At 35.1% G+C, this 57,671-nt stretch carries 47 protein-coding genes, 1 tRNA gene and 1 pseudogene (2 of these 49 running past the window's edge); 23 read left to right on the forward strand and 26 right to left on the reverse strand.

All coding sequences use genetic code 11. From position 1 onward, the window contains the following. Positions 1-433: the 3' portion of a hypothetical protein gene (locus tag IR022_RS09535; protein ID WP_194203528.1), read on the forward strand. It extends 8 nt beyond the left edge of the window; the window shows 433 of its 441 coding nt (coding positions 9-441); its start codon lies beyond the left edge, outside the window; the stop codon is at positions 431-433. A 31-nt stretch (positions 434-464) separates the two neighbouring features. Here IR022_RS09535 and prmA read toward each other — a convergent pair whose 3' ends face one another. Further along, positions 465-1,316, reverse strand: a complete 852-nt coding sequence (gene prmA / locus IR022_RS09540) for a 50S ribosomal protein L11 methyltransferase (protein WP_194203529.1) — start codon at positions 1,314-1,316, stop codon at positions 465-467. Between the two features lie 497 nt (positions 1,317-1,813). Between prmA and IR022_RS09545 the strand changes: the two genes are divergently transcribed. The 6 genes from IR022_RS09545 to IR022_RS09570 all read left to right on the forward strand — a co-directional run bounded on the left by IR022_RS09545 (position 1,814) and on the right by IR022_RS09570 (position 9,488). Beyond that, positions 1,814-3,220, forward strand: coding sequence for a hypothetical protein (locus IR022_RS09545; RefSeq protein ID WP_194203530.1), 1,407 nt, complete (start codon positions 1,814-1,816; stop codon positions 3,218-3,220). A 92-nt stretch (positions 3,221-3,312) separates the two neighbouring features. Then, positions 3,313-4,860, forward strand: coding sequence for an OmpP1/FadL family transporter (locus tag IR022_RS09550; protein WP_050709771.1), 1,548 nt, complete (start codon positions 3,313-3,315; stop codon positions 4,858-4,860). A gap of 121 nt (positions 4,861-4,981) precedes the next feature. Beyond that, on the forward strand, positions 4,982-5,800 hold the full coding sequence (gene panB, locus IR022_RS09555; RefSeq protein WP_050709770.1) for a 3-methyl-2-oxobutanoate hydroxymethyltransferase: 819 nt from the start codon (positions 4,982-4,984) through the stop codon (positions 5,798-5,800). A gap of 194 nt (positions 5,801-5,994) precedes the next feature. Then, positions 5,995-8,067, forward strand: a complete 2,073-nt coding sequence (locus IR022_RS09560) for a DNA topoisomerase 3 (protein ID WP_194203531.1) — start codon at positions 5,995-5,997, stop codon at positions 8,065-8,067. A gap of 4 nt (positions 8,068-8,071) precedes the next feature. Further along, positions 8,072-8,593 carry an NUDIX hydrolase gene (locus IR022_RS09565; protein ID WP_194203532.1) on the forward strand — a complete coding sequence of 174 codons (522 nt, stop codon included), beginning with the start codon at positions 8,072-8,074 and terminating at the stop codon, positions 8,591-8,593. 7 nt (positions 8,594-8,600) lie between these two features. Next, positions 8,601-9,488: a hypothetical protein gene (locus IR022_RS09570; protein WP_194203533.1), complete on the forward strand. Its 888-nt coding sequence runs from the start codon at positions 8,601-8,603 to the stop codon at positions 9,486-9,488. A gap of 73 nt (positions 9,489-9,561) precedes the next feature. Here IR022_RS09570 and IR022_RS09575 read toward each other — a convergent pair whose 3' ends face one another. The 3 genes from IR022_RS09575 to IR022_RS09585 are packed head-to-tail and all read right to left on the reverse strand — an operon-like array spanning position 9,562 to position 12,243. Beyond that, positions 9,562-10,149, reverse strand: a complete 588-nt coding sequence (locus tag IR022_RS09575) for a hypothetical protein (RefSeq protein ID WP_194203534.1) — start codon at positions 10,147-10,149, stop codon at positions 9,562-9,564. A gap of 34 nt (positions 10,150-10,183) precedes the next feature. Further along, entirely contained in the window at positions 10,184-11,143 is a 960-nt protein-coding gene (locus tag IR022_RS09580) for a hypothetical protein (protein ID WP_194203535.1), read from the reverse strand. A 56-nt stretch (positions 11,144-11,199) separates the two neighbouring features. Further along, a complete protein-coding gene (locus tag IR022_RS09585) occupies positions 11,200-12,243 on the reverse strand; it encodes a DUF2027 domain-containing protein (protein WP_194203536.1) in 1,044 nt (347 codons plus the stop codon). 152 nt (positions 12,244-12,395) lie between these two features. On the opposite strand from IR022_RS09585, the gene IR022_RS09590 reads away from it, so the two are divergent. Then, on the forward strand, positions 12,396-13,619 hold the full coding sequence (locus IR022_RS09590) for an S-adenosylmethionine:tRNA ribosyltransferase-isomerase (protein ID WP_194203537.1): 1,224 nt from the start codon (positions 12,396-12,398) through the stop codon (positions 13,617-13,619). On the opposite strand, the gene IR022_RS09595 is transcribed toward IR022_RS09590, so the two are convergent. The 3 genes from IR022_RS09595 to IR022_RS09605 all read right to left on the reverse strand — a co-directional run bounded on the left by IR022_RS09595 (position 13,546) and on the right by IR022_RS09605 (position 18,367). Beyond that, the gene (locus IR022_RS09595; protein ID WP_082204095.1) at positions 13,546-14,250 is read right to left on the reverse strand and encodes a polysaccharide deacetylase family protein; all 705 of its coding nucleotides are present in this window, start codon (positions 14,248-14,250) and stop codon (positions 13,546-13,548) included. The two genes, IR022_RS09590 and IR022_RS09595, sit on opposite strands and share 74 nt — an antisense overlap. Positions 14,251-14,332: 82 nt before the next feature. After that, the gene (locus IR022_RS09600; RefSeq protein WP_050709301.1) at positions 14,333-17,833 is read right to left on the reverse strand and encodes a DUF2723 domain-containing protein; all 3,501 of its coding nucleotides are present in this window, start codon (positions 17,831-17,833) and stop codon (positions 14,333-14,335) included. A gap of 120 nt (positions 17,834-17,953) precedes the next feature. After that, a complete protein-coding gene (locus IR022_RS09605; RefSeq protein WP_050710173.1) occupies positions 17,954-18,367 on the reverse strand; it encodes a GNAT family N-acetyltransferase in 414 nt (137 codons plus the stop codon). A gap of 81 nt (positions 18,368-18,448) precedes the next feature. Between IR022_RS09605 and IR022_RS09610 the strand changes: the two genes are divergently transcribed. Both IR022_RS09610 and IR022_RS09615 read left to right on the forward strand, forming a co-directional pair. Next, on the forward strand, positions 18,449-20,602 hold the full coding sequence (locus tag IR022_RS09610; protein WP_194203538.1) for a S9 family peptidase: 2,154 nt from the start codon (positions 18,449-18,451) through the stop codon (positions 20,600-20,602). 290 nt (positions 20,603-20,892) lie between these two features. Further along, positions 20,893-22,026, forward strand: a complete 1,134-nt coding sequence (locus IR022_RS09615) for a hypothetical protein (RefSeq protein WP_194203539.1) — start codon at positions 20,893-20,895, stop codon at positions 22,024-22,026. 86 nt (positions 22,027-22,112) lie between these two features. Here IR022_RS09615 and IR022_RS09620 read toward each other — a convergent pair whose 3' ends face one another. Next, complete coding sequence (locus IR022_RS09620; protein ID WP_194203540.1) at positions 22,113-23,039, reverse strand: YeiH family protein; 927 nt, start codon at positions 23,037-23,039, stop codon at positions 22,113-22,115. Between the two features lie 77 nt (positions 23,040-23,116). Beyond that, entirely contained in the window at positions 23,117-24,013 is an 897-nt protein-coding gene (locus IR022_RS09625; RefSeq protein ID WP_194203541.1) for a LysR substrate-binding domain-containing protein, read from the reverse strand. Between the two features lie 326 nt (positions 24,014-24,339). Between IR022_RS09625 and IR022_RS09630 the strand changes: the two genes are divergently transcribed. From IR022_RS09630 to trxA, 4 genes are all read left to right on the forward strand, one after another. Further along, positions 24,340-24,960 carry an HAD family hydrolase gene (locus IR022_RS09630; protein ID WP_194203542.1) on the forward strand — a complete coding sequence of 207 codons (621 nt, stop codon included), beginning with the start codon at positions 24,340-24,342 and terminating at the stop codon, positions 24,958-24,960. 70 nt (positions 24,961-25,030) lie between these two features. Further along, positions 25,031-25,987, forward strand: a complete 957-nt coding sequence (gene ribF / locus IR022_RS09635; RefSeq protein WP_194203543.1) for a riboflavin biosynthesis protein RibF — start codon at positions 25,031-25,033, stop codon at positions 25,985-25,987. Between the two features lie 262 nt (positions 25,988-26,249). Beyond that, a complete protein-coding gene (dnaE, locus tag IR022_RS09640; protein WP_194203544.1) occupies positions 26,250-29,984 on the forward strand; it encodes a DNA polymerase III subunit alpha in 3,735 nt (1,244 codons plus the stop codon). A gap of 70 nt (positions 29,985-30,054) precedes the next feature. Further along, positions 30,055-30,372: a thioredoxin gene (trxA, locus tag IR022_RS09645; protein ID WP_050710478.1), complete on the forward strand. Its 318-nt coding sequence runs from the start codon at positions 30,055-30,057 to the stop codon at positions 30,370-30,372. Positions 30,373-30,447: 75 nt separating this feature from the next. Here trxA and IR022_RS09650 read toward each other — a convergent pair whose 3' ends face one another. From IR022_RS09650 to IR022_RS09690, 9 genes and pseudogenes are all read right to left on the reverse strand, one after another. Next, positions 30,448-33,294, reverse strand: coding sequence for a leucine-rich repeat protein (locus tag IR022_RS09650; protein ID WP_194203545.1), 2,847 nt, complete (start codon positions 33,292-33,294; stop codon positions 30,448-30,450). Positions 33,295-33,558: 264 nt separating this feature from the next. Beyond that, positions 33,559-34,671 (reverse strand): ABC transporter permease, encoded by a 1,113-nt coding sequence (locus tag IR022_RS09655; RefSeq protein WP_194203546.1) that lies wholly within the window; start codon positions 34,669-34,671, stop codon positions 33,559-33,561. Positions 34,672-34,673: 2 nt separating this feature from the next. Beyond that, positions 34,674-35,783, reverse strand: coding sequence for an ABC transporter permease (locus IR022_RS09660; RefSeq protein ID WP_194203547.1), 1,110 nt, complete (start codon positions 35,781-35,783; stop codon positions 34,674-34,676). Positions 35,784-35,875: 92 nt separating this feature from the next. Continuing rightward, a pseudogene (locus tag IR022_RS09665) lies at positions 35,876-36,625 on the reverse strand (ABC transporter ATP-binding protein); the annotation flags it as partial. 92 nt (positions 36,626-36,717) lie between these two features. Further along, positions 36,718-37,632: an ABC transporter ATP-binding protein gene (locus tag IR022_RS09670; protein ID WP_194203549.1), complete on the reverse strand. Its 915-nt coding sequence runs from the start codon at positions 37,630-37,632 to the stop codon at positions 36,718-36,720. A 100-nt stretch (positions 37,633-37,732) separates the two neighbouring features. Continuing rightward, complete coding sequence (locus tag IR022_RS09675) at positions 37,733-38,629, reverse strand: HlyD family secretion protein (protein ID WP_194203550.1); 897 nt, start codon at positions 38,627-38,629, stop codon at positions 37,733-37,735. Between the two features lie 144 nt (positions 38,630-38,773). Beyond that, positions 38,774-40,033, reverse strand: a complete 1,260-nt coding sequence (locus IR022_RS09680) for a TolC family protein (protein WP_194203551.1) — start codon at positions 40,031-40,033, stop codon at positions 38,774-38,776. 70 nt (positions 40,034-40,103) lie between these two features. Beyond that, positions 40,104-40,718 (reverse strand): TetR/AcrR family transcriptional regulator, encoded by a 615-nt coding sequence (locus tag IR022_RS09685; RefSeq protein WP_050710471.1) that lies wholly within the window; start codon positions 40,716-40,718, stop codon positions 40,104-40,106. A 74-nt stretch (positions 40,719-40,792) separates the two neighbouring features. Next, positions 40,793-41,593 (reverse strand): metal-dependent hydrolase, encoded by an 801-nt coding sequence (locus tag IR022_RS09690; protein ID WP_194203552.1) that lies wholly within the window; start codon positions 41,591-41,593, stop codon positions 40,793-40,795. A gap of 192 nt (positions 41,594-41,785) precedes the next feature. On the opposite strand from IR022_RS09690, the gene IR022_RS09695 reads away from it, so the two are divergent. From IR022_RS09695 to IR022_RS09710, 4 genes are all read left to right on the forward strand, one after another. After that, positions 41,786-42,691, forward strand: coding sequence for an ABC transporter ATP-binding protein (locus IR022_RS09695; RefSeq protein WP_194203553.1), 906 nt, complete (start codon positions 41,786-41,788; stop codon positions 42,689-42,691). Further along, positions 42,688-43,974, forward strand: a complete 1,287-nt coding sequence (locus IR022_RS09700; RefSeq protein WP_050710468.1) for an ABC transporter permease — start codon at positions 42,688-42,690, stop codon at positions 43,972-43,974. The genes IR022_RS09695 and IR022_RS09700 overlap by 4 nt, the downstream gene beginning before the upstream one ends. 204 nt (positions 43,975-44,178) lie before the next feature. Further along, on the forward strand, positions 44,179-45,072 hold the full coding sequence (locus IR022_RS09705; protein ID WP_242053189.1) for a bile acid:sodium symporter family protein: 894 nt from the start codon (positions 44,179-44,181) through the stop codon (positions 45,070-45,072). Positions 45,073-45,241: 169 nt separating this feature from the next. Continuing rightward, on the forward strand, positions 45,242-46,291 hold the full coding sequence (locus IR022_RS09710; protein ID WP_194203554.1) for a hypothetical protein: 1,050 nt from the start codon (positions 45,242-45,244) through the stop codon (positions 46,289-46,291). A 93-nt stretch (positions 46,292-46,384) separates the two neighbouring features. Here IR022_RS09710 and purN read toward each other — a convergent pair whose 3' ends face one another. After that, positions 46,385-46,963: a phosphoribosylglycinamide formyltransferase gene (purN, locus tag IR022_RS09715; RefSeq protein ID WP_194203555.1), complete on the reverse strand. Its 579-nt coding sequence runs from the start codon at positions 46,961-46,963 to the stop codon at positions 46,385-46,387. Between the two features lie 156 nt (positions 46,964-47,119). Here purN and IR022_RS09720 point away from each other — a divergent pair, with 156 nt between their 5' ends. From IR022_RS09720 to IR022_RS09740, 5 genes are all read left to right on the forward strand, one after another. Further along, positions 47,120-47,356 (forward strand): acyl carrier protein, encoded by a 237-nt coding sequence (locus tag IR022_RS09720; protein WP_050710464.1) that lies wholly within the window; start codon positions 47,120-47,122, stop codon positions 47,354-47,356. Positions 47,357-47,375: 19 nt separating this feature from the next. Then, positions 47,376-48,638, forward strand: a complete 1,263-nt coding sequence (gene fabF, locus IR022_RS09725; protein ID WP_050710463.1) for a beta-ketoacyl-ACP synthase II — start codon at positions 47,376-47,378, stop codon at positions 48,636-48,638. Positions 48,639-48,648: 10 nt separating this feature from the next. Continuing rightward, on the forward strand, positions 48,649-49,503 hold the full coding sequence (rnc, locus tag IR022_RS09730; RefSeq protein WP_194203556.1) for a ribonuclease III: 855 nt from the start codon (positions 48,649-48,651) through the stop codon (positions 49,501-49,503). Positions 49,504-49,639: 136 nt separating this feature from the next. Further along, entirely contained in the window at positions 49,640-50,044 is a 405-nt protein-coding gene (locus IR022_RS09735; RefSeq protein WP_050710461.1) for a DUF1398 domain-containing protein, read from the forward strand. 112 nt (positions 50,045-50,156) lie between these two features. Further along, on the forward strand, positions 50,157-50,705 hold the full coding sequence (locus IR022_RS09740; protein WP_050710460.1) for a hypothetical protein: 549 nt from the start codon (positions 50,157-50,159) through the stop codon (positions 50,703-50,705). Positions 50,706-50,832: 127 nt separating this feature from the next. Here IR022_RS09740 and IR022_RS09745 read toward each other — a convergent pair. The 7 genes from IR022_RS09745 to IR022_RS09770 form a co-directional block, all read right to left on the reverse strand. Next, a tRNA-Phe gene (locus IR022_RS09745) sits at positions 50,833-50,904 on the reverse strand. Between the two features lie 213 nt (positions 50,905-51,117). Continuing rightward, the gene (locus IR022_RS09750) at positions 51,118-51,417 is read right to left on the reverse strand and encodes a hypothetical protein (protein WP_194203557.1); all 300 of its coding nucleotides are present in this window, start codon (positions 51,415-51,417) and stop codon (positions 51,118-51,120) included. 273 nt (positions 51,418-51,690) lie between these two features. Next, a complete protein-coding gene (locus tag IR022_RS09755; protein WP_242053191.1) occupies positions 51,691-52,944 on the reverse strand; it encodes a hypothetical protein in 1,254 nt (417 codons plus the stop codon). Positions 52,945-53,058: 114 nt separating this feature from the next. After that, positions 53,059-53,511, reverse strand: coding sequence for a hypothetical protein (locus IR022_RS19990; RefSeq protein WP_242053196.1), 453 nt, complete (start codon positions 53,509-53,511; stop codon positions 53,059-53,061). A 58-nt stretch (positions 53,512-53,569) separates the two neighbouring features. Further along, a complete protein-coding gene (locus IR022_RS09760) occupies positions 53,570-54,070 on the reverse strand; it encodes a hypothetical protein (protein WP_194203558.1) in 501 nt (166 codons plus the stop codon). Positions 54,071-54,540: 470 nt separating this feature from the next. Next, a complete protein-coding gene (locus IR022_RS09765) occupies positions 54,541-55,446 on the reverse strand; it encodes a hypothetical protein (RefSeq protein ID WP_194203559.1) in 906 nt (301 codons plus the stop codon). A 232-nt stretch (positions 55,447-55,678) separates the two neighbouring features. Further along, positions 55,679-57,671, reverse strand: partial view of a DEAD/DEAH box helicase family protein gene (locus IR022_RS09770; RefSeq protein WP_194203560.1) — the 3' portion only. It continues 1,217 nt past the right edge of the window; 1,993 of the gene's 3,210 nt are visible here — the last part of the coding sequence; the start codon falls outside the window, past its right edge; the stop codon is at positions 55,679-55,681.

Here is a 57,671-nt window from a genome sequence, read left to right on the forward strand (position 1 = left end):
AACAACCAGCACATGGAAAAAAACATTTGCTAAAATATTTATTGTCATTATTATATTGGCAATAGGAGGAGTTATTGCTTACTTCTACTTACCCTATGGAGATAGTAGTGTAAAAGCAGGACAGCTTAATTATGTAATGCACAAGGGAATCATATTCAAAACATATGAAGGAAAACTAATACAGACCGGAATAAAGACCGGGTCGGTAGGCGGGCTACAATCTAACGAGTTCGAATTCTCAATAGAAAACAAAGAATTAGCCCAGAGACTAATGAATCTGGCGGGTCAGAATGTAAAATTACACTATAAAGAATATTTTGGAGTCTTACCTTGGAGAGGTTATACCCGTTTCATTGTAGACAGCATTATTTCGGTAGAAGAAGCACCAACCCCCAATACAAATATAGATCCTAATTATCTTATAAATTATTAGGCTTAATACATAAGAAATAAAAAAGGACTAGTTAAACTAGTCCTTTTTTTATAAATTTCACGTTAGCCCAATTATCTTTATTATTAGAATGTATAAGGCTTAGTCCATGTTTATTACACTCCTCTGTAAGAGCAGGTATATCTTCTGTATAAAAACCGCTCATAAACAATATACCCTCGGGATTCAATACAGATGCATACACATGTATATCATTCAGTAGAATATTTCTATTGATATTGGCAAGTATAACATCAAAGGTTTTATCTCCTGTTAAAAGATCAGCTCCTCCGATTTGAACATCAATATTAGAAATCTTATTTAGATCTAGGTTCTCTTTCGCATTATCATATGCCCATTCGTCAATATCTATTGCAAGAATAGGATCTGCACCTCTCATTGAAGCCAGAATACCCAAAATAGCAGTTCCACATCCCATATCCAAAACCGATTTACCTGTAAAATCCATATCCAAGATTTCACGAATCATCAGTTCCGTAGTTTGATGATGCCCTGTACCAAATGCCATTTTAGGATCTATGTATATATTATATTCATACGAAGCCGGCTCGTTATGAAATGTGCTTTGAATTATACATTTATCATCTATAATAAGAGGCTTGAAGTAATTCTTCTCCCACTCCTCATTCCAGTCTTTTCCTTCGATCAAACTTGTTGTATAAGTTATTTTCGACTCTAACTGAAAATTCTCCAGCACCGCATCTATTGCATCCTTACTATAAAGACTCTCTTGAATATAAGCAGTAGAGCCCATTTCGGTATCTACAAAACTTTCAAAACCAATCTCAGCCAATTCAGCAGACAATACTTCGGTTATAATTTCACTATGAGGGTTGCAAAGAAACACCGCTTCAATATAATTCATCTTATCACTTTTTTTTATATACTATAAATACTCTCTTCAGATAAAGCAAGAATACTTTGCCTAGATATTATCTAATACTACGGAGCTACATGGAATAAACTATTCTTGTTATCTCCAACAAAAATATAGCTTTTACTTCAATAAGTTTCTAGTTTTCGTTCTTTTCGAGATGTTTTATTAGATATAATGCTCTCTTTTTTTTGTAAATTTTCGTTTCTTTACAAAAAGAATGGCATTTTTCTAGAACAAACATTAAAGTTCAAATGTTTAGGTTTCATCCGATTGAGTTTAGACTAGATAAACACCAGTCTCGTTTTTAGATTTGTTAAGGATATCACGAGCAACAGAGTTTTATTTTTTGCATCTTTGTAATAATTTGAAGTAAAAAAATAGACTTTATTAAAGCGTCTATTAAACCATTTGGTAATTTAGCGAGTCTAAGAGTAAATGAGTAAAAATTTGAATCGAATTCATATAATTAGAGAGGAGATAAAATAATGAAAAGGAGTAAATTGTTATTATTAGCAGCATTGCTGCCATTAGCGGGTTTCTCTCAAAATTGGGGGGATGACATCTACGGATCGGCTCCTTCAAGAAGACAAAATAGAAATGCACAATCTAATACAACTCAACAACCCACACGAGTTTATATAGAAAACGCGAATAATTCTAATGTAAATGTTTCCACCAGAGGAGATGTTTCGATAGGCATAGATGAAAATACTAATGTCAATATAGATGATTGGGAATTTGACAATAGCAATCCGTTCAACCTACGCTACGAAGATCCCAATAGTGTAAGAATATCAAGCGACGACAACATCAATGTCTTTATCTTGAATGGTTCTTTTGACGACTACAATGCAAATAACCTAACCACCAGTCTGGCTTGGCGAAATGATCCATGGAACGACCCTTGGAATAACTGGGGCTGGAACATGGGTATGGGCATGGGCTGGGGCATGCGTCCCTGGGGCATGTGGGGCATGGGTCCCGGCTGGGGCATGGGCTGGGGAGGCGGCATGTGGGGCTGGGGCGGCGGCATGTGGGGTCCCGGTTGGGGCGGTGGCATGTGGGGTCCTGGTTGGGGCTGGGGCGGCGGCTGGGGTCGCGGTCAAAGGATGACCAACAATCGACCTGGCAGAACCACTTCACGAAACGGCGGCAACAGAGGATCAGCTGCCTCAGGCAACAGAAGCGCAGCAAACCGTGGATCTTCGGGTAGAGATGCAACTGGAGGACGTACTTCGTCAGGTAGAGACGCTACCGGAGGACGTACATCTACAAACAGAGATAACTCAGGACGTACTTCAACTGGAAGAGATGCTACTGGAGGACGTACATCTACAAACAGAGATAATTCAGGGCGTACTTCAACTGGAAGATACGAAGGTACACGCAGTAGCAGTACCAGAGATAACTCAGGACGTACTTCAACCAGAGAATCAGGAGTTAGCACAAGACCAGCAACTAACAATGGTACAACAGGTAGAGGTGGAGCTGGAGCTGCTTCAGGCAGAACATCTGTAAACAGAAACGCTACCTACAATCCAAACACCGGAAGAATAGTTACTAATTCTCCAACAAGAAATACAACAGGCAACACTAATAGAGGTGGAGCGACTACCAACAACCGAGGTGGAGCTACAAGCACTAATAGAGGTGGAACAACAACCAATAATAGAGGCGCAGCAGTAAGCAACCAAGGATCTTCAACAAACAGATCATCGGGTACAAGTTCAAGACCTGCAACTAATAACAATAGAAATTTCAATACAGGAAGTTCTTCAAGCAGCAGATCATCAGGCTCATCTATGCAAAGATCTGCACCAAGCCGTTCATCAGGCGGAGGAGCTGCACGTTCATCAGGCGGCGGTGGTCGTAGTAGTGGAGGACGCAGATAAAATTGAAACAAAAAGAATGTTGAATACAAACAAAAAAGCTATTTTAACTGTTTAAACTAAAATAGCTTTTTTTAGAAATAAAAACAATAACTATGAAACGTATTTTTATTCTTGCTTTACTTTCCTCATCTTTCATAGGATCTGCATTAGCACAGGGAGAGATGGATGCTTTCAACCTTTCCTATACAGGTTTGAAAGGTACTGCACGTTCAGTATCAATGGGTGGTGCTTTCGGTGCTCTTGGAGGTGATATTTCGGGGATTGCAATCAATCCGGCGGGAATAGGCGTATACACGAAATCAGAGATCGTAACTACGATGAATTTCACCAACACAAGAACTACAACAAGACTGTATGATAGCAAAACTGACGACAGCAGATTCAAATTTAGTTTTGATAATATTGCTTTCGTTGGAACAGTGCCTTTACACAGTGATGTTGCTCCTTTAATCAATTTCGGATTTTCTTATAATCGCGTACAATCATTTGATCGAAAATACACGATGAAGGGTCATTTTGTTGATCAATCACAAACTGACTATATTGCAAATAGAGTAGATGGTATACCTTCTCGAGATTTAGAGTTGGCACAAGAACCATTTTGGGACAGACCCTCTGAGTATTGGCTGGGAGCTCTTGCTTTTGGTACAGGAATGATAAGTCCTACCACCCCCAACGGTACTAGATACCAATCGGTTTTGTCAGGGATGAAAAATCCTACGATTGATAATTATCTGCATGTATTCGAAAGAGGATCTGTGGATTCTTACGACTTTAATATGGGTACTACTTTTGCAGACATGCTTAGTGCCGGTCTTACAATTTCGGTTACTGATATCAATTATAATATTTCATCACTTTACAGTGAAGCATTCTACGAAGGAACAACTGGCGATCCAGCACATGAGTACGAAATGGATAATCAATTGAGAACAGACGGATCGGGTTGGCAAGTAAAAGCAGGTCTTATCTTCAAACCAATCCAAGAATTAAGAATTGGTGCTGCTTATCACTCTCCAACATGGTACAATATGACAGATAGATACTCTGTTCTTATGGATGGCTTCAACGGAAGACCTAACGTTTCATCAAGACGGGAAGAAGGTGTTGTATTTACAGATTATAAATTCCGCACACCAGATAAGTGGGTATTCAGTTTAGCAGGAGTTATTGCTAAAAGAGCAATAATAAGTGCAGACTACGAGCTAACAAACTATGGCAACATGAATTTACAGGATGCTAATGGATTTCAATCACCTGCAAATCAAGACATCAAAGAATCTTTCAGAAATTCATCAACATTACGTCTTGGAGCCGAGTTTCGTTTCACTCCTCAATTCTCGGGACGTGTAGGTTACATGTGGCAACAAAGTCCTGTAAAAGACATCTTAGTGAATGGTAGTGAAGACGGTACACATACAGCTCTTACAGCAGGAACTATAACTCACTTCTCGCTAGTAGGAGATTCTAACTATTTCACTTACGGACTTGGTTATAGATTTACACCTCACTTCTACACTGATGTGGCATTTGTAATGAATAGTCGTACTGACGATTTGTATAGTTTTGCTGGCTCAGACAAAGCCGAACTTAAAACAAATATGTTCAGTGGATTACTTACTTTTGGATATAGATTCTAAGAATAAAAGATACAATATACAAAAAAGCTGTGCTATTTAATTAGTGCAGCTTTTTTGATTTATAATACTTATTACCATTTGCTTTTTATACATTTGCAGAGCTAATAATATCAATAAAACTATGTCAACTTATACAGAAGATAACCGTAAAGTAACGACTCATCGTTTACAGGAAATGAAGCAAAGAGGCGAAAAAATCTCAATGCTTACATCGTATGATTATTCTATGGCTTCGATCGTAGATCAGGCAGGTATGGATGTAATTTTGGTAGGCGATTCTGCATCAAATGTGATGGCAGGCAATACCACAACTCTCCCTATGACTCTCGATCAAATGATTTATCATGGCAAATCGGTAGTAAACGGAGTAAAACGAGCATTGGTTATCATTGATATGCCATTCGGTAGTTGCTCGGGCAACCCTACACTCTCTTTAGAAGCTGCTATCAGAATAATGAAAGAAACTGGTGCTGATGCGCTAAAGATAGAAGGAGGCAAAGAAATTATTGCAGATATTAAAAAGATAATAGATGCAGGAATCCCAGTTATGGGACATTTGGGATTGATGCCTCAATCAATTAATAAATATGGTACCTATGCAGTACGTGCTAAAGATGGAGTAGAGGCTGACAAACTAATCGAAGATGCTAAACTTCTTCAGGAAGTAGGCTGTTTTGGAATTGTTCTAGAGAAGATTCCAGCAACACTAGCAGAACAAGTATCTAAAGAACTGACTATTCCAATGATTGGAATCGGAGCAGGAGCATACGTTGACGGACAAGTATTAGTAATCCATGATATGCTTGGTATCAACAAAGACTTTTCGCCTAAATTTCTTCGCCGTTATGCAGATCTTCATACTATAATGAGTGAAGCTGTACAATCGTATATAAAAGACGTGAAGGAATCTGATTTTCCAAATGAAAAAGAATCTTATTAAAGTCTAAAGCTTTTCATTACTTTAGTCTCTATAATTTATAAGAGTCAGCGCTAGAAAACAAGACTTTAAATACTGTCGCTTATTAAGAAAAAGCCAGTTCCAATAAATAAGCTTTTGATAGCTTAAGTATCACATAATAAAATAAAATATGCACAGCATGTCTGTTTGAATTATCGCAGACATGCTTCTTTAATATGAAAGTTTGTATAGCCGAAAAACCGAGTGTAGCCAGAGAAATAGCCAATGTTCTAGGAGCAAAAAATAAAAAAGACGGGTATTTTGAAGGAAACGGATACCAAGTAACATGGACATTCGGGCATTTCTGTACCCTAAAAGAACCACACGAATATTATCCACAATGGAAACGCTGGTCATTAGACTTACTCCCAATGATCCCTCCCCGATTTGGCATCAGGCTAATAGAAAATCAGGGAATAGCCAAACAATTCTCCGTAATCGAAATCTTATTTGCAAATGCGGTAGAAATAATAAACTGCGGTGACGCTGGACAAGAAGGAGAACTTATTCAACGCTGGGTAATGCAGAAAGCGCAAGCTAAATGCCCAGTTAAACGTCTTTGGATTTCGTCTCTTACAGAGGATGCAATACGAGAAGGCTTTCAAAATTTAAAAGAACAGAGCGACTTTGACAAACTGTATGAGGCTGGATTATCTCGCGCTATTGGCGATTGGTTACTCGGCATGAATGCAACGAGACTATACACCATAAAATATGGTCAAAATAAATCGGTATTATCTATTGGAAGGGTTCAGACCCCAACTTTAGCTCTTATTGTAAATAGACAATTGGAGATCGAAAACTTCAAGCCTGAGCCTTATTGGGAATTAAAAACTATTTATCGAAATACTACTTTTTCGGCAACTAAAGGACGATTTACAACAGAAGAAGAAGGAACACAGTTTCTAGAAGTAATAAAACTTGCCGATTTTGAAGTTACAGATGTAACGATCAAGGCAGGCGAAGAATTACCTCCCCGACTATTCGACCTTACCTCATTGCAGGTAGAATGTAATAAGAAATTTGCCTTTTCGGCAGAAGACACCTTGAAAATTATACAATCACTTTATGAGAAGAAGCTCACCACCTACCCTCGTGTTGACACTACTTTTCTGAGTGATGATATATTCCCCAAAGTGCCTGCAACCCTAAAAGGTTTGATGGGTTATGAAGATTTAGTAGCTCCTATACTTGCTGCTAAAATAAAGAAATCGAAAAAGGTATTCGATAATAGCAAGGTAACCGATCACCATGCTATCATTCCAACAGGAGTACGAGTCAATGCTCTTACTGAAAATGAACGTAAGGTATACGATATGGTAACCAGACGATTTATTGCAGTATTCTACCCGAATTGTAAAATATCGATAACGACTGTTTTAGGAGAAGCTTCTAAAGTTGAATTTAAGGTAACAGGAAAGCAAATATTAGATCAGGGATGGCGAGTTGTTTTCGAGAAGCAATCGAATAACTCCTCAGCTGACGACTCTGAAAGTAATGATAAAGATGAAGAGAATATACTTCCTTCTTTCGAAAAAGGGGAAAGTGGAACCCACGAACCTTCTTTAACCGAAAAGTGGACTTCTCCCCCTAAATATTATACAGAAGCAACATTGCTTCGGGCAATGGAAACAGCCGGAAAGTTCGTAGAAAATGATGAGCTGAGAGATGCTCTTAAAGAAAATGGAATAGGTCGCCCATCTACGCGTGCTGCCATTATAGAAACCCTGTTTAAGCGCAATTATGTTCGTAAAGAAAAGAAGAACCTTTTAGCTACAATAACAGGTGTGCAATTGATACAAACTATTCAAGAGGAATTACTCAAATCTGCCGAATTGACTGGAATATGGGAGAACAAACTTCGACAAATAGAACGTAATCAATATGATACAAAAATATTCATAGATGAACTAAAGCAGATGCTGACTCAAATAGTAATGAATGTAAGAAACGACTATTCGAGAAAATCTATTGAAATAGAAGAAGTCAAAGAGCCCGAAGAGAAACCTGCAAAAAAGACTTCTCCTCGTAAGAAAAAAGAGCCAACAGAAAAGAAAAAAGAGAAAACCTCAACACCAAAACCTGACGAAGCTGTATTATGCCCGCTCTGCAAGAAAGGAAAACTATTGAAAGGAAAAGCTGCTTATGGTTGTTCGGAATGGAAAGCAGGATGTACATTTCGTTTAAACTTCGATGGCAATGTTGAAAATCTTCACAACGATGAATTGAGGAAATTCTTAGACAAATAAATTTATGCAAGAAGAAATATTTCCATTAGTAGACGAACAAGGTAATGTAATAGGTCAGGCAACACGCAGCCAATGCCACAGTGGCTCTAAACTATTGCATCCGGTGATACACCTTCATGTGTTTAATGAAGCAGGAAAGCTATACATGCAAAAAAGATCGGCAACAAAGGATATACAACCCAACAAATGGGATTCGTCAGTAGGAGGACATATCGACTTGAATGAAACCCCTCAGCAAGCAGCATTACGCGAAGCTGGCGAAGAAATAGGTCTTAAAGACTTAACCATCCATTATATTGATAAATACATTATTGAAACAGATAGAGAGAGAGAACTGACTTACTGTTTCTATACTAAAACCAACCAAATACCGAAGGTGGATATGAAAGAAGTTTCCGACGGACGTTTTTGGGATATAAGCGAGATTAGCCAACAGCTAGGTAAAAATATTTTCACACCGAACTTCGAACTTGATTTCGGGCATTTTCTATCCAAAGGATTCAATCATTTAAATAATACAAAGTAATAACACAATGATACAGTTCAAACTTATAAAGGACGGAAGTAGCGTCCGCAAACACGATATAGAGATACTTAAGGCAACAATATGCAGTCTTACTGAGGATGAAGACAGCTATATCATTCTGGAGCCTAAAAACCCCATTGAAAATAGTATCTACATACAAGCCATCAAGCAGAACAATGAGTATTATGCAGAAATACGATTTGTATTCGGCTCCGATGATAATTTCAAGCATTATAGCCGAACATATACCACTCAAAGCGAAATAATAAATCTATTCTCTCAATACTATGCAGAAGGTAAAGTACCTAATGTGAATGAATGGAATGACGATACAGCAATAAATAAAGAAGAGACCGATGCTAAGATGATGAAGCTATACAAGCAATCGGAAGGCTCCACAAGGTATTTTGAAATATGGATCAATGAAGATAATACAATAACCATCCATAAAGGGATATTAGGAGAAGTTGGGGAGACTGAAACTATAGAAACCAGAAGTAACGATCTGCCATCAAACATCACACTCGCAAAATATGTGAGTGAACAAAAACAAATCGGCTATGAGGAACAAGAAGATCTCACCGAGTTTATTGTTCAATATTCATACGACAAAGACACGGACCAAGCAGAACTAACAGAGAAAAGAGATTACCTCGAATCACTATTTAATAATTGCCTCGGATGGACAGGAAATGGACATTGCGATGGTGGAGATATAGGGTTGGGAACGATGAATATTTTTTGCTACGTAGTAAATAAAAATATAGCTGTGCATACAATATTAGAAGTTCTGGAGGAAGAAGATCTTATGGATAATCTTAAGATTGCCTATGCGGACGAAAGTACAGAAGAATACATAGGGCTTTACCCTCCGTTGACTAACTTTATGCTATAAGTAATCAAATATATAAACAAAAAAGAACCGACTAATTAGATTGACTAGTCGGTTTTTCTTATTTTTCAAACTCTTATTTACCTCCAAACGTGAAGCTTACCGGAAAATAGACCGGAGAAGTGATAGGCGTACCACCAATCATAAAAGTTGGTTTGATTTGTACCTTCACATTAGACTTAGTATCGCTTATTCCTATAAAATTCTTAGCAATATTCTCTACTGCCGATTTAGAATTGTTAGTCATTAGCGTTGCTAGATCAACACCAATATTCAAAGGTAGAACCTGAGTTGTTCCCGCTGCAATATTCATCGTTTGATCAACATGTCCTGTTGTAAACTGTATATCATCTATACTTACAATATATTGCAGACCATTCATAATAGCAGCTGTTGTATTTGGATTTTTCACATTCAGATTTAGAGTAAAATTCATCGGAATAGAAGATGCTGCTCCCCCTAAGATTCCTAATAGCTTAGGAACACTCAGTGGTGATATTCCATTTGATAAGTTTACCCCTGATACCGTTAAGTTCGAAATAGATTTATAATCATACTCACACTTTGTTACGTTATAGGCACTGGTTAAATCGTTACTAACACCACAGCCCGAAAACATTACAGCTATACATATTAGCAATAATGCAGATAGTTTTTGTTTCATTCTATATTTAATCATTAAAAAATTATATCCTTTTTCATAAGTTCAACATTTGCTTCTTTGTTAGCATATAGCTTTGCTTTATTGCACGCTCTATATCCGAAATATACAACTTCACTTTTTTACGATCGTCCGATTCAAATAAGAATATAGATTTATTGTCTTCCTGATTCTTTGCAAATCCTTTAATGACATGATCGTGCTCTAAAACCAATCGAACAGAATCTATATTAAACGTACATTGCAAAAAGCACATTTTATCGTCTCGCCTTTTACTAATGTAGGCATCAAAACCATTGGCTTTAAAAACGATATTCCGAGTAGGTAAATCCAAATCAAATACCAGATAACCATAAATATCTTTTATTGTATCCACCAGATTAGGGTGAAGCTCTCCCGTTTCCTCTATATTATAGAATAACTCCCCTTGCAGAACAATATCCTCTAAAATTTCTTTTTCCAGCGTTTTATCTGATAAACCTAACTCCTCACGACAATAATCAGCAAAGCGAAAAACAATCTGCTTATCCGAAGAGTCCAAATATAAGGTTTGCGTTTGAGGCGAATAGTTATTGGTAACAATCTCATAAAAAGCCTTAAACTCGTTTATGGTTTTATCATTACCGATCATCATCATTTTTGCGAGGAGAAATTCCAATTGAGTAATCTCCGATCGGTCTAATTGTATTTCAGTACCATCTACCTGTTTTTCAAAAACACCCTGCAAAGTGTCTATAACCTGATTATACAGAGTTATTTTCTGCTCAAAAACCTTTTCACTACGACTCTTTTCGACTTCGGTTTCGGTTTGTTTATTCAACAAAACCATCGTAATCACCGCCGCAAAAATAGTCCCGAAAATAGCAGCAGCAAATTCTTGCGAAGCTTTTTGTCCTAAGTGTTCAAATAGAGGTTCAAAAGCCAAGAATGAAGAAAAAGCAATTACAAAGACAAATAATGCACTTAGTAAATTCTTATATTTTTTTTGAAACTTCATTGCCATGCTTTTATATTTTATTACCTCAAAAAAGACCCTTAAGGTTCAATTCTAAATTATTTAATCGTAATCATTGTCGCTCCAAATCCATATTCTTTAAAAGATGCATCCTGATAATTCATCGTACTATATCTAGTCTTCAAATCACTCAAGATAGCTTTCTTTAAAACACCCTCTCCTTTACCATGAATAAAGACAATCTTCTGACCTTTCTTTGCTTTATTCTCATCCATTATCTCTCTGAATTTAGTAATCTGATATTCAAGAATATCTTTTGCATCTAAACCAACTGTAGAATCTATCAGTTCCTCAATATGTAAGTCTACTTCAAGAATAGAAGATGATGTATCTTTCTTTTTAAGAGGCTGTGGTTGTTGACGATCTAATTGTTTCTTCTCTTTCATCGCTTCTTCAATAACCTCCGCCGATACAAACAGTTCTCTTTCTGTCAGGTCATTTTTCATCAGATAATAAATGATAGCTTCTTCATCAAAGTAATCATTCTCTTTGAAACTATGCAACTTATAGAATTTAACTGTATCAATTCTAATTTCCGAAGAACAAGGATTCTTCAAACTGAAAGGCTTGTCTACTTTATATGGAATGAACTGAACACATACTTTTTCCAAATCATTCAGATCAGTCTTAGTAAATTCTTCAAGAAAGATCTTTGTATTAGGTTCTATAGTCCCTGTGGCACGACTTATCCATCCTTTATCAGATCTGCTCATATAGTTATAAGACAGATAGAAATTACTATCATTTACTAAGTAACATTCGTACCCTGTTGTACTCAATGTCTTTATATCAAGAGGCAGATAAGCTAGGCAAGCTGTAATACGCTCTCCCTCTTTAGTCTCAACAACAGAAACACTCTCTACCTTAGGCTCTTTCTGATAAGATGTAACTTCTTGCGCCTTTGGCTTTACCGACTGACGCACTTGAGCCTCATTTGCAGGTTCTATAACTATACACTCTCTAATAAGTATCGGTGTATCAAACCCATCATCGTCTACTATTACTATATCTTTACCTTGAAAACCTTTTACGATTCCGCCTCCCGTTGTATTTAGAAAACGTACTTTATCTCCTACTTTCATAAAATATGATATTTGAGGGTCTCAGACCCATTTATTCTTTCTTTTTACAGAATCTATTATTCTACAAAATACGAAAATAAAAAGGTCTACAACCTTAATACTTTCATATTCATACAAAGTTGATTAATTTTGGCGGATAAAAAAAGAGAATAATGGAATTATCAGACCCTCGTCATATACATATTAAAGATTATAACTACGATCTACCCGATAACAAGATAGCCAAATATCCACTAGAAGAGCGAGACAATTCGAAGTTATTGGTTTACAAAGACAAAACGATCACAGACAGCCGTTTTTCTTCTATTATAGATTATCTACCGGATGATAGCCTAATGATCTTTAATAATACGAAAGTAATACAAGCACGTCTCCACTTCAATAAATCGACGGGAGCTCAGATAGAAATATTCTGCCTAGACCCATATTCACCTCACGACTACAATCTGATATTTCAAGCCACAGAAGAGTGCTCATGGCAATGCATGATTGGCAACTTAAAAAAATGGAAAGAAGGAATACTCGAAAAAGAAGTAAAGATTGATAATCAAACAATATTACTAAAAGCTGAGCGAATAGAATCGGCAGGCAATACACATATTATCAAATTTGGATGGAATAACCCTCAATATACATTTGCAGATATTCTTGATGCAGTTGGAGAACTTCCCATCCCACCCTATTTAAACCGTGATACAGAAGAAAAAGATAAAGAAACTTATCAGACACTATACTCAAAGATAAAAGGCTCTGTGGCGGCTCCTACTGCCGGATTACATTTTACTGAAAAGGTATTTGAGAAACTAAGAGAAAAAGGTATCGAAACCAACGAAGTTACTTTACATGTTGGAGCAGGAACATTTAAGCCCGTTAAGAGTGAAGTAATAAATGACCATGAGATGCATTCCGAATTTATTTCGGTAAAGACAGAAACTATAGAACACATACTTTCTCACAAGGGAAATATAATTGCAGTAGGCACAACATCAGTGCGTACACTCGAAAGTTTGTATCATATTGGGGTTGCTTTGGAGAAGAATCCAAATCTAAACACACTAAAAGTAGAACAATGGCAGCCTTATAGCAGTTCTTTTGACAATAGCATTACAAAAGAAAAAGCCCTAAAGAACATTTTAGATTATCTGGATAAGCATTCAATAAACACTTTACTTGCCGATACTCAGATAATGATTGTTCCGGGCTACACTTTTAAAATAGTAAGCGGCATAGTTACTAATTTTCACCAGCCGCAAAGCACCTTATTATTATTAGTTTCTGCCTTCGTCGAAGGCAATTGGATGTCTATCTATAATCACGCACTAGCTCACGAGTATCGCTTTCTGAGTTATGGAGATTCGTCTCTGTTACTTCGTTAGTCGTTTCAGCCAAACCTTCTTCAATCGTTTTAAATACGTAACCTTGTTCTTTGAACCATTCAATAGCCAAAGGCAGTGCGTACTTCATATTCTTTTCGGCTTTTATAGAATCGTGAAACACAACAATAGAACCATTGCGTCCATAATGCTTCACATTCTCTAAGACCTCTTCGGGAGTCTGCTTATTACTATAGTCACGCGTAACCACGTCCCATAGTATAATCTTATATTTCTTACGAAGTTTAAAAAATTGAGGTAAACGCATATGTCCATGAGGAGGACGAAATAAAGGTGATTCTATATACTCCGATGCCAATTCAGCATTCTTCATATAACTCTTCGTACGACTTTTTATACCTTGTATATGATTGAATGTATGATTACCGACACTATGTCCGCGATCTAAAACCTCCTGATAAATTTCAGGATACTTCCTTACATTGTCACCCACGCAAAAGAATGTAGCTTTTATGTCATACTTATCCAACAAATCCAATACCCATGGAGTAAGCTCCGGTATTGGCCCATCATCAAAGGTCAAATAAATTACTTTTTCGTTTCTGCTAGGTAGCCTCCAATATCCTCCCGGAAAAAGAAGTCTATAAACTAACGGTGGTTGTTCTATCAACATATCTATAAAAAAAATAATATCATCATCTATAGCCATAGAAAGCAAAAATCGTGCCTTCCATGACTATAGACGAAATATTATCTTAATTGCTGCTTTGACTTGTATATTCTTTTAATAATCCAGGACTAAATTGTTGCATCAATGCCATTGACTTCTGTGCCAATTCTTCTTCAAGCTTCTGGATTTCAGAACCTTTCTCTGCAATATAATATCCTCTGATAGATGTATCTGTAATATTTTTTAAAGCATAATTTCCTAATGCAGGTACTCTATTTGTGAAATATAACTGAGCATAGCCTTGTAATTTCTCAATTAGGGCCTTGTATTTTACCATATCACCATGCTGTTGATAAACCATTGCAATACGCAATATATTATCAAAATTGGTTTTGATATCGCCTGCCGCACCTGACATTTGTTCAGGTTTCAAACGATGATACCAATTTAGTGAACGTTCTGATCTATCTAAGATAATCTTAATTACTGCTTCTGCTTTTTCGGGTTGACCTATTGCAAAGTATGCATCAGCAAAAGAAACCGATTCGCCACCCATAGGCACTGTGTTAGCAGGAATTACTTTCAAACAATAATCTAATGCAGAAAGAGCTTTATCATCTTTTCCTTCATTAATAAGAGCAGCAATCAACTCATTAAACATGATTCTGAATGTTTTACACATTCTCATGTTATTCTCATCCAAATATACTTTGGGATCATCGATATTACCCCATTTGAACTCATTAACCATATTGTTATAAGTAACCTCTGTATTTACACCAGTAGGACTAATTTTTCCGGGAGTAATACGGTATGCCAAACCTTCAAGCATGAAATGATTATCCTTCAAATTCATATACATGTCACTACCTACAGTAGTTGCAAAATATATCGGACGCTTCCATCCTTCTTTATTGATATTATTCAACATTTCAAGAATCATCAACTCTTGGCGGTACAATACATTTTTGTTACCCAAATTAACCAACATATGAGCCGATGGTTGAGCACTTAAAGCTTTCCAATCAACAGTTGTTGTATCTATTGGCATATATAGTAAATTTCCAGGTATGATAAATTCATTACCAGTACTTTCTATAAACGGATTCTTTGGTACATAACTATCTTGGGTTTTCAAGATATTCATAATATAATCTAAAGAAACGGTATCTGTAAAAGCATTCTTATCGTAATAATTTGTAAGATCGATATTTTGCTCATTCTGCACCTTATCCATCCACGAAGTACCCGAACTTTTCTCAAATTGTCGTTTCAAAACATTTTCAATCTGTTCTTTTGTAATAACGTAAGCATACATCCCTTTGTCCCCAATGTAGCGCGATTTATCCCACTCAATTGGAAGAGGCTTAGAATCATACGCCTGACGACGCATCTGGTCAACATACCAGTCGGTTTGTAGATAACTCAAGTTGGCAACACGCACATCTGTACGGAAACCTTCAACTTCCTGAGCATACCACAGAGGGAATGTATCATTATCTCCATTAGTAAATAGGATACCATTTTTTTCAACACTCTTCAGATAATTCATTCCGAAATCGCGCATTGTATAACGGTTAGAACGATCGTGATCATCCCAGTTCTGAGAAGCCATTTGTACAGGAACCAATAGTGCTACAACAGTAACAACAGCAGCAGCCACAGTTTCGGGAACATATCGTTTGAGCAATGTCCAAAGAGCAGCTACACCTAACCCTATCCAAATACTGAATGCATAGAAAGAGCCTGCATAAGCGTAATCTCTTTCACGAGGCTCATACGGTTTTTGATTCAGATAAAGAACAATAGCCAGACCCGTCATAAAGAACAGCATGAAAGTTATCCATAACTGCTGTTCACCTTTTTTCCCTCTACTCAATTGGAAGAATATACCGAAAAGACCTAAAATAAGAGGCAACATGTAATAAGCATTGTGTGCTTTATTATCAGCGATATCCGGAGGTAAGTTATCTTGAGGTCCTAATCCTAATACATGTTCATCGATGAAGCTAATTCCGGTAATCCAATTCCCATTGCTCATTTCACCTGATGATGGAATATCATTTTGACGACCTGAGAAGTTCCACATAAAGTATCTCCAATACATAAAGTTTATCTGATACTTGAATAAATATTGTAAATTCTCGAAGAATGTAGGAGGAACTTTAGGATCTGCAATATCACCCCAATTTTTATATCCTTGAATATGACGAGCCTCATCAGAATACATACGAGGAAACAACATCGTATTGGTATATTCATATTTGGGCGCCTCACTAGCTACGAAATAACGATCTTTTTCATCCGGAGATTTCTTCACTATTTTATCATATCTCGATTTTTTCGAAGCTTCAATCGCTTTTCCACTAGCATCTCTCTTCACTTCAGAAGCATATGTGCGTCCATAAACCAACGGAGAATCACCATACTGTTCACGATTCAAGTAATCAGTCAGTGAAAATACATCTTCCGGTGAATTTTGATCCATCGGTGTATTAGCTGCAGAACGAATAGGAATTACGGCAAAAGAAGAATATCCGATCAGGATTACCAACAAACACAAAAGACTTGTGTTTACGAGTCTGAAAGTCATTTTCTTTCCTTTAAAACAGAAGAATATCAATCCTCCCAACAATATGATCCACAACAAGACATTCGATCCGATAAATGTAATTCCGGATAGAGCCATCGTTAAAATGAATGCAATTTTAGCTCGTTGCAGACTACCCTTAGTAGCAAGTGTCTCATAAAGACCCCAAGCCAGAGATAAAAGAAGAACTATTAGATAAAAGAACACTCCTGTATTATAAGAGAAACCTAAGGAGTTTACAAAGAACAATTCAACAGCCCCTCCTACTTTAGTGAATCCTGGAATAACACCGTACATAAGAACGACAATTAAACCCATCGAACCTAGAAGTGCCAATAAGATTCCTTTGAAATTAGGAGTACTCGTCTTTTTGAAATAATAAACCAATACAATTGCAGGAATACAAAGTAGATTCAATAAGTGAACACCTATCGAAAGTCCCATAGCATAGGCTATTAAAACCAACCATTTATCTGAGCCCGGTTTGTCTGCACGATTTTCCCATTTCAATATTAACCAGAATACCAAAGCGGTAAACATCGAAGAGAAGGCATAAACCTCACCCTCAACAGCTGAGAACCAGAATGTATCTGAGAATGTATATACTAATGCTCCTACAAGACCCGAACCAATGATAGCAATCATTTGTCCTAAAGACATTTCCTTTTCGGGATCGGTATATATGAGCTTCTTTGCGAGATGCGTTATTGTCCAAAATAAAAAGAGGATAGTTAATGCACTCAGTAATGCGGACATGGTATTTACCATCTTGGCCACCTGAGTCACATCAGAAGCAAACAAGGTAAAAAACTTACCGGTCAACATGAAAAAAGGAGCACCGGGAGGGTGTCCCACCTCAAATTTATATGCTGAAGTAATAAACTCCCCGCAATCCCAAAAACTTGCAGTCGGTTCGATTGTCAACAAATAGGTAATTGCTGCAATAATAAAGCTTAACCACCCAAAAATGTTATTGACTAAGTTATACTTTTTCATGTTGAATATTAGATATTTATTGTAAAAATACGTGATTTAAATATTGTGTCTATAAGAACAAAGTTGCAAATATAGTTAAATGAAAGAAAATAAAGGTGTTCATTATTTTTTTTTAAGGTCTCATGCCTCTTGTTTAAACTTTCTCTCCAAAATAATAAACTTACGCCCATCTTTTTCAAAGATCTCGTCAGTTTCCACAAAATCGAACTTTTTATAGAAATCAGTCTTTTCAATTCGCGAATTACACCATACCCTGTCGAATTGCATATCCTTCGCATAATCCAATACCCACTTTACTAATTCAGTTCCATATCCCTGACCTTGATATTCGGGCAATGTAGCAAACTTCCGAAACTGCAACTCTCTATTATTCAAAAACAAAGACAATACACTCACCAATATACCTTCTTTATAATATCCTATATGTAAGCCTTTATCATCATCCGGCAATATCACATAATCCTTGTCTTTATCAGGATACATTACTTTATGACGGATCTCCAATACATCTGCGTAGGCTACTTCATTTATCATGCTATATATATTTTTTAGGAAACGAAGGTAAGATTCTACATCGAAAGAACGTATATTTGCATTGTATAAAATATGTAACCTATGAAAAAAGTTTGTTTTTTGCTTGCTGCCATATTGATTTCAGCATCAATCTTTGCCCAGACATTAAACCTTAGAGATATTACCGATGGCAAATACAGAGCCAAAGGAATTCCATCCGCAGCGTCCTCAGTAGATGGCGAATTTTACTTCCAAGCAGATCAACAGCGAACCAAAATTATAAAGTATTCATACAAAACAGGCCAAGCTGTAGAAACGGTATTCGATATACAGACAGCGAGAGATTGTACAATTCCATCTTTTCAGGGTTTTATAATGAGCCCCGATGAAAATCGCCTTATTGTATATACCAACAGCGAACAGATATTCCGCCATTCATTTAAAGCAGATTATTATTATTTTGACATACGGCGCAATCTTATACGTAAGTTGAGCGACAATAAATCAAAACAAATGGCTCCCGTATTTTCTCGTGACGGGCGTATGCTTGCTTATGTATGTGATAATAATATATGGCTGTCTAAATTTGATTTCGGTACAGAATCTCAAATCACTAAAGATGGAGTGATTGGCAAAATAATAAATGGAGCAACGGATTGGGCTTACGAAGAAGAGTTCGGAGTTACAAGTTTAATGGATTTCTCTCCTGACAACAAGCTATTGTCTTTTGTTAGATTTGATGAAACAAATGTTCCGGAATTTACTTTTCAGAATTTTAGTCAACAATTATATCCTGATTTTATCTCCTTCAAATATCCAAAAGCAGGAGAAGCAAATTCAAAAGTAACATGTAACATTTTTGATATTGAGTCGAAAACAATCAGACCAATTAATTTCCCTGCCAATTCCGAATTCGAATATATTCCTAAGATTGAATTTACACCAACTTCTCAATTAGCAATAATGACATTGAATCGCGATCAAAACGATTTCAACATGTATTTTGCAGACCCAAGAAGTACTATTGCCAAATTAATACTCAAAGAACAAAATGACAGATATATTAATTACGACTTCTTCAACTCCATCAATTTCATAGGAGATCAATTTACTTACATAAGCGAAAAAGACGGATACAGTCATATATATATGTACTCGCTTACAGGTGTGCCTCAAAAACAACTGACATCCGGACATTATGATGTAATGGAGATTCTGGCATGCGACCCTATAACTAAAACAGTTTATTTTCAAGCAGCCGAAGAAAGCCCTCTACAACGAGCCATATATAAAGTAGACATCGTAAAAGGAGTTAAAACAAAACTATCAACAAAAACAGGTTATAATACAGCCTCTTTTAGCTCCAACGGCAAGTACTTTATCAATAATTGGTCGAATACAGAAAACCCAACTGTAATCACTATGAATGATGCATCGGGTAAAGAATTACGAGTACTCGAAGATAATAAAGAATTAAAAAACAATGTAGCTTCGCTTCGTCTTCCTAAAAAAGAATTCATTACTGTAAAAGGAGCCGATGGTACTTCACTAAATGCTTGGATGCTAAAACCAGCGAATTTCAATCCAAATCAGAAACATCCTTTACTAATGGTTCAATATAGTGGACCAGATTCTCAAGAGGTTCTTGATCGTTTTAGTATTGATTGGACTGATTTTCTTACCACTCAAAACTTCATAGTAGTAGCAGTAGACGGAAGAGGTACAGGAGCCAGAGGACAAGAATTTAGAAAATGCACCTATATGAATCTAGGTATAAAAGAGTCTGACGACCAGATTGCAGCTGCACGATATTTCGGAACACTGCCATACATAGATGCCTCAAATATTTCTATCTGGGGTTGGAGTTATGGAGGATACAACGTATTGATGAGTTTAAGCAGAGGAAATGGCGTATTCAAATCAGGAGTTGCCATTGCTCCCGTTACCAACTGGCGTTTTTATGATTCGGTATACACAGAGCGTTATATGCGAACTCCACAGCAAAATGCTTTAGGATACGAAAAGGGATCTCCTATAGCACTTGCAGCATCATTATCAGGAAAACTTTTATTAGTTCATGGAACAGCAGATGACAATGTACATTTCCAAAACACCATAGAATACACATCTGCATTGATAAAAGCAAATAAGCAATTTGAATTATTTGTCTTCCCCGATCAAAATCATTCTATACCCGGAAGTCATAATAGAAATTATTTATATACAAAAGTTATTGATTTTTTGAAACTTAAATAAAGCGAGAACGCAGGAACAAAAAGCTCCTGCGTTTTTTTACTTTATATAAGTATTGAAATTTACATTATATCATATATATTTACAACCCGATGCGTAACAATGACGAGTTTATCATAGTTTCTTAGTATATTAGAATATATAAATCGATTACTCAATAAACAAAACTTATTGATAATTGTTTTAATATAAAATCCTGAAAAATAGGGAAATAATAGGTTTCGTATTCAATAAAAAAAGAACAATAAGACACCTACGCCCTTGGGATTTAACCACCTGTATTTATGTAATTTATGATTTCAAAAGGAGCAAAAAAATATTTAGTAAATCCCTCTTTGGGACTACTGGCTAGTATACTATATATAGTATTATTTACCACAACAGGAAATATTGGCTATTCTCTGATAATCTCTGTCCTCTTTTCAGGAGCACTAGATATTATCCTAAGATTTTACACAAAAGCGAATGCGTGTGGACTAATGTTTATTCTTAATTTTATATCATTATTCTTTACGCTGATACTTTGGTATATCCTACACAAAACTACAATTCCGGCCCTCATGTATCTCGTGTTTTTCGAGATAACATTTGTCTGCCTTCTATTTGTAACCAGATTGGGTAAAGCTTATATAAACATGTACTTAGGTAAAAAGCAGAGTATTATCCAAAAGACTTATTTAGGAGAATTTTTTGATATTGCAAAGCTTACGCAATATGGATTGACATGTCATTTGTTCATCCTTATGCTTTATCAACTAAGTCGAATACATTTAGAGTCAAGCCCTCTTGCGGACACTATATTCTATAGCATAATACCGATAGCAATACTTGCAGGCATAATTATTTATGAGGAAATAAAAACTCGAAATATCGTAAAGCAGCTTAGAAAAGAAGAGTGGTTGCCCATAGTAAACGAATCGGGTGAGGTAACAGGTCGTATAGCAAAGTCTGTATCGTCTCAAATGAAAAAACGCTTTATGCACCCAATGGTACGTATAGCTCTGATACATAATGGAGAAGTTTATGTTCAAAAAAGAGGAAATAATAGTTCAATAGACCCTTCGGCTTACGATCACCCTTTCGAGAAGCTTATGCTTTTTAATCATGAGATCAACATATCCGTAAGAAATAGTATTTCCAGATCGTTAAATATGCAAGAATTACCTTTCAATTTCTTATTAAAATATGTATTCGAGAATCAAGATGTGAAACGTTTAGTATTCTTGTTCGTATCCAGAATCGAGAATGAAGAGCAACTAAAAAGCATTAGTTTATTAGATGGTAAATTCTGGACTACAAAACAAATAGAAGATAGTCTAACAGAAGATAATATATTCAGTGAATGCTTCCAATTAGAATATGAGTATCTTAAAAACACAGTTATTCAAGCAGATATTCTAAAAAGAGAAGTCTCGCATAAAGAATAATTCAATAAAAAAGAAAGCATCTATATTTTGAAAATATAGATGCTTTCTTTTTTATTGCTTGTCACTCTGAATAGGTAACAAACTTCTTACATATTCAAGATTACTAAAAGTGACATTACCGATATAAACACCCACAATATCACCCCTTGCAATAGTGGTTTTATTCCGATATTCTTCAAAGCTTCTTTACTTAATCCAGCACCAATCAAGAAAAGCGTTAAAGTTAGTCCTCGCTTGGCAATCATTACAATAGCAGGAGACACGGTTTGGATAGCAGGAACAAATGTATTGATAACCATTGCAATTACATACAGAAAGATAAAGTAAGGAATAGATACTTTACCTTTCCTATAAAGCAAAGCTGTTACAAAAGACAGTGGAATTATCCAAAGAGCACGTTCCAACTTTATTGTTGTTGCTATTTTAAGAGCCTCTTCTCCATACTTATGAGCTGCTCCAACAACAGAACTAGTATCATGTATAGCAATAGCAGACCAAAGCCCAAATTGCTCTTGCGTCATACTCAACAAATGACCTACTACCGGAAATACAAACAGAGCTACTGAGTTCAAGACGAAAATGACCCCTAATGATACGGAAGTTTCCTCCTCATTCGCATCTATAATTGGCACCATTGCAGCTATGGCACTACCTCCACAGATAGCAGTTCCCGAAGAAACCAAAACACTTGTTTTCTTAGCTATATGAAATAGCTTTCCCAACAACAAGCCAAATCCCAGAGTTAGCACAATAGACGATACAGTAAAAATGAGACCTTCTTTACCAGCTTCCATGGCTTCGAAAAGATTCATTCCAAAACCAAGCCCAACAACAGACGCTTGCAAGAGAATCTTAGTCGCTTTATTATTTAGATGGAGATAGGGATGGCCAATAGTGAAAGACAAAAGAAATCCGGCCAGAAGTGCAACCGGAGGCTCTACAAAAGGAAATAAGCACAATATAACGAGTAAAATAAAGACAATCTTTCTTAACAGTTTTGAATCAATTTTCATTTTTTTGATGTTTAATTTTCAGATACAAAGGTCAATCAAAAAAAGCTTGGTTGTATATTCAAATATATTATAGCCTATTACCTCTGGTTATAGTAGTTAAGCGCATATTGAATAAACATCTCCGTAAAACCTGAGGGAACACCATGTAAATGGATGAAATAGAAATTTCTTTCAATCTCAAAATCGGTTATATCAATAATCTTAAATTCCCCATTTGCTATTTCTTTACTGACAGCATTAATAGAGATAAGCCCTATACTATTAGAATTTGCAAGAAATGTTTTTATGCTTTCGGTACTACCCAAATGCATCACAACATTCAGATCTTTTAATTTTACACCTTTTTGCTTCAACTTATCAGTAATCACCTCAAGGCTACCCGATCCTATTTCTCTCAATACCAAAGGCGTTTCTTTAAGTTCATCTAGAGTTATTTCGTCTTTCTCGAATAATGGTTGCGAAACATGCACCACTGCTACAATTTCATCCTTAAGAAAAGGGATATATTTTAACTGACTATTTCTAGAATTTCCCTCAATAATACCCAGATCAAGTACTTTCTCAACAAGAGCAGTTTCTATTCGTTGAGTATTGTCATTCAACAACGATAGTTCTATATCGGGATGCTGCCTATTAAACTGTGCAAGTATGGCAGGTAAAACATATTGACCGATAGTTGTGCTCGCCCCTAATTTAAGATCACCAGCAAACTTCTGCTTCAAGACACCCAAGTCGAACATAAACTTCTTATCCAGAGTCAATACATGCTCGGTATAATGCAATAACAATCGCCCCGCCTCCGTTAAGGTAATCTTATTTGCAATGCGATTAAAGAGACGAATATTCAATTCTGATTCCAACTCCTTGATATTCTTTGTAACTGCCGGTTGAGTAATAAACATTTCTTCGGCAGCCTTTGTAAAGCTGCAAAATGTAGCCACTGAATAAAAAACACGAAGGCGGAAATTGAGCATAGTCAAAATTATTAGGTAAAACCAATTGCAAAGTAATAAAATATCACCTATAATAGAACAAATCTATTGAATATTAACCCTATCAAGATTACAGTCCTATGTATCCTATTTGTAGATATTAACGTTATCATTCATTTAAAAAAGACAATATAATGATGTATATTCCAAACTAGTTATGGATAAAATAGACAGTAATAATTTTTAAAATGATTAACTTCGCATAATCAAAAATAAAAATGCAAAGACTTATTTGTTTTCAGTAGATTCGACCTACAGATTGCCAAAAATGAATAGTCTAAAATATAAACAGTTCAAAACATTTAGATATGGCTGATTTAACAGGAATAAAAAACTTACTCTTCGATTTTGGAGGTGTAATCGTAAGTATTAATAAAGACAATGCAGTAAAACGTTTCAAAGAAATAGGAGTAGATAATATCGAGGATTTCCTAGGTGAATTCCGTCAAGAAGGTATTTTCTTACAACTGGAAGAAGGCACTATAACTAAAGAAGAGTTTTATGATGAACTGCGTAAACTTGCAGGTAAATACATTTCTGACAAAGATATAGATTCTGGTTGGTTGGCTTTCTTAACAGGAATACCCGAATATAAATTCGAGTTACTAAAGGAGCTTCGCAAAAAATACAATGTATACTTACTAAGCAACACCAACCCTGTTATTATGGGATGGGCAGACACTAAAGATTTTTCGCCTTCGGGAGAACCTATATCGGCATTCTTCGATCAAATGTTTTGGTCATATAAAATGGGCTACACAAAACCTTCGAAAGAATCATTCGAAATAGTAATCAAAGAAGCTCAAATTGATCCTAAGGAAACTCTTTTCCTTGACGATGGACAATCAAACCTCGATGTTGCAGAAAAGTTTGGGTTTAAAACCTATTTAGTAAATCAAGAAGAAGACCTAAGAAAAGTTTTTGAATAATACAAAGACATGTTTATCCCTCTCAAATGGATATGGATACTCTTATAAAATATGCCAATAATATAATTGAATGGACTTAATAAATTCTCCATATAATACACAACATCAGCCATTAGTTGCAACTATCGGTTTCTTCGATGGCGTACATACAGGTCACCAATATCTTATTGAGCAGCTAAAAATTGAGGCTAAGAAAAAAAATCTTCCATCTGCTGTTATAACCTTTCCCGTACATCCAAGAAGGGTACTGAGCAGCGATTATCAACCCGCATTACTATGTGGTTATGAGGAGAAGGTAAAACGCTTAGCTACAACCGACGTTGATTATTGTGTGACTCTTGACTTTACCAAAGAGATGTCAACGTTAAGTGCCAAAGAATTCATTAAACAAATTCTAAAGGACAAATTGAATGTACAAACCCTTTTAATAGGCTACGATCATCGCTTTGGTCACAATAGAGAAGACGGTTTTGAAGAATATCAACAATACGGAAAAGAAGTAGGAATTGATGTAATACAAGCTTGTGAGCTAGATTCATCCAATCACGTAAGCTCATCGCGTATTCGACGTTTACTAGGTGAAGGAGATGTTGTTAAAGCAAACCAACTACTAGGTTATAACTATACCATTTCGGGACAGATTGTTGAAGGTTTCCAAGTTGGACGTACCATCGGTTTCCCAACTGCAAATATCAAAATATGGGAAGATTTCAAAGTTGTTCCCGCATTTGGAGTATACGCTGTATATGTCCTCATTGATGAAGATCAATACGAAGGAATGCTCTATATAGGAAAAAGACCCACCCTACATAATGGGGATAATATAAGTCTTGAAGTTAATATTCTCGATTTTGATCAAAACCTATATGGCAAGTCGCTTTCTGTTGAATTCATAGAATTTATGCGCCCTGATGAGAAGTTCAAAGATCTTGAAACACTTGTCAAAAATATAAAACAAGACAAAATAGACGTAGGTAACCTCCTTAAAAAGCTAAGAGGTTCTCAACAAAGCAAGTCTCAATCATAGCAGATAGAAAAGGCTAAAACCAGACTTATTTTGTAAGGAATCTGACAAGATATATTTCCATTGTCGGTTCTAAAATCTTGTTTTTAACATTCTCATTTTTCATTACATTTCCAATCAAAAATAAAAAAGCTATGCCTTAAGTTAAATTACTGAGGCATAGCATTGATACTTTTCTTGATAAAAGTCATCGATACTTTCGATCAAAACATAGTCATCTTTTTTCGATAAAAGAGATACCTTTATAGGATAAATTCAAAGATATATGCAACCGTTTATACACTTACACGTTCACTCCCAATACTCTTTGCTCGATGGGCAAGCCAGTATTTCACGCCTAGTTGACAAAGCTAAAGCTGACGGAATGAAAGCTATAGCTTTGACTGATCACGGATCAATGTTCGGGATTAAAGAATTTTACAATTATGTAAAGAAGAAAAATGCACCCGTATTTGCCGAGATAAAAAAAATAAAAGCAGCAATAGCCGAAGCTAGAGAAAACGGTCCACTTTTAGAAGAATTAAATAAGAAACTTCAAGAAGAAGAGTCTCATTTATTCAAACCAATCTTAGGCTGTGAGTGCTATGTAGCTCACCGAAACCGCAAATTAAAAGAAGGGAAACCCGACATGAGCGGCTGGCACTTAGTTGTGCTTGCCAAAAACTATCAGGGATATAAGAACCTTATCAAAATGGTATCGCAAAGCTGGACTGAAGGTTTTTATATGCGTCCTCGCATAGACAAAGAACTGTTAGAAAAATATCACGAAGGACTAATTGTATCCACAGCTTGTTTAGGAGGTGAGATACCTAAAAAGATAACAAGAGGAGAACACGAGGAAGTTGAAAAGTCAATAGAATGGTTTAAAAGTATTTTCGGTGAAGATTTCTATTTTGAACTTCAACGTCACAAAACCAGTCGCCCCGATTCTAATCTTGAAGCATATCCTCTTCAAGAACGGGTAAATCAGGAATTACTAAAACTGAGCGAAAAGCATAACGTAAAAGTTATTGCAACAAATGATGTACACTTTATTAACGAAGAGGATTCAGAAGCTCATGACCGTCTGATCTGTTTAAGTACAGGTAAAGATCTGGACGATCCGAAACGAATGAGATATACTAAGCAGGAGTGGCTAAAAACGACTGCTGAAATGAACGAAGTATTCAAAGATATACCTCATGTTCTTTCTAACACGCTTGAGATAGCTGATAAAGTTGAGTTCTACTCAATAGATTCGGATGCATTAATGCCATTCTTTGACATTGATCCTTCATTCGGCACAGAAGCCGGTCATAGAGAAAAATACAATGAAACCGATCTTATTACTGAGTTCGGAGAAAAAGAATACCATCGTTTAGGTGGATACGATAAAGTGATTCGCATTAAGCTAGAAGCCGACTATTTGAAGCACCTAACAATGATAGGTGCCGAAAAACGTTACGGCAAAGATATGAATGATGAAACCCGCGAACGTCTTGAATTTGAGCTGGATGTTATGAAGACAATGGGATTCCCCGGATATTTCCTTATTGTACAAGACTTTATAGCAGCAGCACGAAGAATGGGTGTGGCAGTAGGCCCTGGTCGTGGATCGGCAGCAGGTTCTGCCGTAGCATATTGCTTGGGGATTACTGATATAGACCCTATAAAGTATGACTTGCTGTTTGAACGTTTCTTAAATCCTGATCGTATATCAATGCCCGATATTGATATCGACTTTGATGATGATGGTCGAGGAGAAGTATTACGCTGGGTAACCGACAAATACGGACAAGAAAAAGTAGCCCACATTATTACATATGGTACCATGGCTACAAAATCGGCAATAAAAGACGTTGCACGTGTTCAGAAGTTACCATTATCTGAATCTAACCGTTTAGCCAAATTAGTTCCTGACAGAATTCCCGATAAAAAGAAAGTAACCCTTAGAGATGCCATTGAATACGTTCCCGAACTAAAAGAAGCATCAAACAGTAGAGACCTCATTACTCGTGACACTCTTAAGTATGCACAAATGCTTGAGGGTAATGTGCGAAATACAGGAGTACATGCTTGTGGTGTTATTATAGGTCAGAGCCCTATTTCGGATACAGTACCCGTAAGTACAGCCGAAGACAAAGAGACTGGCGAAACGATGCTTGTCACTCAATATGAAGGATCGGTAATCGAAGAAACAGGTCTTATCAAAATGGACTTTTTGGGTTTAAAGACCCTATCAATTATAAAAGAGGCACTTGAGAATATAAAGCAAACAACTGGCGAAGATGTAGATATCAGTACCATCTCGTTAGAAGATACTAAAACCTATGAGCTATATAGCCAAGGTAAAACAACCGGAACATTTCAGTTTGAGTCTGCCGGTATGCAGAAGTACCTAAAGGAACTTCAGCCTACCAAGTTTGAGGACTTAATTGCAATGAATGCTTTATATCGTCCGGGACCGATGGATTATATTCCAGCCTTTGTCGCCCGTAAACATGGTCGTGAAGAAATTGCCTATGATATCCCTATCATGGAAAGATATCTTGACGAGACATACGGCATTACGGTATATCAGGAGCAAGTCATGCTTTTGTCTCGTCTGCTTGCCGATTTCACACGTGGTCAATCCGATGAGTTACGTAAAGCAATGGGTAAAAAGCTCATTGACAAGATGAATGCCCTAAAAGAAAAATTCCTTGCAGGAGGAAAGAAAAACGGGCATGCTGAAAAGACCCTGAATAAAATATGGGCCGACTGGGAAAAGTTTGCATCTTATGCCTTCAACAAATCACATGCAACATGTTATTCGTGGATAGCTTATCAAACAGCATGGCTCAAAGCCAACTACCCATCGGAATATATGGCTGCCGTTCTATCTCGAAATTTATCGAATATTACGGAGATCACAAAGTTTATGGACGAATGCAAGTACATGGGGATGAATGTACTTGGACCGGACGTAAACGAATCGTATCTTAAATTCTCGGTAAATAAGGCAGGGGATATACGTTTCGGACTTGCTGCCATTAAAGGTGTAGGTGGAGGAGCTGTAAATGATATTCTTAAAGAACGGTCTGAAAATGGTCCTTACAAAAACATATTCGATTTAGTAGAACGTGTCAATTTATCATCTTGCAATAAGAAAAATATAGAGTCATTAGCGCTTGCCGGAGCTTTTGATAATTTCCCGGAAATAGAGCGTGAGCAATTTTTTGAAACCAACGAGAAAGGAGAAACATTTATAGATCAGCTTGTCCGTTATGGTAACAAATACCAGATTGATAAAGCACAGGCAACAAACTCATTATTCGGGGAAGATATTTCGTATAAAACCAGTCCACCCGAGATACCAAAAGCCGAAAAGTGGTCGGATCTTGAGAAACTCAACAAAGAGCGCGAATTGATCGGAATCTATCTATCAGCACACCCTCTGGATGAGTTCGCCATTGCTCTTAAGTATGGTTGCAATGTAGGAATGGCTGATATAGAAGACAAGGAAGCTCTAAGAAATAAGGAAGTTACATTCGGAGGGCTTGTTTCTGCGGCAAGAGAAGGTATTACCAAGAATGGTAAACCATATATGATTATTAAAATTGAAGATTTCACTGGAAGTGGAGAAATACCTTTATTTGGTGATGATTATATCAATTTTGGTAAATACGGGCGCTTGGGGCTTTATGTATATGTAAAAGCACGCGTTCAAGGACGTAGGTTCAACGAGAACCAACTCGAATTGAAGATCGTATCAATTCAACTTCTACCTGATGTTAAAGATCAGGTTATTGAAAAAATAACGATCACATTACCCATTCACGAAATGAATGCTCAGATGATAGAAGAGCTATCAACCCTGACTAAAAACAATGTGGGTAATTCGTTGTTATATTTTGAGATTGTCGATGGTGAACGGAACATGAAAGTTGAGCTTTTTGCTCGGGGTCTTAAGATCAATATCCGTAAGGAATTGGTCGACTATCTGGAGCAAAATGAAAACATCCTGTTCAAGGTAAATTGATTTTCCGTATCTCCGAGACTTTGGTTATATTTGTTATAAAATTAAACGAAACATAATAAACATTAGTAGTATGGCACTTGAAATTACAGATGCAACTTTTGAAGAAGTTTTAAAATCAGACAAATTAGTCGTGGTTGATTTTTGGGCAGAATGGTGTGGTCCATGTCGTATGGTAGGTCCAATCGTAGAAGAATTGGCTGTTGACTATGCAGACAAAGTAGTAGTAGGAAAAGTAGATGTTGATAACAATGATGAGATTACATCGAAATTCGGAATCCGCAATATTCCTACAATTCTGTTTTTCAAAAACGGAGAAATTGTAGACAAACAAGTTGGAGCTGCACAAAAATCGGCTTTAGTAGAAAAAATTGATAAGCAATTACAGTAATTTATATTTGCTCTAAATGTAAAAAGCGACTAAATAATTAGTCGCTTTTTTTAATGTATATACTGATCAGATTTCTTATTTCTTGATCAGTTTATGTGTATATGATTTATCTCCAATTTGAAGTTTCAATATATATGATCCACTTGCTAAATGACTAACATTGATAGATGAACTAACATTTGCTTGTTTTAATACTAGTTTTCCATTTGTACTATAAACTTGAAGTTCTGAAATAGATGCTCCTGACTCCAGATATAGGATATCCGTTACCGGATTTGGATAAACTTTCAAGTCTGCTATATCTATTTGAGATGTCGGAATCTCCAATGCTCTCGTTTCAAGAACGGATGTTGCTGTAGCCACAACATTTAGAGGTAAACGATCTACTAAGAAAAGTTTATCCGGCGAACGTTCTATGTATACAATATTGCTATCAATAATCAGATAAGGGATCAATGTATATCTTCCTTCTGCCACGCCAGACGCCACTTTACAAGTCAAAACATTACCATTTACGGACTCTGTTATATCGCTAACAAATGAGCCATCATCATAGTTAAATAAACCCACATTAATACCCAATGTCGCGATTGCTGATCTTATTAAAACTTTAAAGCTCTGATCAGTATTCACTTCCATCAAATCTTCTTTTGCTGTATTAATTAACAGGTGGTTGCTCAAATCTGCGGTTGTATTTCTTCCTGAAAATCCAGCCCAATTGTTTTTTACTGTTATTAATAAACGATCAATTATATGTGAACCTGCTTTACGTGAGATTACTTTTACTTCATCTTCCTCTAAAATATAAGGTTGAATTAAATAGCTTCCGCTTAGCAGATTTGTTGATACTTGGCAAGTATATGTATTACCGTTTTTACTACTTACAATATCCTCGATAAAAGTTCCATTACTAGCATTAAACAAACCTAAACTTACTTCGGACATAAGATTAGCATAGACTTCCACATCAAATCTCTCTTCTGTTTTTACTTGATAAAGGTTTTCTTCTGTTGATTTTTGGTATACCAAGTTATCAATTAAAGAGACTTTATATTCTTCAATTAGAAAGTCTTTCCATTGAGCAGCAGCTTGGTATAATGAGATACTACTCCTGGGGACATAGAGTGTGCAGGCAGTTTTATTAACTCCTATAAACACATTTGGTCCTAATGTGGGAGGGGTAGGGTTTAAAGACACAAGAGTCTCCAACTTGGCATTCTCAAAAGCACGATCTCCAAGAGATTTTACAAATACTGGAATAATTAATTCTTTTAAAGAGGCTCCTTGAAAAGAATAACCCAAAACACTTTCCAATTGGGCAGGAAGATCTACACTACCTCCAAACCAAGCAAAAGAAAGACCATGAAGTATCTTCAAAGTAGAGGGTAAAATAATATGCTTACTTAATCCACTAAAACATCCTTGACCTATAACCTTTAACGAGCGACACCCCGACAAATTGATAGTATCGCTTTCTAATTTGATTCCAGTAAAACAATTATTACCCAAGGTCTCTAAATTTATACAATTCGAGAAACTTAACTTTGGAATATTTAACTCTGTGAAACCCGATTTATCTACAGTCTTTAATGAGGCAGGTAGTTTTAATTCTTTTAAAACTGCCCTTTGAAAAGCATGACTTCCAATGCTTTCCAATTGGGAAGGAAGATCTATACTACCCCTAAAATCTGCGAAAGAAAGACTAGTTAAGTTTTTTAATTCTGAGGGCAAAATAACATGTTTACTTAATCCACCAAAACAGCCTTGACCTAAAGACTTTAGAGAAATACAGCCAGATAAATTAAGAGTATCACTTGTAATATTATTACCTACGAAACAATTATTCCCTAAAGACTCCAAAGCAACGCAACCGGAGAAGTCTAGTTCTGGAATAGTAATCTCTGTAAAGCCAAAGGTATCTACTTTTTTTAATGAGGCAGGCAGCTTTAATTCTTTTAAAACCGCTCTTTGGAAAGCATAGCCCAAAATACTTTCCAGTTGAGAAGGAAGATCTACACTACCTCTAAAACCAGCGAAAGAAAGACCGTGAAGTATCTTCAAAGTAGAGGGCAAAATAACATGCTTACTTAATCCACCAAAACAGCCTTGACCTAAAGACTTTAGAGAAATACAGCCAGATAAATCAAGAGTATCACTTGTAATATTATTACCTACGAAACAATTATTCCCTAAAGACTCCAAAACAACGCAACCGGAGAAGTCAAGTTCTGGAATAGCAATCTCTGTAAAGCCGAAGGTATCTACTTTTTTTAATGAGGCAGGCAGCTTTAATTCTTTTAGGACCGCCCTTTGAAAAGCATAACCTCCAATACTTTCTAATTGAGAAGGAAGATCTACACTACCCTTAAAACCAGCGAAAGAAAGGCTAGTTAAGTTTTTTAATTCTGAGGGTAAAATAATATGTTGACTAAGTCCACCAAAACAGCCTTGCCCCAAAGACTTTAGAGAAGTACAACCCGATAAGTCAATAATGCCACTCGTAATATTAATACCTACAAAACAGCTATTTCCGAAAGACTCCAAAGCAGCACAACCAGAGAAATCAAGAGTAGAAATAGTTAAATTAGAAAAGCCCCCCAATCCAACAGATTTTACTCTCTCCGGCAATACTATTTTATCCATCACTCTCTTCTCAAAAGCAGAGGCTGGAATAGCACCATTTACAATTTCCACTTCAGACATATCTAATACTTTAAGTAAAGACATCTGCTTGATTGTAGTAAAGTCTGCATCATTAATAGTACCCTTAAGAGTCAGATCCGTTACTTTTGTTTTATCGGCTCCTAGAGAAGCGGACAATGTTCCAGGGGTTATGACATCAATAGTCTTTGACAATTGTGCATGTGAATAGATCACACTCAGAAAAAGACTAAGCAGTGTTAAGAAAATTTTGTTTTTCATTTTGTTTCTATTAGTTTGTAAAAAAGTGTCGATTATGCTGTATAAGAAATGTTCTATTAGAATTTAATAGATAAAGTTGGGTCGTATATCTTCAAAAGACTAAAACGTAGCTTATTTATTTATGTTAAATTTTCTTCAAATATAACAATTAAAAATAAACGAAATATCTTTTCATTTCAAAAAAACATCCAGCAGAGATAAACACCTAGTAAAAAACTAATAACAATAAAAAAAACAATACGTAAGGATATATCAATAGCTAACTTAGCTACTCTTTCTATAGCTTAACACAGCCCAACCGTTAAAGAATAATGCGAAGCAGCATAACGCAACCATCTGTGTTGTGAGATCTGCTATACCACTACCTTTCAGATACACCATTCTCATTACTTGTATAAAATATTTCAGGGGGTTAAAAGCTGTAATATTCTGTGCCCATTGAGGCATACTTGATATTGGGGTAAAAAGCCCACTCATCAGAATGAAAATCATAATAAAGAAAAACATAACAAACATAGCTTGTTGCATAGTATTAGAATAGTTTGACACTACTAAACCAAAGCCCGAAACAACTAATATGTACAGACTGGCAAAAAGATAAAGGGTAGTTAAACGACCTACGGGTATCAATCCATATACCGTTGCAGCCAATGTAAGACAGAGCGAAAGAGCCAGAAATCCTACTATCCAATAAGGTATCAGCTTAGCCAATATAAAAGTAAGTTTATTCACAGGAGTAACATTCATCTGTTCAATAGTACCTATTTCCTTTTCTCCTACAATATTCAATGCCGGTAAAAATCCACATAGTAAGGTTAACATAGTCACCATTATTGCTGGAACCATAAATACTTTATAATCCAGATGCGGATTAAATCGATTCTGGGGTACTATATTAATCACAGGCAAAATTGCCATTTCGGGTGCTTGCTTCCATTCGTTCCTGATTTCAACTGCATAATCTTGTAATATAACCGAAAGATAAGAAGTACCTAAACCTCCTTTCATTCCATTGACTGCATTAGCTAAGATCATAACATTAGCAGTACCTTCTTTTATCAGGTTCCTTTCGAAATCGGGTTGAATCTCCAGAATTATGTCAGCCCAGTCTCTCTCTATACTCCGCATCGCTTCATTATTAGAAACGGAAACATCCGTCAAATTAAAATAACCAGATGATGCTATCTTCTGAATCAAACGTTCCGAATAAGTGCTATGATCGTTATCCACAACACTCAATCGCAAATTCTTTATTTCCTGATTGGCAGCCCAAGGAAAAACAAGCATCATCATGAGGGGCATGGCAATAATCATTCTTGGAAGAAACGAATTCCTCAAAATTTGCTTAAACTCTTTTTCTAAAAGAAATTTTATCATGATTAATTAAGTCTTGTTTTGAAATTCTTAAGGCTGACAAATACTAAAAAAAACAACATACCTAGTAAAACCGCCAGTTCTCTATAAACAGCAGTAATACCCAAGCCTTGTATCATTAATTTCCTTACAGCAGAGATATACCATTTTGCAGGAATAATATCCGATACCCACTGAAGTATAACAGGCATACTTTCTATAGGAAATATCATACCCGAAAGAATCATTACAGGAAGTATCATTCCCATTCCCGACACCAGCATAGCGGCAACTTGGGTTTGAGCAACGGTTGAGATAAATATCCCTAATGATAGTGCTACCATTATGAAGAGTAAAGAAATTCCAATCAAAGAATAGAAGCTTCCTGTTACAGGTACCTTCAATACATAAACAGATAATAATAAAATTGTAGTTAGATTCACTATGGATATTGCGAAATAAGGAATAGCCTTTGCTACAATAATATAAAAAGGCTTCATAGGTGACGCCAACAAAATTTCCATTGTACCCGTTTCTTTCTCACGAACAATTGAGATTGAAGTCATCATTGCACATATCAGCATAAATATTAAACCCATTACGCCGGGCACAAAATTATAAGCACTCTTTATTTGAGGATTATAGAGCATCTTTACTTCCGGTTTTATTTGTATTGGAATCTTATATTCTTGCAAAAGTTCCTGCTGATATGAGTTTATTATACTTGTTGCATATCCCGATAAGGTTGTAGCCTGATTGGGGTCGGTAGCATCAGCAATCAATTGGATAGATGCTTCCCCTGTATGTAAGAGGTTTTCATTGAACTTTTCATCAAATACAACAACCAGATTAATGTTATGATCCTTTTTGAAGATTGTACTGATTTCATCCGGATTATTCAACATCTGCACAATATGAAAATAATTACTAGCATCCAATTGATTGATTATACGCTCTGTCGAAATATCCTTTGATGGGTCAAAGACTGCAACTTGTACATTCCTCACCTCTGTTGTTATAGCAAAACCAAAAAGAAGCATCTGTATAATGGGAATCCCCAATATAATCATCATCGTTCTTGTATCTCGAAAGATATGAAAGAACTCTTTTTTTACAAATGATAAGAACTGTTTCATTCAATTAAATCAAAATGTTTTTTATGATACATTCTCATATTATAGTTTTCTGTAGCTATTCTACTTGACAAAGCCATAAAAGGTCTGAGACCTTAATCTGCTTTTCGGGTCGCTTTTCTTGCCAATTGTTGAAATACCTCATCCATACTATCTGCCTCAAATTGTAACTTAAGATTCTTTGGTGTATCCAGAGCCTCAATTTTACCATCTACCATAATCGATACACGGTTACAATATTCTGCCTCATCCATATAGTGAGTAGTAACAAAAGCAGTAATTCCTCTATCTGTCGCAGCATAAATAAGCTCCCAAAACTGCCGACGGGTTACAGGGTCAACACCTCCCGTAGGTTCATCTAAGAAAACAACCTTAGGTTCATGAAATATAGAGACTGAGAAAGCTAATTTTTGTTTCCAACCTAATGGTAATTCTCTTACAAGCGCATTACGTTCAGCTAAAAACCCCAACTCATCTAATATTTCATCTGTCTTCGAAGCAATCCGTTTTGACTCCATACCATATATTCCACCAAATAGTCGGATATTTTCCCAAACCTTCAAGTCTTCGTATAAGGAGAACTTCTGACTCATATACCCAATATTTTTCTTAACCTTTTCAGACTCTTTCAAAATATCATATCCAGCAACCGAACCTTTACCTGATGTAGGATGGCTCAATCCGCAGAGCATGCGCATAGCTGTTGTTTTCCCTGCTCCGTTAGCTCCCAGGAAACCGAATATCTCACCTTTATCTACACTGAAGGATATATTATCCACAGCAGTAAATGCTCCAAATTTCTTTGTCAGGTTTTCGGTATATATTACAGGTTCTTTCATATATTTATTTGAGTATAGTTATCTTTAAGTCTTTATGTTTTACTTATAACCAGCTATAATATTGTATCAATCATAGTCATAAAAAACCGAGATCTTGTTTAAACTTTCGTTTTTTGTGCCAATTGCATATAACAGTCTTCAATACTTGGTTTAATAGCATAAACATCAATATCCTGATGACCTTTACCTATAAGATAGGTTCTTATATCCTCCATTTTCAAATCTTCTTTTACCGTTATATGGTGCACTTCACCAAACGTAAAGCAAGTTTTTATACAATCATAGTCTCTTAAATCATTCAGAAGCCTAAACATTTCTTTACTCTTTACTGCCCAAAGTATTTGGGTAAAACGTTCAATGATATTATCAGGAGTGTCAACTTGCAAAAAAGTTCCATCTTGAATCAATGCAATACGGTCACACAGCATAGCTTCATCCATATAAGGAGTCGATACCAATATAGTTATATTCTGCGCCTTTAAATTTTGAAGCATTTCCCAAAATTCTTTTCTTGAAACCGGATCAACACCCGTTGTAGGCTCATCAAGAAATAAAACGGTAGGTTTATGAATCAATGCACAACTAAGTGCCAATTTTTGCTTCATCCCTCCAGATAATTTACCCGCTCTTCTATCTTTAAAAGGTTCTATCTGGCTATAAATATCTTTGATCAGATCGTAGTTCTCTTTTATAGTGGTATTAAAAACAGTAGCGAAGAATTCGAGATTCTCCTCCACAGTCAAATCCTGATAAAGAGAAAATTTCCCCGGCATATACCCTATTCTATTACGAATCTGTTTATAGTCTTTGATAATATCCAATCCATCGACTGTTGCTGTTCCACTTTCAGCAAGCAAAAGAGTGGTAAGAATACGAAATAGCGAAGTTTTACCAGCTCCATCAGGACCGATAATACCATATATCTCACCTTGCTGAACATCAAAACTGATATTATTCAGAGCTTGAATATTTCCGTATTTCTTATTTATATTCTGTACCGAAATTGCAACCATATCTTTTAGTAATCTACATATATTTAATGTCCTATTCTTAACCCTAATTTCAGCAAGTATAACTCGCTCCTACATCGAAGTAGTAAATAGACATTGAAACTTAGAACTTTATTTCTCCGTACATTCCTCTTTTAATATATCCATCGTTCTTTACTGCAATTTTTACAGCATAAACCAGATTGGCACGTTCGTCTCTTGTCTGTATTGTTTTAGGCGTAAACTCTGCTTTATCAGATATCCATTCAATTGTACCCGAATATTCCTTTCGGTCTGCTTCTCCCAAATCAGAGAATACCTGTACAGTTTGACCTACTTTCAACTGCGTCAACTGACTTGCTGATATGTATGCCCTTAGGATCATATTTTCAATATCTCCTACTTTAAATAATGCCTTACCTTGCACTGCGAGCTCTCCTTGTTCAGCATATTTAGATAATATAGTTCCCTTTATAGGACTTTTAATCACCGATTTTACAATCTGATCATTTAATTGGGCTACTTGTATTTGCATAGAAGAACTTTCTTCAGAAATGCCTCGATTAGAATTCATCAAGACTTCAGTCTGTGCAGCTAATTGTTTTTCGAGGTAAAGAATCTGAGCATTGATGTCATCTAGCTGTTTTTGATTAGCTGCATTCGATTTCACTAAGTTTTCGAAACGTGCTTGTTCTTTTTTTTGTGTAACAATCTGCTGTTGTATTGCTGCAATTTGTCTTGGAACATCAGTCTGTTTACTTTTTACTGCCTGATTGCTTGCCAACAACTGCATTTTTTTTAGATATAACTGTGTCGTATCTATATATCCCATAGGCACATCTGGATTGACGATCTGCCCCTCTTCCAAATTAAGTTCTAGAATTTTCCCATTTGCTTCGGATGAAACTATAACCTCCGTAGTTTCGAATATTCCCGAAGCATCATAATCGCCCTTTTTATTGCCACATGCAACAAGTAAGAAACCTATAATAAGGATGGATAATGCTTTAATAGTTCTCATATATTATTTATCTTAAATATTTAATCGAATAAAAGTATTTATTGATCTGCTTTTTGCAACGGAAGATTTCTGTGTTATTAAAAAAAAGAATATATCAACTAACAATCAAACACTTACAACCAACACCTAAAATAGTTTTAGACCTTAATTATTAGTTGTATATTTTAGATTATAAATAGACAACAACAACTCTATCTCGTGCTGGATTTTGTCTTGTTTAGCTAAATCCTCAGCATTTACTTCTCGCATAAGATCAGTTACCGTCAGAGTTCCATTTGCAACCTTCACTTCTGCCGATTTTTTCACATTATTCCGAAGCATTATTATCTCATCATCGTATTTTAGTAAATCGCGATTTCTTTTTACTTCACTTTGCTCTTGAGTTACCTCCAAATTGGTATTAAACAAGAATGTTTCCTTTTCAGCAGCTAATGAGCTCTGATTGGCTTCGATCAGTTTACGATCGTTCTTTTCAGTATAAAGTCCTCCAAAATTCCACGACAAACGAACTCCTGCTACATAATAAGCTGCAAATTTATCTTCTAACATATTCAAGCCAGGTCTTCCATATCCTCCGGTCGCAAATAGACCTAGCTTTGGCATATAACCTGCTTTGATTTGTTTTTTCTGAGTTTCGAGATCATTATACTGTGCATCGAACAGATGTAATTCCGGACGCCCAATCTGGGCAGATAGTAACTCATTCTCTGAATTTGGTTTCTCTAAAACAGTATTCTCATTGATCGACTCCCCGATCAATGCAGACAACATATCAATAAAAGCTTTTCTATTCGAGACCAATTGAGTTTGCATCTGTATTGTTTTTAGCTGTTCCACTTTTATTGCATCCAAATCTGACTGATTAGCAACACCATTTTCGATATAGCTTGAAATAAGATTAAAATTTCGTGCTAGCTCTTCTTGAAGCAATAGATTCTGCTTAATTTTTGCATCAAATAAGAGTATACCAAAATATAGCTGATTCACTCTGTCGTTAATCGTATATAAAGTAACTTCCAGTTGTTTAGAAGCAACCTCTGAAGCCGTTTTCGCCATTTCTTTCTTAGAACCAATAACTCCGCCATCCCAAATAGTTTGGTTTACATCCAGAGTTACACCATACTGATCTTTACTCAATGGCTGAATATCTACACCTGGTACGGAAATAGGAAGATGTGGGACATCGGATTGATAGGTAGCCTTAGCTGTCATCGAAAACTGAGGCAAGTATCCTTTATTCGCATTCGACAAGTTATACTCTTTTGTTTTCTCGATCAAGCCATAACGCTTAATCAAAGGATAGTTCTGCTTGGCTTTCTCCTGACAAGCCTCAATAGTCAATTGTGCCGATGCCATAAAACAACTACTGAGCAAAACACACAGAACAATTATTATTCTTTTCATATTTTCAGATGACGTTTTCATTCCACAAACATTATCACTTAACAATTTTGTTAGTTACAGTCTAAAAAAATTAAACACTCAACCCATTTATAATAAATTGGATATTATTTTCCCTCCTTTGTAGTAGAAGCTTTTCAACCTCTTTGTCATTTCTCCTTATAATCTGCAACAAAGGCATTGCTAAAAATGTAATCGCATTTAGAGCAATTATATTCATCAACAATTCAGTAGGACGGATAAAACGCATAGAGCCATTCTCGACCTCAATATCGATTCTCTCCTTTAGTCTTTTTATTATACCTTTTAGTTTAGGGAAGACACTCCTTACAAGCATTTTCTTCCTCTCATCGTGAGTAATTATTTCTCCGTAAATAAAAAAGAGTAATCTGGGATTGGCAGCAACAAAATCGTAATGGCTACCAATAGCCAATTTCAACTGCTCGAAAAAAGGTAAATCTTGATTAAATGACTGTGAGAAAGATTCAGCTAGAGTCTTTATTTTTTGCTGATAAACCATAGAGAACAAATTCTCCTTTGTTCTGAAATAGTAATGAATCATTGCATGATTTACTCCCGCACGTTTTGCGATAGCAGTAGTTTTAGCACCAGCAAATCCCTTCTCTAGAAATTCATATTCGGCAGCTTCTAATATTGTTTGTTCGGTAGTTATATCTTTCTTTTCCACTATCAACTTATTTGTTTAACAATTTTGTTAACAATACAAATATAGGAGAGATTTTATGAAATACAAACATTTACTTAAAAATTAATCTTTAAACGTTTATCAAACTTATCCATATAGTAGTATATCCTATCACCCAAAATACGTTTTTGCTCCAACTTGGAATTCTGCTCCATTTGAGTATAATTAGAGCGATTCCCGGCATAAGAATAATTATAGTGACGAGTATTAATTTGCACCAATATCAAGCTTAAGGTAATAGTCGCAATAGATATAGTGCATACTCTAGATCTAATTCTAACATATTTTGAAATTGCAGGCAGTAATAAATTTAAAATGACACAAAAAAGGATCAATAAGAAAATATCATAATTATTCCACCACCAAATCTTTCCATATCCTCCAACGTAATTATCCGAAGGCCAAAATAAAGATATTCCACCCCACACCGATGAAGGAGTGGGTAAATCGCCGGCGAGATGTGCCCAGTAACCTAAAACAAATGCAATAAAAAAGACAGAGGATGCCTTGAAATAAGCAAGTAAAGGAATCGTTTTATACTTCCTCATTACTATATAAATCAACAGAAGGAATAATACAGCAACCAATAAACTTCCAATCAATGAGTGAAAAAATGCATGATGCGAATACCAAAATTTACTGCCATAAATAACACGAGCTGAATGCTCTAAATTAAATAAAGAGCCTAAAGTCCGATCAAACCCAGACCACATACTTATTGCATCAATATCGGGAAATGTACCCCCAACTGCTCCTGCTAAAACAGTCTTAGCTTTACGAGATGAGCTCATCTGGTTATAATTGGCTACAACTGTACCTATTGCGGCACCAGAAAGAGCATGGGTAAGAATATCCATAAATGATATTTAAATATTTAGAATAAAAAAAATCTGACACCTTAAATACAAATTTATACTTTATAATCTAGAATAATAAATTAAATTCGTGTCCTAACAGGTTTTAAAGTTATAATCAGACAAAAATACTGCACCTGTGATTTTTCGGTTCAATGAGCTACTAACAATTAAGCAACAACACCTAAATAAAATATGATATACCTCGAAGTCAGAAATATTATAAAGCAATATGCAGGTCATAGGGCTCTTAATGATGTGAGTATAAAAGTTCCTCAAGGGAAAATTTACGGATTACTTGGCCCCAATGGAGCAGGCAAAACTACATTGATACGAATTATAAATAGAATTACAGCTCCTGATAGTGGCGAAGTATTTCTAAACGGTCATCTATCCGCTCAATCCGACATTTACAATATTGGCTATTTGCCGGAAGAAAGAGGTCTTTACAAAAAAATGAAAGTGAAGGAGCATGCATTATTCTTGGCTGAACTAAAAGGTCTAAAAAAACAAGAAGCCAACCGAAGGATAGATGAATGGTTCGAAAAATTCGATATTACCTCGTGGAAAGACAAGAAGATAGAAGAACTGTCCAAAGGTATGCAACAAAAGATACAATTCATAACAACTGTTATCCACGATCCTCACTTATTAATTCTCGATGAGCCATTTAGTGGATTTGATCCGGTTAATGCTGAGCTTTTGAAAAAAGAAATTCTTGAATTAAAATCAAAAGGAAAAACAATTATTCTTTCAACCCATAACATGGAATCGGTTGAGGAACTTTGCGATGAAATCACTCTGATTAATAAATCTCAGGTTGTATTACAAGGCAATGTAAAAGAGATACGTAATAAGTATAAAAAGCACATTTTCACCGTAATTGTAAATGGCAGTGATTTTGACTTATCTTCCGATTTATTTTCGTTGGAATCGAAAGAATCACATACTGAAACGACTAAAGTAAAAATCAAAAAGCTGGGAGGCTCTTCAAATTCACAGATTCTAAGAGAAATAACCGACAAATACGAAGTAGTCTCTTTTGAAGAAGAGTTGCCCTCTATGAACGAAATATTCATCCAAACAGTCACAAACCTATGAATGCATTAAGCCTCATTATAAAACGAGAATACCTATCACGAATAAAGAAAAAATCATTTGTGATACTTACCTTATTAATGCCCATCCTTATGGCTGCGTTAATAATTGTACCCTTATTATTATCCAATATTCAAGATTCGGAGATTAAGCGAATCTCTGTTATTGATAATACAGGAAAATACGCCTCTCATCTGAAATCGTCAGAACATTATTCATTCGAGATAGTAGGTGAGGAACAAAACGATCAATTAAAATCAAAAGTAGGAAAAGATATCTTCGGAATATTACAAATAACAGGAGACTTATCGGAAAGCCCCACAGCAGCCACATTTGTATCAGAAAAACAAATTCCTCTCGATCTACAAGGCTACATAAACAACACTCTTTCGGAAGTTGTAAAATCTGATAAAATAAATAGATTGGCACAAGAAGCCGATATTGACACAAAAATCATAGTCGATATCAGACAAGTTATTGAAACCTCGGGCAACATAAAAGTTACAACCAAAAGATGGAGCGATGATGGCTCTGAGAAAGAAACTTCATCTGCTATTGCCGCAGGAATAGGAGGAGTCTTCACATTCATCATGTATATGTTTATACTTATGTATGGCACTATGGTAATGCAAGGTGTAGTAGAAGAGAAAAGCAATCGCATTGTGGAAGTGATGATTTCATCGGTAAAACCATTCGATTTAATGATGGGAAAGATTATAGGGATCGGCTTAACAGGTATTACACAGCTATTCATCTGGTTTGGTATATTCGCTATTATCTTGGGTGCGAAAAGCACACTCTTCGCAGAAGCTGACATGGCAGGATTATCATCACAGATAGCAAGCATCGAGATGTTATTCTCTATTAACTGGGCAGAAATTATTATATATTTTCTACTGCTATTCATCGGTGGATACCTTATTTATGCTTCACTCTTTGCTATGTTTGGAGCAGCGGTGGATAATGCACAAGATACTCAGCAATTTGTAATGCCTGTAACTTTAATATTCATATTCTCTTTTTATGTAGGCATATATAGCCTTCAGAATCCTGATGGACCTCTCGCCTTCTGGTGCTCGATGATTCCATTGACATCACCTATTGTAATGATGGTTCGCATTCCTTTCGAAATACCTCTTTGGGAGAAAATTCTCTCCATAGCTATATTATATACAAGCGTTTTCTTCACAGTAAAGTTTGCAGCAAAAATTTACAGAGTTGGTATTCTCATGTATGGAAAAAAGCCTAGTATAAAAGAACTCATCAAATGGTTTTCCTATAAATAAGGTATAAGAGTTTATCTTATTCTAAATTAGAGTTGCCCGACAATAATTGTTCGGGCAACTTTCTGTTTGAAAAGAATTTTTTAAATATATCTTTGCAACCAAATAAGACCCAGATCTATTTTGATGTTTTGCGAGCATTATGGTCATAAGTCTGTTGCAACACTAAAACATAGCGTTAAACATTTTCCGTTCTAAAGTAAAGTAATGAATATCAAAAAGATCAAATCGTACATGATGCCTGTATCCATGATTGGGGGAGCCTTATTTTATCCCTATCTGGCACAGCTGGCATTTATTACTCCATATCTGATCTTTTTTATGCTGCTCATCACCTACACTAATATCTCGCTACGAGCCGTTCGATTTACAATGCTTCACTTCTGGTTGTTAGTCATTCAATTAGTAGGCAGCATCGTTGCTTATGTTGCCATCAGAGGTATAGACCCTATTATTGCACAAAGTGTGATGATATGTATTTTGGCTCCCACAGCAACTTCCGCCGTTGTTATTACAGGAATGCTAGGCGGAAATACGGCTAGCTTAACAGCATTTAGCTTACTTAGTAATTTAACAGTTGCAGTAGTAGCACCTCTTATGTTTACAATTATAGGAGAGTACTCCGAGTTTTCATTTTGGGAAGAGCTACAAAGTATTACTCAACGAGTTTTTATTCTACTCTTACTTCCTTTTGTATTAGCTATTCTACTCGGAAGATTTCTCCCTAAAATTCAGAATAAGATAAGAACTTCTCAATCCTACTCATTCTATTTATGGAATCTTGCTCTCATGATAGTAACAGCACGCAGCATAGACTTTCTTCTCTTAGAGGGTAGTACTCATTTCTATACAGCACTAACAATCTTCGGACTCACCCTATTCATTTGTGCTATTCAATTTTATATAGGGCGACGATTGGGACGGCATTATAGTGATACTATTGCAGGAGGGCAAGGATTAGGACAAAAAAACACCATATTATCTATCTGGATGGCTCAGACTTATCTCAACCCGATTTCATCAATTGGACCAGGAGCATACATTTTGTGGCAAAACATAATCAATTCAACTCAAGTATGGCATAAACAGAGACGAAATTAGCACTGTTTCACAGAGTTAACAAAATTCTATTTTTTATCTCAAAGATTTGTGTTAATTTTGTGCGTTCCAAGATGGCTAAAACATATCGTTTTACCAAGCACACTTTACTTAAGGAGACCTTTAAAAGGATCAGAATGTGTTGCTATTTTTAACAGAAATAAAAAAGAAGATGAAACTCTCAATAACCCTTGTTCTGCTTGCCATAGCATCTTATGCTTTTGCACAAAGCAACAACTCGAATTCTCGCAGCACTAAAATTGACGAGAATGAGAAGAAGCGTCTCGAAAATCAGTTTAAAGCTCTCAATACTTTCTACATAGATGATGATGGACTAGTGGTTTATCAAAAACAAGAAAGCGGAGCACCCCAATCGCAGGAAGAAACTCCTGTGTCCACAACAACCAATGCTTCTCCGACTTCTAAAAATGTTAAATCTCAAGAAAGTGAAGAGAAACATTTAGTAAAAGAAGAGAACGAAAGACCTAGAAGCGTTCCAGTGGAAAGAACAATACAAAACTCTAATCATCAAGCAGCACCTGCAAGCGAAGTGCAATCTCCAGCAGCACACAGAGCACCAGTCTTATCAGGAGTTATAAAAAAAGAAGCTCTCAGACCAACAGAGGCTACTGTAAGTACAGCTAGAGTGAGTGAAGCAACGGAAACTAGATCTGTAAAAAATTCACCTATTGAATTTCAACAACGAGAGGAAGAGTTACCGCAACCGGAAACGAAAGTGGTAGCAACAAAAACAAAGGATACAACTCCAGCTAAATCAACCAATAAAAAATCATCCGTATTCGACAAAAAGAATAGAGCTAGTCAATACAGAACAATGGAAGAGGCAGCATTAGCAGTGGAGGCTCTATTGGAAGATCTCCGTAAAGAACAAGCACAAACAACAAGTGCAGGTTCTATGTCATCTCGTTTATCGGGAGGAGCCGGACGATCTACTTTAAGAAAGAAACCAACAACAAACCCATCCTATAATTCAAGCAATTCGTATAATTCCGCTCCTAATAAGAGTCAGACAATTGTTGAAGAGGAAGAGTCTCCATTTGGCGACGAACCGACTTATTATATAAATGGGAAAGAAGTTGACAGAATAGAAGTAAACCGATTAAGAAGAAAAGAAATTATCTCGAAAGAAGTACGCACAAGAAATACGGTATCAGGCAATCCTAACGGAGAAGTATGGTATGAGGTAAAATACGACAATTGAGATAATACAATAAGAATATATTATAAGAAATGGCGAGAAAGATAAACTTCTCGCCATTTCTTATGCTAGTAAATAAAGATATAATACCCTTTCTTATTTCTCAATTGTATCGCTTAAAACCTTATCTATGATTTGAGGGAAATGAAGATATTCTAATTGATGTACTTTTTCTGCAACATCTTCGTAAGTATCTGTAGGTAAAACATCACATTTTGCTTGATAGACTACATTACCCTCATCGTAATTCTCATTAATATAATGTATAGTTATACCAGACTCTAATTCTCCAGCAGCTACAACAGCTTTATGTACATTATCACCATACATTCCTTTTCCACCAAATTTAGGAAGCAATGCCGGATGAATATTTACTATTTTTTGAGGATATGCCTCTATTATATTTTGAGGAACTTTCAATAAAAAACCAGCTAAGACAATAAAATTTATCTCATGTTTCGCTAAACAATTTAGAACTTCATCGGTATTTTCGAAACTATTTTTAGAAAAAGTGACCGATTCTATTCCCACTTTTTCAGCCCGCTGATGTACATAAGCATCCTTCTTATTGGAGATAATAAGCTTTATTGAAACATCTTTTCTTTCCTTAAAATAATTGGTAATATTCTCAGCATTAGAGCCTGATCCGGAAGCGAAAATAGCGATATTGAACATAAACGGGTTTTATATAATTTTGCACACAAAAACAATAAATGTGCAGTTTTAACGAATTTTCTGGTCAAAATATTTGTTTCGTATTAATAAAATACGCTTACTTTGCATCGACAAAATTAGAAATAAAATTTAATTATTCATTAAAATCAAAAAGTTATGTCTGACGTAGCATCAAGAGTTAAAGCAATTATCGTTGATAAATTAGGTGTTGAAGAAACAGAAGTTACAAATGCTGCTAGTTTTACAAACGATCTAGGAGCTGACTCACTTGATACAGTAGAACTTATCATGGAATTTGAAAAAGAATTCGGTATTTCTATTCCAGATGATCAAGCTGAAAAAATTTCAACAGTAGGAGACGCAGTTTCTTATATTGAAGCTAACGCAAAATAAAAATTTCCACAAATAATTTATGGAATTAAAAAGAGTAGTAGTAACGGGTTTAGGTGCAATAACACCGTTGGGTAACGATGTGCAATCCACATGGGATAATGCAATCAACGGAGTTAGTGGAGCTGGGCCCATTACTCAATTTGATGCGTCGAAATTCAAGACACAGTTTGCCTGTGAAGTGAAAGAGTTTGACGTAGCGAAATATCTTGACAGAAAAGAAGCACGCAAGTGCGACAGATATACGCAGTTGGCTATAGCTGCATCAGAAGAAGCAATTGCCGATTCTGGAATTAAGTTCGAAACTGAAGATTGTGATAAGATAGGTGTAATTGTATCTGCTGGAATTGGAGGTATAAAAACGTTTGAAGAAGAAGTTGGATACTATTTCCAGAATAAGGAAATGGGCCCCAAATTCAATCCGTTTTTTATACCTAAAATGATTGCTGATATTGCATCAGGTCACATCTCAATGAGACATGGTCTTCGCGGACCTAACTTTGGAACAGTTTCTGCTTGTGCATCATCTACTCATAGTGCGATTAGCTCTTTTGACCTGATTCGTTTGGGCAAAGCTAGCGTAATGGTAGTTGGTGGAGCTGAAGCCTCTATTTGTGAATCTGCTATAGGTGGATTTAATGCAATGACTGCACTGTCGACAAGAAACGATTCCCCAGAAACAGCATCACGCCCGTTCAGTGCGTCTCGTGATGGCTTCGTGATGGGTGAAGGAGCAGCTTGTCTTATTTTTGAAGAGTTAGAACATGCATTAGCTCGTGGAGCTAAAATATATGCCGAAGTTGTTGGTGGTGGAATGTCTGCTGATGCATATCACTTGACATCATCTCACCCTGATGGACTTGGAGCAAAGATCGTTATGAGAGCAGCCCTTGAGGATGCAAACATGAAACCTGAAGAGATTGACTACGTAAATGTTCACGGAACATCTACACCCGTAGGAGACCCCTCAGAGATCAAAGCTATCAAAGAAGTATTCGGTGACTCTGCTTACAAATTGAATATCAGTTCAACTAAATCAATGACCGGACACCTCTTAGGAGCTGCCGGAGCAATGGAATCTTTGTTTTGCGTACTTTCTGTACAAAACGACATTGTTCCTCCAACAATCAACTTCACTGAAGGAGATGAGGATAGCGAAATTGATTATAAATTGAATCTTACATTCAACAAAGCTCAAAAAAGAGAAGTTAGAGCTGCCTTATCAAATACATTTGGTTTTGGTGGACACAATGCATGTGTAATCGTAAAGAAGTTTAATAAGTAAGTATAAATAAGTGCTTAAAAAACTATATCGAACTATAAGGCTTTTTCCTAAAAGAGGGAGAGAGCCTTATGTTTCGTTTTACAAGATACTAAATTTCTATCCGTACAATATAACATTGTATGAACAAGCTCTATTGCACAAATCCTCGTCAATCAAACTTAAAGACGGTAGATGGATTAACAATGAGCGTCTCGAGTTCTTAGGAGATGCAATCTTGGATGCGATAGTAGCAGACATTGTATTTAAGGAGTTCGAATACAAAAAAGAAGGGTTCCTTACCAATATGAGGTCGAAGATTGTACAACGCGAAACACTAAATAAACTAGCGCTTAATTTAGGACTTGATCGCCTTATAAAATCTTCTGCCAAAACAGGCAATCATAAAACCCATATGTATGGCAATGCTTTAGAAGCATTAATCGGTGCGATATATCTTGACCAAGGATACCGAATTGCCAAAAAATTTGTACACGAAAGACTCATCGTGGAGCACTTAAACATAGAAACAGTTGCTCAACAAGAAGTAAACTTCAAATCTCGACTCATCGAATGGAGTCAAAAAAATAAGATCCCCGTAGAATTCAGACTCATTGAATCGTTTACTGACGACAATAATAATCCAATATTTTATACTGCTGTTGACATCTACGATTTTAAATCGGGAACCGGAAGAGGTTATTCGAAAAAAGAATCACAACAAAGAGCTGCTGAGGAAGCTTTAGATAAAATAAATATGGATAAAGAATTCATAAAAGAAATACTCATTCTTAAAGAAAAAGAATCAGAGCTTCCTATACTAGAGGAAAGCCCTGAGCAACCCCCTTTGACAGAATACAACACAAACAACGAGACCAAAGAAGTCTAAACCTTATAATTTATTGCAAAGACTTATTTGCATATCTACAACTCAACAAACACGTCTTTAATCAACTAGAACAAAGCCTTCTAATGAATTGTTATAATTAAATATCCTATTAGTTATAAAATATAAATGTAAGATCATGTTCACACTTCATGAGATAGAAGAGATCCATTCAAGAGTAAAAAGCGGAGCAGATTTCCCCCATTACATTCAAGAATTGATAGAAGTGGGAGTTACCAGTTATAGTATTTATGTAAATGACGGACACACCGATTATCATGGAAAAGATAATTTCCATATTACATCCGATGCAAAGTACCCTACCCTACCAATTGCCGAAAAAGGCAATATTGAAAGACTAGAACATGCTTTATCAATACATCAGCAAGGTCAGACCGACTACACAACCTTTTGCAAGCATTCTGCTGAAGCCGGAGTTTACAAATGGACAGTTGATATCACCAATATGCTTTGCTCCTATTATGCCAAAAATGGCAACACAATGCTTGTTGAACAAATACCACTACCTCAAAAAAAGCATTGAGATAACATTTTCATTCTTTATATGAGAAGATAGTTATTTATATTGATAAGGTTGCTCTAAGATTAATATCTTTGCAAACTAACGATTTAAACGCACTAAAGAAACTTCTATTATGACAAAGTATATTCTTACAACATTTTTATTATTAGTTGGTCTACATTCTTTCTCTCAAGAAAATAATATAATTATTGATGCAGATAAGTTCTCAGAAGAGCAATTGAGCAACATCGCAAACATTGCATCGCCAGATGGATGGGTTTTATTAAAATACGAAGGAGAAAATCATTTAAGTAATTTTTCTAATAAAGATTACATCTTATATTTTTCAATCAAATGTACAGAACCTTCTCAAAAACCTCTATTCTTAATTGAGTATTCTAATAACTACAGGGATGGTGATTATGGAGGTATTGATTTTGTAAGTTCTAAAGATGACCACAGAGAAGTTATATTTTTGTTGGATGGTAAAGAATTTAAGAACCCATTTAAGAATCCTGATGAAATTCAATTTGAAGGCTTTATTGAAGCTTTAAAGAAAGCAACAGTACTCACGATCAACATCTATGATTATACTGCCAGCAATGAGCTAGAATTAAATCGCTCACTCGATTTCAAACTAGGAAATGGAGAACTTTTGGAATCTACTGTAAATTGTTATTAAATCTCTCTTCACAGTAACCTTTTGATTAAATTTAAAACAAATAGCAAATCTTACTAAAACACTATTTGTTCAAACAAAAAAAGAGTTACATTTTCATGTAACTCTTTAATCTTAAAACCTTTTAAAGTGGTGCCACCAAGAATCGAACTAGGGACACAAGGATTTTCAGTCCTTTGCTCTACCAACTGAGCTATGGCACTCATTGATAGCATAAATCATTAGTAATATAGAAGTTACAGTTTATATTTTCTCTACATCTATTCTTCTGACTTCTTTGGTTTAACGGATGGTTTAACTTTGTGATCTAATTCAAGAGTGATTAATATTAATTTAAATTACCTGTAAGCTTATAAATATCAACTACTTATTGAATGATATATTTAAAATAGTCTCTAACATTGGTTACTTTTTTTTATACTTCAAGCTTACCAACATATCTAAATGGAATTGATTCTGATTCATCTATATGAAAAACAAACGACTCTAATTCCTTCCTTCCATTGCCTATTGAAACAACAATTTTTTCTATAGAATCTTTATCTAAATCAATACAAGACATCTGGATGTAGTACCCATCATTGAGGTAACCATATTCATCAAAAAAATTGAATCTGGCATTGGGTAAAATTGAGAATATTAAGTTCTCTTTATGATTCCCTTTTAGAACTTCAATTCTTGTACCATTGGGATAGTCACGACCTAATCTTAGCATTATGGAATCATTGTATTTTGGTAAATAGATTTGAATTGATTTTTCATGCTCCAACTCCTTAGCTGAACTTAGAATATAATTATTAGAGTTCACTTCAAATAGGAGTTTAGTTTGCTTTTTCGATTCTGAACATGACCACAATATGAGAATTGGTATTAGTAATAGTAAAAATTTCAATTTATCATTCATTATACTTTAAATTTTAATATTGAAGGATATTATATGAAGGGGACTATAAAAGTATTATTTCTCAGAAAAAATCCCCCGTTTTTTTTACAACCTTGCTATTAATTGAAAAGCTGCATCTCCTTTTTGTTTAACTTCTATTGCTTCAAAATACTCACGAATTGTCTCTGCTGTTATTTTCCCTTTGGGTTTGATCTCAAATATTGAATAAATCCGACTCAATTCCTCTTTTATGAATTTGCGAGTATATTTTTTTCCTATAACAAATGAATTTGAAAGCAATTCCTGAAATCCTAAACCAGAAACTCCATCCTTATATTTTTTTAATATCATAGCTTCTCTTATTTTCGGTCTCGAATAATTAAGTTTTATAATTCCTTCCTTTCCAATAACTTCGTATGCTTCAACGTATAACTTGTTATATTTATAAAGTTCGTTTCTATATTCTTGTATCGTTTCAGAGTTATAATCTCCACTCTCCATTAAAAGGTCGAGTTGTCGAACTGTTTCTATATTTCTTTCTCTCAGACTTTTACTATCTCGCTCTCGTTGTAATCGCTCAAAGTCTCCTAAAGGAAAGGAAGCTGGCTGATAATTAATCTCAAATCGATTACTTGATTTATAAGCTTCTAGTAGAAATCGGGAATTGTTATAAAACCTCTTAACCATCTCTTCATCTATATAGTTATCTAATGCGAAATAGTTCTTTTTTCCGTTTTTATCTATATATTTTGAATAGGGTATTACAGCTAATGCAGCTTTATAAGCTTGTCTATAACTTAAATCAGAGGTTGTATTGTGTAATTCATTTATTTTATTGTATATAGATTCACTACAATCAAGATATAGTTGCAGCTCTTCCCTTGTTCGTACTGACAAATCGGACTTTAGGTTGGTAATATGAACAATATTTGTAACTCCATTTTCTTTTCTGAATCTCCCGATTATCTGAGGAGCTTCGGTATTAGGGTCAATCATCGAATGTTCTGCATAGTACAAATCGCTTATCATTACCAAGTCTATCGCTTCATCAAGTTCAATATCGAGTGCTGAATAAAAACGACTAGTAAAGAAGTTGTATTTCTTCATCTTCTTTTTATCCCAATGTTCATATGCTGATTTAAATCCTCGCTGATTTAATTTCTTAACACTCTTCTCGGAACAAAAAACGGTAGATTCGCTTGTTATTTCTAACTGCTTAATGATAGCTTCAATTGTATCTGTTGAATTTAAGAATATACAGATATCCCTTTCTTTGTCTTTAGAGCAACTGTTTTGGCAAAGCGTTTTTAAAACCGTCTTTCGTGCCTGCAATACATTATTTGTAGTAACGAGATACATTTGCTTTTTAAAATCAAATGTTGGTTCAATCTCTATTATCTGAAAGCCTTGTTCTTTGAATCTTGGGTCTTTTGGGTATATCGGTGTTGCAGAGACAAATGCTTTATTCTCAAATTAAAAAAAATCATCTATTGGTAAGGCTATATCCTGTCTGTAAAAAACATCTTGAACTATTTTCTGACACTCATCGAATAACAAGAAACATTCTTTGTAAATATTCATACCAAATTCGAGAAAAGCATCTTTGACTTTTCTTAAGCTCTCAGGAGTTGTCAATATTTTAAACTTATGCTTACCAACATTTTTCTCTAGATAATTTAAGACATCTTCTGCATATATTCCTTCATAAACCCCCAAAATATTTTCATGCTTTTTATCTTTCATCTTTCCGACTATAACTGGGACGTTGGGTTCTATTATTATAGAATGCCTACCGGACTTCAGTTCTCCGTATGTTGCACCTAATCCTGTTAGGGTTTTATTTAAAATAGTATTGGTGGGAATTTCTGGTAAAACATCTGTTAGATATTGACCTTTATTTATTTTTATAGGATCTGGTTTTATCATTATTTTATTTTTGTATGGTTAAAAAATTAATGGGGGAGCTTGTTGCTCCCCACTTTTATTAAATAAGGTTCTTTTCCAGAAGATAACCTTCAAACTCTTCGTTTCGCTCTAAGTTGTAATGGATTTGCCCTTTCTTATGATTTGTCATTGCTTTTAAATACTTGCTTCCTTTAAACGCGGATACTGTATTGACTCGGATTCCATTTTCAACTTCTGCTTTAAATAATTCTAAAGAGAAGTTTATTTCTGTTTTACTTTTCTCATAGTCTCCTTCTACAAAGTTTATTTCTGCTATAGTTCCTTTGCGGAGGTACTTATAAACAGTTTGCATAATTAAGTCGTAAGCTGGAACTGAGAATGTATCAGTTCTTTTTTGATGAATAGCTTCAATCCAAAAAGTAGGATAACCTTTTTTATCTGTGTAAGCCTTAATTATCAATCGAGCACCCTCTTCCATCACCTCTTGTAGCTTTTTACAAGATTCTTCATTTCTATTTACGGTAAATAATTCAGAAGCAGCTACAAAATTTAAGTTTAAAGAAAAATTATTTGTTGTCATATAAATTTATTTTTTAATGTTTATAAAATTGTATTTGTAGTTAGCTTCAAACTTTGGCGCCTTCTCGTTCTTAGCTGATTTGTTGCACCGATGGAGTTTATTCTGAAAAACTCGATGCCAATTTTTCAGAAGTTTGTTTTTGTTTCAGTATTTCAAAGAACGCTGTAACCTTTTTCGTTTTGATTACGATACAAAGGTGCATGACTTTGAAAATTTTGTTAGGAAAACAACAATCGTTAAAATGAGATTAGTTTTCTACCTTATTTCTAATTTGATACTTGAATAGGAAAATAGACAATACGTCAAAGAGCACTTGCATTCAGTATTTTTTTCTGAAACGCAGTGCAAAAGTGTAGTAATAGAAAAGGGGATGCAGGAAAAGAATTGATGCTAAAATGAGAGTTGTTTTTTATATCACTAGAAGTAAGCAATTTATTTAAACAAAAAAACGAGAAGATTTAGTCTTCTCGTTACCAGGATTCAAATGCATATGGTAGATTATTTTCATCTATCCAATTAGCTTTATAGTCTAATTTTCGTAAGTATCGAATTCTTGATCTTATGTTTTTTATATCATCTTCATGATCAAATTCTTCTTCTGAGATAGGCATGTCCACATATTTCAAATAATCCTTTACAAATCGACATTGCTCATTACTTATTTCAGTAGTATTTGTTAAGTCTTGGAATAACTTGTCTATTCCATTAATTAGTATATTCTGATATTTATTGGATTTTCGACCTGTTTTCTTTGAATAATTTTCTTCTAATTCTAATTGAGCTTGCTCAACATTTTTAATTCCTCTCAGGTATTGTTCTAAATGATTATTTATTGCAGTGAACATCCAATTCGATTTATTGTCTAGTTGCAACTTCTTATTGCCACAAATTAGGGTAATGGGAGGTTCTGTTGGTGTTTTCTTCCAATCATTAATGAAGCTATAGAGTTGAAGCATATCTGGGCGAACATGGTGTTTATAAATATCTCTTTCTTCCATGTAGATACTTTCCAAATCATTATCTTCTAAACTTGGGGTATTAGTAATTTGAATATAAAAGTGAGTTGCGATTATTATTGCAGTAGTAAATTCAACTTTTTCTGTAATATTATATATTTTAAGCCACTCACTTATTATTTGTGGATTATAGACTTCAAACTCTATTTTTAAATCATGTTTTATTAGAAACTCTAAACGATCTTGGTTATAGAAGTCTTCTGATGGTATTTGTTCGGAGAATTCTGCTACTGCTGCAAATATCTGTTTATTTATACTTCTTCTTTCAATATTAAAATATTTATTTAGATAGGGTTCCGCTATGTGATAATAACTTGCAGGAATGGGTAGTTCATAGATCGGTTCGGTTAGAGCCTTCATTTGGTATATATTTCAATATTCGTTAAAAAAATATCAAGAAAAGAAGATACTGTATTTTAGGTAACTAGTTCAACAGACTTGACTCTAAATCCCAATATATTCTTTGTATTATTAACTGTATCATAATGTTTTAATAAATGATCTCCATATAATGTGATCGATATATTGAGGGAAAAATTTGAAGATGGTATATAAAAGTGTTATTTGGAAAATAATATCCTAATTGTATTATTCAATCAGTTTTTAAAATTTGACCGATATATTCGTTTTTTTGTTCTAATTGAAATAAAACATTGTTATTATTAAACTCTAATCTATCAATTCCTTTAGCCCAATTAATATCCTTAAATCGAGTATTTGATATAATGTACGAATCTAGAAATATATTATCTTTTTCAACTTGTGATTGGATTCTATCTTTTAAAACACTATGAAACTGTATTTTAGGATCATTCAATCCTTTCGAATTTCTTATACCTTTAGGATCGATAAATTTGATATATTGGTATTCTCCTTTAATAATCCATAAAATAAAGTCAGGATAAAAATTATTACCACCTGCAAAGAAACCAAATCCTTTTTTGCTTTGATTTCTTAAAATGTATACCTCTTTATCTATCAAATAATCTTCATTATTCTTCATATAAGAAATCAGGTCATCTAAAAACATTTTTTCGAATTGATCTAAAGCTACAGGACTAACTTGTAAAAAATTTGAATAAGCTTTTTTGTTTGCTTCCGAATCTATATATATCAAAGGCTTATATAAGTGAAGTTTATTATCAAAAGCTTCAAATCCAGAATTTATGCCAATCTTTTCAAACGCTTCTTCATAAAGCTCTGTTTTTAACTGCTCTAATTTCTCTTCATATAAATCTATATCTTCTAAGGTATTTAGCTGTATATTATATTCTGAAATAAAGTTATCATTATCAGAAGTCAACACTATTGTCTCTACTTGATTTGACAAAAACTCATTTTTATAATATAAATAATACTTATCAATATATTTTTTCAATAATGCAATAGACAATTCTTCCCAAAGCCTAAATTGAGAATAACTGCTATGTCGAATATCTTTTTCTGGTATATACAAAGTATACCAAGTGCTATTCTTTAATATGATCTCAAGATCACTTTTTGAGATTATCAGATTATTATAAGACTTGTCTTTTTTATAGGCTAAAAGCTCTAAATAGATTTTATCCCAATCTAAAAACACAAGATGTTGGTTCGTTAAAATTGTTTCGTTTTTTGAAATAGAGACTTTAGAAGAATTTTTATCTATTGCTTCTATTGTTGGATACCTATCTAATTCAACCAATCGAGATAAGAATATTTGTTCTTCTAGCTTTAGACTTATTGGCTTCTGCTTGAATGTATTTGTCTTTTTAATCGATAATACTTTCAGTCCATTATCCTTTAGTATTTTCTTTTTAATGACAACAGGAATTTGAATGTTTTTCCAAGCTGAATCATTGGTTGGTAAACCTTCTTCTTCTAAGAAGATTTTAAACTGCTCCATATAATTAGCCTGTACTCCAAAAATATAAAGCGTTTCTAAAGGATTTAATATTTTTCTAATACTTGCCAAATTTGTAGGTTGCTGATAAGAATCTAATTCTGTTGATCGTTTTAGACTAAAATTATATCCTTTGAGCCTAACACCACGTCCAAATAACTGAATTATTTGTGAGCCTTCGCTTTTCCCAACATTCATCAACCCCATAGAACTAACACGCCAAGACGACCAACCTTCGGTAAATTTTTTTGATCCTATGAGTAAATTAATAGTCGAATCATCATTATTAATAGTCTTAAATAGAGAATCTGAAAAGTCTTTTTCACTACCAAGAACATCATTATTGATCGCTAAATCAAACAGTTTCTTTTCGTCGCCAACATTAATAACTCCAAAATATCTTTCAGAATTTCCAACACGCAAACCTAGTTCACCATAAGCACCTTTCAGATTGTCTAAGTAAACATTTGCTCCAATAGTGGTATTATTGAATACCAATTCGTTGATTTTTGCAAATATTTCATCAACGGACAATGATTGTTTTTTAAGGTAATTAAAAGCTCCATAAAAAATTGGATAGCCTGCTGAATCAATCAAACCTGCCTTATCTTCCAAAATTAGCTGAATATCGTCTTTTGTTTGTTTCCCGTTTTTAAGAAAGTCTGATATAAAATAAATGATTTCTAAAACATCTGATACTTCT

Origin of the sequence: Dysgonomonas sp. GY617, assembly GCF_015233815.1 — a bacterium.
In the GTDB taxonomy this organism is placed as follows: Bacteria; Bacteroidota; Bacteroidia; order Bacteroidales; family Dysgonomonadaceae; genus Dysgonomonas_A.

Bases quoted from the DNA above. Each gene is read 5' to 3' on its own strand.
- IR022_RS09735 (WP_050710461.1), top strand. From the start codon at position 49,640: ATGTTCACACTTCATGAGATAGAAGAGATCCATTCAAGAGTAAAAAGC.
- IR022_RS19990 (WP_242053196.1), bottom strand. From the start codon at position 53,511: ATGATAAAACCAGATCCTATAAAAATAAATAAAGGTCAATATCTAACA.
- IR022_RS09620 (WP_194203540.1), bottom strand. From the start codon at position 23,039: ATGAAAATTGATTCAAAACTGTTAAGAAAGATTGTCTTTATTTTACTC.
- IR022_RS09760 (WP_194203558.1), bottom strand. From the start codon at position 54,070: ATGACAACAAATAATTTTTCTTTAAACTTAAATTTTGTAGCTGCTTCT.
- IR022_RS09625 (WP_194203541.1), bottom strand. From the start codon at position 24,013: ATGCTCAATTTCCGCCTTCGTGTTTTTTATTCAGTGGCTACATTTTGC.
- dnaE (WP_194203544.1), top strand. From the start codon at position 26,250: ATGCAACCGTTTATACACTTACACGTTCACTCCCAATACTCTTTGCTC.
- purN (WP_194203555.1), bottom strand. From the start codon at position 46,963: ATGTTCAATATCGCTATTTTCGCTTCCGGATCAGGCTCTAATGCTGAG.
- IR022_RS09655 (WP_194203546.1), bottom strand. From the start codon at position 34,671: ATGATAAAATTTCTTTTAGAAAAAGAGTTTAAGCAAATTTTGAGGAAT.
- trxA (WP_050710478.1), top strand. From the start codon at position 30,055: ATGGCACTTGAAATTACAGATGCAACTTTTGAAGAAGTTTTAAAATCA.
- IR022_RS09705 (WP_242053189.1), top strand. From the start codon at position 44,179: ATGAATATCAAAAAGATCAAATCGTACATGATGCCTGTATCCATGATT.
- IR022_RS09550 (WP_050709771.1), top strand. From the start codon at position 3,313: ATGAAACGTATTTTTATTCTTGCTTTACTTTCCTCATCTTTCATAGGA.
- IR022_RS09755 (WP_242053191.1), bottom strand. From the start codon at position 52,944: ATGTATCTCGTTACTACAAATAATGTATTGCAGGCACGAAAGACGGTT.
- IR022_RS09765 (WP_194203559.1), bottom strand. From the start codon at position 55,446: ATGAAGGCTCTAACCGAACCGATCTATGAACTACCCATTCCTGCAAGT.
- ribF (WP_194203543.1), top strand. From the start codon at position 25,031: ATGGACTTAATAAATTCTCCATATAATACACAACATCAGCCATTAGTT.
- IR022_RS09720 (WP_050710464.1), top strand. From the start codon at position 47,120: ATGTCTGACGTAGCATCAAGAGTTAAAGCAATTATCGTTGATAAATTA.
- IR022_RS09570 (WP_194203533.1), top strand. From the start codon at position 8,601: ATGATACAGTTCAAACTTATAAAGGACGGAAGTAGCGTCCGCAAACAC.
- IR022_RS09575 (WP_194203534.1), bottom strand. From the start codon at position 10,149: ATGAAACAAAAACTATCTGCATTATTGCTAATATGTATAGCTGTAATG.
- IR022_RS09595 (WP_082204095.1), bottom strand. From the start codon at position 14,250: ATGTTGATAGAACAACCACCGTTAGTTTATAGACTTCTTTTTCCGGGA.
- IR022_RS09580 (WP_194203535.1), bottom strand. From the start codon at position 11,143: ATGAAGTTTCAAAAAAAATATAAGAATTTACTAAGTGCATTATTTGTC.
- IR022_RS09560 (WP_194203531.1), top strand. From the start codon at position 5,995: ATGAAAGTTTGTATAGCCGAAAAACCGAGTGTAGCCAGAGAAATAGCC.
- IR022_RS09690 (WP_194203552.1), bottom strand. From the start codon at position 41,593: ATGGATATTCTTACCCATGCTCTTTCTGGTGCCGCAATAGGTACAGTT.
- IR022_RS09590 (WP_194203537.1), top strand. From the start codon at position 12,396: ATGGAATTATCAGACCCTCGTCATATACATATTAAAGATTATAACTAC.
- IR022_RS09650 (WP_194203545.1), bottom strand. From the start codon at position 33,294: ATGAAAAACAAAATTTTCTTAACACTGCTTAGTCTTTTTCTGAGTGTG.
- panB (WP_050709770.1), top strand. From the start codon at position 4,982: ATGTCAACTTATACAGAAGATAACCGTAAAGTAACGACTCATCGTTTA.
- IR022_RS09750 (WP_194203557.1), bottom strand. From the start codon at position 51,417: ATGCTAAGATTAGGTCGTGACTATCCCAATGGTACAAGAATTGAAGTT.
- IR022_RS09700 (WP_050710468.1), top strand. From the start codon at position 42,688: ATGAATGCATTAAGCCTCATTATAAAACGAGAATACCTATCACGAATA.
- IR022_RS09605 (WP_050710173.1), bottom strand. From the start codon at position 18,367: ATGATAAATGAAGTAGCCTACGCAGATGTATTGGAGATCCGTCATAAA.
- IR022_RS09695 (WP_194203553.1), top strand. From the start codon at position 41,786: ATGATATACCTCGAAGTCAGAAATATTATAAAGCAATATGCAGGTCAT.
- IR022_RS09675 (WP_194203550.1), bottom strand. From the start codon at position 38,629: ATGAGAACTATTAAAGCATTATCCATCCTTATTATAGGTTTCTTACTT.
- IR022_RS09615 (WP_194203539.1), top strand. From the start codon at position 20,893: ATGATTTCAAAAGGAGCAAAAAAATATTTAGTAAATCCCTCTTTGGGA.
- IR022_RS09600 (WP_050709301.1), bottom strand. From the start codon at position 17,833: ATGAAAAAGTATAACTTAGTCAATAACATTTTTGGGTGGTTAAGCTTT.
- IR022_RS09680 (WP_194203551.1), bottom strand. From the start codon at position 40,033: ATGAAAAGAATAATAATTGTTCTGTGTGTTTTGCTCAGTAGTTGTTTT.
- fabF (WP_050710463.1), top strand. From the start codon at position 47,376: ATGGAATTAAAAAGAGTAGTAGTAACGGGTTTAGGTGCAATAACACCG.
- IR022_RS09710 (WP_194203554.1), top strand. From the start codon at position 45,242: ATGAAACTCTCAATAACCCTTGTTCTGCTTGCCATAGCATCTTATGCT.
- IR022_RS09630 (WP_194203542.1), top strand. From the start codon at position 24,340: ATGGCTGATTTAACAGGAATAAAAAACTTACTCTTCGATTTTGGAGGT.
- IR022_RS09545 (WP_194203530.1), top strand. From the start codon at position 1,814: ATGAAAAGGAGTAAATTGTTATTATTAGCAGCATTGCTGCCATTAGCG.
- IR022_RS09660 (WP_194203547.1), bottom strand. From the start codon at position 35,783: ATGAAACAGTTCTTATCATTTGTAAAAAAAGAGTTCTTTCATATCTTT.
- IR022_RS09610 (WP_194203538.1), top strand. From the start codon at position 18,449: ATGAAAAAAGTTTGTTTTTTGCTTGCTGCCATATTGATTTCAGCATCA.
- IR022_RS09585 (WP_194203536.1), bottom strand. From the start codon at position 12,243: ATGAAAGTAGGAGATAAAGTACGTTTTCTAAATACAACGGGAGGCGGA.
- IR022_RS09565 (WP_194203532.1), top strand. From the start codon at position 8,072: ATGCAAGAAGAAATATTTCCATTAGTAGACGAACAAGGTAATGTAATA.
- IR022_RS09670 (WP_194203549.1), bottom strand. From the start codon at position 37,632: ATGGTTGCAATTTCGGTACAGAATATAAATAAGAAATACGGAAATATT.
- IR022_RS09740 (WP_050710460.1), top strand. From the start codon at position 50,157: ATGACAAAGTATATTCTTACAACATTTTTATTATTAGTTGGTCTACAT.
- prmA (WP_194203529.1), bottom strand. From the start codon at position 1,316: ATGAATTATATTGAAGCGGTGTTTCTTTGCAACCCTCATAGTGAAATT.